This is a genomic window from Nocardioides taihuensis (assembly GCF_042657275.1).
Lineage (GTDB): Bacteria > Actinomycetota > Actinomycetes > Propionibacteriales > Nocardioidaceae > Nocardioides > Nocardioides taihuensis.
This window is the reverse complement of sequence record NZ_JBHSKD010000011.1, coordinates 1-54,783: the sequence shown is the minus strand read 5'-3', so window position 1 is coordinate 54,783 and position 54,783 is coordinate 1. Positions and strand designations below refer to the sequence as shown.

Sequence of the window (54,783 nt, the reverse complement as noted above, 5' to 3'; positions counted from 1 at the left end):
CTAGGAATGTCTCCGCCGGCGGCGACCTTGTCGTAGAGCTTGCGGAATGCTCGCTCCTGCTTGAGGTAGTTGGCGTCGAGTAGACCAAAGATGGCGACGGCAGCGATGCCCAGCATCGCGACCCAGAGCTGCTCTTTAGTGACCGCATAGCCATACGTGATGGTGACGATCGGCAGCAGCCACGACTTCGATGACGATGATGCCTGAGACATCCGGGTGACGACCGCCTGAATGAAGGACAGGTGCTGCCGCCGGTCTTCCGGCGATACATCCTCGCTCGGTCCGGGCAGCACCGAGCGGACGAGTTCGAGAGTTGCGTCCTGCTCGACTTGGCCCTCCGCTTCCGTGTCTGGCCACCGCAGTTCCACCCGATCGTGGTGCCAGCGGGGAACGACGTGGAAGTGAACGTGGGGGACGGTCTGGGTGGCCGCGGCGCCTGTGGACTGGATGATGTTCATGCCGTCGGGCGAAACCGCTGCGCGCACACCCCGGGCCGCGCGCCTCACGGATTCTCCGAGCTGCCTGCTCTCAGCTGCTGTGAGGTCGGCGTGCTCAACCACATGCCTGTTGGGTACGACCAGGGTGTGCCCGCGAGTGGCCGGAACGAGAGGGAAGAACGCCGTGACGTTCTGATCCTGGTAGACGACCCTGGCACTCGGATCTTCACCGTTGATGATGGCGCAGAAAGGGCACTGGGCCTGAGTCACGGTCGAATCACTCCCTGGGCCGACCATGTCTCGATGTTCCTGACCAGGTTGCCGTAAGTGGCTTGGGAGTCGATCTTGTTCTGCCAGTCGGTCGCAGTGGGGTCGAAGATCGGCACCCCGGCGATCCCCGCGTGTGTAAACGGGTTTCCTCCGGTGGAGTCAACTGTCCCCATGGAAGACAGGCCATGGATCCGGACTCCCAGGAGTGGCTTCTTGTCGTACCACGCCTTCTCGATCTCGTACTTCACCCACGGCCTGCCGGCGGTCTCCTTGCCAATGAGCACGATCACGACACGCTTGTAGGCCATTTGCCCATCGATCCACTTCTGGATGGCAGCGGCCCCGCCCTGGCGAACCTTCTCCCAATCTTGAGAGTTCAGCACCGGTTGCCCTTCGAGGGCATTGATGTTCTTGACGAGTTGGACGCGGTGGACGTCGCGCTCGTAGTGAAAGCTGTAGAAGACGGTCTTGGCCATGGTCATCCTTGGGTAAGCAAGTCTCGGGCTTCTGACACTAGCCATGAGTTCCGACAGTTCCTCGTCGAATCAGTCCACGAGGACCCCGCGCCACAGGCCGAACACGTTGTCGATCTCGACGGGGTCGACGAACGTGTCGAAGGCGAGCTTCGCCCGCTCGGCGCTGACGGGGTCGCGCAGGACAGCGATCGTCCACTCAACGCTCTGACAAACGTCGGCGCCGACCTCGGCGTGATTGACGAACTCCTCGATCACCCGAGCAGTCTCCCCCGGGTCAGTCACGGCCATGAGCCGCCAGAGGTCGCCGAGATCCTTGTCTCGAACTGGTCCCTTGCGCGGCTCCCGCAGCCGTTCGCCGATCTTCGAGCCCTTGGCCAGGATGAGCGCCGGGATCTCCGCGACGTGGAGGTCAGCCGTCAGCCGCGGGTCGGCGAAGTCGGTGATCGTCACGAGCGATCGGTTGAAGGCAGCGAGTTCGAGGCCGAGCGCGTTGCCGACCGCGAGCTTGCCGTGCGCGGGCTGCAAGGCCGGAACTCCGCGCTTGTTGCGGCTGGCGGTGCCGGACAGCCCGTGCGGCGCGAGCAGATCGATCTTCTCGCGGAACGATCGCGTGCCGTCGGCCTCGTCGTAGGCCGTCCGGCCCCACAGTCCAGGACGAGCTGTTGTGCGGTGCTCGTAGCCAGCGTCGGCAAGGAGGGCCTCGATGCTCGGGACGTCGCCGACCAGCCCCGGCGTCACGCCAAGGTCGCCGTCGCCGGTCGGCATCCGGGGGACATCGAGGTCCATCGTCCTCAGTAGGACTGCATGAGCGCCGATCAAGGTCAGCGACTCAGCGTGGACCTGGAGAACCTCGACGACGTTGATGATCGCGCGGCGGCTCCACTCGATCTCGGTGCGGGGCTCCTTGTAGGCCGTCACGCGACCCGCCTCCCCATGAGAATGTCAGCCTGCTCCACCATGCGGTCGATGCCACCGTAGGCGTCGATGATGACCTGATCGCGAGCGACGACCGTGACGCCGGCGATGTCGACGCGGCCGACCTCGCTCACGCCGTCGAACGGGATCAGCGTCACCCGCATGCCGAACGAGCCGGGCTCCTTGCGCGCGAGACCGGCGGCTTCGGCGGCGCGAGCGACGTCTTCGACGTAGAGAACCGGCCAGGCCTCCCCCGCGCTGGATCGGTACCGGTTGGCTCCGGCATCACCGGTGAGTGCGTAGTCGATGCTGGCCCCGCCAAGCAAGTCAGCGACCTCATCCGCAGACAGCCCCGCGGTGAAGTCCACCGCTCCACGGCGCCGCGTCAGTCGGGCGGCGCGACCGGCACGGAACAGCAGGTCCCCTTCCTTCCCCGCGGCGACCCGACCACTGCCGTCCACTAGTCCGATCCGCGACCACCGCTGGCGCCACACCTCAACGCCCGGCGTCACTGCGACGTCGAGCCTCGGGTCGAGGGCAAGGCGAGCGGTCGCGATCGCATCGACATCCGCAGCGCCCGTGAAGCCGATGGGCTCCCCCAGCACCGTCAGGATCTCCTGCGCCAGATCGAACGAGGGACTGACCGCCCCGGACTCGATCCGCGTGATCGTCGTCGGGGCGACGTCGACCAGCGCCGCGAGCTGACGAGCACTCAGCCCGTTCACTCGGCGCAGCGTCGAGATGCGTTCTGCCAGGTCCACGCCCACCAGTCTACGAGAGTGTTGCAAATACGCAACACGTCAAGAATCGGCCCGAAAGCTAACATGTCTTCGAGACGTGTCAGGTCCTTCAACACGTCGAGATCGGCTGCCACTGGGTCGCCAGTGATGGGGCCGAAGTGATGCACGAGAGTGATGCACGAGGGCGCGGAATCGGTGTCCAACGGCGATACGCGCTAACTCAGCACGACCCGCCACACCCGCTCTGACCTGCGGTTTCGTCAGAATCCGCTAACAGCCGCCAACCGAGGAGCCTCGTGGCACCAGTGGCACGCGGCGTACCCGACCGAGAGCAGCACCGGCACGCCGCGCCGGCGGGCCTCGGCGAACGCGTCCTCGCCCCACTCCCACCAGTCGACCGGGTTGTCGGCGTGCTGGAGCAGGTACGGCGATGTTGCGGCGGCCAGGCGGTTGGGCATCGGCACCTCCACCGAACACGCTATCCAGTCGACATGAGGCCGGTCGCGCGCCATGAACCCGGCCCCGGGACTGGGGGCAGTCGTCCGGGGCCGAGTCGGGGCGAGGCGGTGTCAGCCTCCGTTCAGGGTGAAGGCGAACAGCTTGTCGCCGGCGGTGGTCAGCGGCGCGAACGACCGGTAGCCGGTGCCCCAGTAGACGGCGCCGCCGGCGATCGCGGCCCCGCCCAGGCACGAGGAGCCGCTGGCGAAGGTCCACTTGATCGCTCCGGTGGCGGCGTCCATGGCGACCATGTTCGCCCCGACCGGGTTCAGCGAGCAGGCGTAGACGACGCCGTTGGCGACGCTGACCGGTCCTTCGGCGGAGTAGCCGAACCCGATGCCAATCTGGTTCCAGGTGCAGCCGGGGTAGATGAAGTCGCACGAGGCGTTGCCGATGCCGTCACCGGGGTCGTAGGTGCGCCACAGCTCGGCACCGGTGGACGGGTCGAGGGCCGACCAGTAGCCCTTGGTGCTGAGGTCGGCGGAGTTCGACTCGGCGACGTAGATGCGCTTGCCGTCGGTGGCCGACCCCCACTGCAGGCCGCCGGTCAGGCCTCCGGGCCCGACGTGGGTCTTCCACTGCAGGGCGCCGGTGTCACGGTTCAGCAGCAGGAAGTCGCCGCTCTTCTCCCCGGCGCCGACGACGTCGGTCGTCTTGCCGCCGATCTTGGTGCGCAGCAGCATCGCGCCCTGACCGAAGTCGTAGTCGGGTCCGGCGCCCTCGGGGCAGTTGCCCGGGTTCGTGCCGCCCGGGCTGAAGCCGGGCAGGCCGCAGTCGGTGTTCCACGCGTCGGACGCGAGTGCCCGGTGGGCCCAGTTGATGGCGCCGGTCTTGGCGTTCAGGGACACGATCGCGTCGAAGTAGTCGCCGGGCAAGCAGGCCTGCTTCGCCTCGAACGTGGTGGCGGTGTTGACGCAGTCGATCCGGTCGGCCGGCAGCGAGTAGTTGTTGCCGGTCGTCACGTAGACGGCGTTGCGCTGCGTGTCGACGGCCGGCGTGCTGCCCCACACGGACGCGCCGCTGTAGCCGGCGTCAGCGGGCACCATGTAGGTGGACCACTTGATCTGGCCGGTCTTGATGTCCAGGGCGACCATCTTCCCGCGGAACGTGCAGCAGGTGTACGGGATGCCGCCGGAGAGGTCCTGGTTGGCGAACGCCTCCTCGTTCGAGGCGACGCCGACGTAGGCGGTGGTTCCGGACACCTGGGCGGACTGGGTGACGATGGCGGAGAAGTGGGAGTCGATCTTCGTCTTCCACAGCAGGGCTCCGGTCGCCTTGTCGTAGGCGAGGATGTACGCGCCCGCTAGGGCGGGGTGGTCCGCGGCCCAGTCGGGTGTCTCGAACTTGCCGGACTGGGTGCCGATGATGAGGGTCTGTCCGGCCAGGGCGGGGGTGGCGCGGGCGTAGTCGACGCCGGTGGCGCCGTTGGCGGGCTTGATGCCGGTCGCGTCGGCGATGTCGGAGCTCCAGACGGTGGCGCCGGTGGCGCGGTTGACGGCGAACAGCTTGCCGTTCGAGGCCGGGAAGTAGAGCCGGGTGTCGTCGACGGCGGGGGTGGCGGACACGTCGCCGCCGCCGGTGGTGAACGCGCCAGCGGTTCCCCAGCCGGACTTCGGCGCGAGCTGGGCGACGTTGCCGACCCCGATGGTCGTCTCCAGCGGCTGGTTGCGGGAGTTGTCGATGTTCTGGCCGCCGGTGGGCCAGGTGGCGGCACCCGAGCCGCTCGCCGGGGCGGCCGCTGCCGCGGACGCGAGCACGACGGCGCACAGCAGCGCGGTCGCGGCGCCCCACGGCACCGGCCGGAGGATCTTGCGTGGATGGTAGGCACGGTCGGACATCAGCCGGTCTCCTTGCGTGGTTGCGGACATGCACCTGCAAGGTCTCCCCCAGAACGCGTCCCCCATGGCGCATCGCGGCTGACACGCGAGGCCTTCCGAAGGACGTTCCTCCTCGGCGGGTTGGCGGACAAGACAGCACTAGTCCCCGTGCGGATGTGACCCTCGATGGGCCTGTCGGCGACTGGATTTGTTGCGCCACGACCCGACCTGCGACCGGAATCGAACGCCTTTGCGGCGCTTGACGGGCCCTTGTCCGCGCCCGGACGGTGCGTGAACTCGGCCGTCGGACGTGACTGCTCGCCCAGACCTCGGGGGGTCTGGGCGAGCAGTGCGCGGTGTCAGCCGGCGACTGCGGCGGCGACGGCGACGACGTTGTCCATCAGGTCGAAGTCGGAGGGACGGTCGGGGTCCTCGACGACGATGCTCAACGGGCTCGGCACCTCCTCGAGCGCGGGGACCGTGCGCAGCAGGCTCATCCGCATCTGGTGCGGGTTGGCCAACGACACGGTCGTGGCGTTGTTGACCGGGCGGGGCGCCTCGGTGTGGATCCACACCTGCCTGGCCGGGGCGGCGGCCAGGTGCGGGGCGTTGTCGCAGTCGATGCTGCCGAGGTCGCGGCGTCCGCGGAGCGTGGTCGGGCCGGGCGTGCGGTGACCTCGTCCTCTGACGGGCAGCCCCGGGCCAGCCGGAGATGGCTGGTGTCGGAGCGTTCGGTCCGCGTCGGGGGTGGCGGACCGGCCGGCTATCGGCTGCTGCTCGTCCCGTCCGTTCGTCGGCCCGGTGGCCCCGTGCTGGCGGTGGGGCGTGCGAACCGCCGCCCTCGAGACTCTCGGGGGCGGCGGTGCAGCGCGGTCAGGCGGCGCGGTCAGGGACGGGTCCATGGCCGGCACCAAGGCCGCCAGGCCGGCCTCAGGAGGGCTTGGGTGCCCCCGGCCGTGCGTAGCGGAACCAGGTGATCGCGATGCACATGACCGCGAACGCCGCGCCGATCCAGAAGAACACCTGCGGGCTCATCAGGGTCAGGCCGACGCCGAAGAAGAACGGTCCGAAGGCGGCGATGGCAGCAGTCCAGCCGATCACGCCGGCCAGGCGGTTGGGCATCGGCAACTTCGCCGTCACGGTATCCAGCGACGTCAGTGCGGAGACCGCGCCTACTGCATCGACACGACCGACGGCTGCTGAGGGATCAGGAGGCCGTCGGCTTGGAGTTCATCGTCGTTCTCCGCGTTCCTGAGCGAACACCGCGTCCTGGAGGCTGTGCAGCCGTGCGGCGTACGGCTCGAGCTCCGGCTCGTCGGCGTCGCGGCCGTTCGGCCAGGCAGCCAGCGCCAGGGGCACACTCCTTGTCCGAGAGGCGCGAACTCTGCGGCATGAGCGGATGACTGCGCCTTCCTTCGATGGGGGGACTCCGAGCGCTGCGCGCTGGCGCGGCCGTGACCAGAATCGATGAATCTCATCGGCCGACAGCCAGCGTCTGGGCCGTGGCACCTACCTTGTGCCGGACAGGAAACATGCATGGCTTCGTTCTGGCCGAGCCTTCGGGGTCCATCTCGCGGGTGGACTCGACCGGATCACCACTTTTGTTCCATCCGAGTCGGAAGGTACCAACGATGAGACTCCTGTCCACCCTTGTCCGAGTAGCGCTCGTGGGCGTGCTCGGCGTCTTCCTCTCCGCCGGTGTCGCCTCAGCAGACCCGCCCGGCAACAACGGCACGGTCAAGATCGACGGTGTCGCGTTCGACCAGTACCCCGACAACGAGCCTCACGTCGGTTGCACGTTCCAGGTCGACTTCTACGGCTTCGACCTGGGCGACCTGAACGCGTCGGTCAAGTTCTCCGCGCAGCCGCCGACCGGGAAGTCCATCACCCTGCTGACCGACACGGTCTTCATCGGTGAGGATGCCGCCGGCGGTGGCACCGACGTGGATGCCCAGAGGACCTACGACCTGTCCGGTGCGTTGAAGCTGTTCATGGCCCACCCGAACCAGGGCTACCACGTCAAGCTCAAGGTGAACGCCCCCGGATCAATCGGCAAGGACACCAAGTACAAGACCTTCTGGGTCACCGGGTGCGCGGGCTACTGACCCGACACTCCTCCCACGGGTGACTCCCTGGGTCGACGGTGGCCGCGACCCCGTCGACCCAGGAGCGTCACCCTCCACCGGCAGCACACGTGCTCGTCCCACGCAGCCCTGGAGTGATCCCGTGCCCACCACACTTGGCCGCCGCGCCCGGCCCCTCGGTCTCGTCTGCGTACTCGCCCTGGTTCTCGGTGCGGTCCTTGTCGCCGGGACTCTGACCTCGCCTGCTCGGGCCCAGCTCACCGACCAGACGCGGGTCGTCGGCGCGAACCCCGTCGACTGGACCCCGCACGTGCTCGACGGGCAGGTCAACGCCATCGTGCAGGTCGGGGCCACCGCCGTGGTCGGCGGCACGTTCACCCAGGTCCAGGAAGCCGGCTCACCGACCGTGCTGGACCGCGCCTACCTGTTCGCGGTCGACACCACCACCGGCCAGGTCCTCCCGGGCTTCGCACCTGTCCTGAACGACGAGGTCGAGTCCATCGCTGTCGCGCCCGACGGGTCCGCGGTGATCGTCGCGGGCGGGTTCACCACCGTCAACGGCGCCACCAAGCGCCGCATCGCCAGGATCAACCTCGCCACCGGGCAGGTCGACACCGGCTTCACCGCCAACGCCAACTCCCTGGGCCAGGAGGTCGTGGTGCGCGACGGGTGGCTGTACGCGGGCGGCAAGTTCACCACCGTCAACGGCAGCAACCGCTCCGGCCTGGCGCGGTTGGACCCTGTGACGGGCGCGGTCGACCCGGCCCTTGATCTGCCGTTCACGGCCCCGCCGCGCGGGACGATGGGCGTCCCCGAAGTCGATGTGAGCCCGGACGGGTCGACCCTGGTCGCGGTCGGCAACTTCAGCCTCGTCGGCGGCCAGTCCCGGATCCAGATCGCGATGCTCGACCTCACCACCACACCGGTCACGGTGGCGGACTGGCAGACCGACCTCTTCCCCGTCTACAACCCCAACGTCTTGAACGCCTCGTGGTGCTCGACTTCCTTCGACTCCTACATGCGCGACGTGGACTTCGCACCCGACGGCAACTACTTCGTGGTCGCCACCACGGGCTCGAACCGCGCCACCCGCCTCTGCGACACCGTCTCCCGGTGGGAGACCTCCGGGCGAGGACCTGCGCAGCAGCCGACCTGGGTGTCCTGGAGCGGCGGCGACTCGTTCACGGCGGTCGCCGTCACCGGCTCGGCCGTGTACGCCGGTGGGCACCAGCAGTGGATGAACAACCCCTACATCGCCCAGGCGTGCGGCGTGTGCCCCGGCCCCGGCCCCGGGGGGATCCCGCGCCAAGGCATCGCCGCCCTGGACCCGGTGAACGGACTCCCGTTCACCTGGGACCCGGGACGCACCCGGGGCATGGGCGTCTTCGGCTTCCTGGCCACCGCCGATGGCCTCTGGGTCGGCAGCGACACCGATGTCCTCGGTGGCGAGACCCACCCCAAGCTCGGGTTCTTACCCCTCGCCGGGGGGATCAGCGTCCCGCCCAACGACCCCTACCCGATCACCGCTGACCTGTTCAGCCTCGACGCCGCGACCGGCAACCTGGTTCGGCGTACCTTCGACGGCTCCACGCCCGGGACCGGCACCGTCGTGCCCACCGGCGTGGACTGGAGCCAGGCCCGGGGGTCGTTCGCGCTGAACGGCAGGCTGTACACGGGGTGGAGCGACGGCACCTTCTCGGTGCGCGACTTCGACGGCACCAGTGTCGGAGCCCCGACGCCGATCAGCCTGAACGGTCTTGAGGTCGCCCCGCCGACCACTTTCAAGATCCCCGGCACCAAGACCGCGATCCCCAGCCTCTCCGCCCAGCTCGCCAAGACCACCGGCATGTTCTTCGACAACGGACGGCTCTACTACACCGTGTCCGGGGACAACCGGCTCTACTACCGCTACTTCACACCCCAGAGCCGCATCATCGGCGCCAACCTCTTCGTCGCCAGCACCGGAGACGGCGTCCCCTGGTCGAAGGTGCGCGGCATGACCATGAGCTCCGGACAGCTCGTCTACTCCGCCTCCGGCAAGCTGTACCGGGTCCCGTTCAACGGCAAGCCCGTCGGGGCCGTCACCCAGATCGGCGGCAGAGGGCTGGACGGGGTCAACTACACCGCCACCGGCCTCTTCTCCTACCAGCCATGACACTCCACCTTGTCGCGAGCCACGGGGGTGCGCATCGAGAAGGTCCGCTCAACCACGCGGGCTGCTTGGACGCTCTCACGCAGAAGAGCCTGCTGCTTCCTGGGGCAATCACTGTCACCGGCAGTTGAGTGCGTTGGGGGACGTCATGCGACCTGCCGGTCCTGACCGCCGAAACGTATGACGTTGGCGGTCGAGCCCGCGCGAGCCCGCGCCCGCGAAGCACTCCGTCCATGCGTGCGCCCCCGGGGATCGAGGTCTCGTTCTGCGACCCCAAGAGCCCGTGGCAGCGCGGCAGCAACGAGAACACCAACGGCCTGCTGCCAGTACCTGCCCCGTACCCTCGACTTCCGCACCTCACCCAGACCGACCTCGACGCCATCGGCGACCGGCTCAACGGCAGACCTCGACAGACCCTCGGCTTCAAGACACCATCACAAGCACTGGCCGAGCTGTTGTGATGACCGCCTGAGCCCGCAGGCATGACCGGGCGCAACCGCGCGTCTGGCTCGCAGCGGCATGTCGGGACCGCGTCGCCGCGCAGGATGCCTACCGGTTCAGCTGTTCCAGCACCACGAGGAGCCTCGGGGGGCTTTGGCCTCTGGAGAACGGGCCACGTTACGACGAGACTCGAGTCGTGGCCACGCCTTTGAGCCTGCGTCAGGACGAGCGGGGATGGCCGGAATCCCACGTCGGCCGGCGAGCGATCATGTTCGCGGGGCTGAGCGTCTTGGGCATCGCCCTGTTGATGCTCTCGTTCGCGCTCGAGGTCGTGGAACCAGCCAGCAGCTACGCCGACAGCTGGGCACAGCTCGTGTGGGGCGCGGGCATCTGGGCGTGCGCGTTCGCCGCCTTCGTCTCCGGCCTCATCGCGCTCGTCCGTCACCACGAGCGGACCTGGATGGTGGTGCTCGCCACTGGGCTTGGACTGCTTCCTCTGGCCTTGCTGCTCTCAGAGATCGCACTGGGCAAGTTCTGACCTGGCGCGAGCCGCACGAAGGAGGGACCGCTCATGTCATCCACGAAGTCGTACCCACCACTTGTCCATGGCGACTCTCGGCCCGGCCGTGGCGTGCGTGAGCACAGGGCTGCTGCCATCGCCGCGGGGATCCTGTACATCATCGGGACAGCGTCGGGCATTCTCAGCAAGGCCGTCACGTACCTCCCGGTTCACAACGCGGACGATCCGCTTGCCTACGCAGCGGACCACTCTGGCGCCGTCGCCACGGGGGCACTGCTCGTGCTCGTCATGGGCCTGTCGCTCGCGATGGTCCCCGTGGTGCTCTTCCCCATGTTGCGCCAGTTGGACGAAGTGCTGGCGACGGGCTACCTGATCATCCGGGGTGCGGTCGAGGCGACCACCTACGTCATCGTCGCGACCGCATGGCTGCTGCTCGTGCCACTGGCCGACACCATGGCGGCGGGTCCGGGCACGGCCTCACCAGCCGGCGTGCGTCTGGGCACCCTTGTGATCGACTCTGATGGCGCCAGCGCCATCATGTCGCTGGTGTTCTGCTTCGGCGGCGCCCTGTTCTACGTCCTGCTGTACAGGTCGCGCATCGTCCCCCGCTGGATCGCGTCGTGGGGTCTCATCGCGGTCCCGCTCTATGCCGCCGCCTACCTGCTCGCGATGTACGGAGTTGTCGACATCAACTCCTCCACGGTGAACCTGTTCAGCCTGCCGCTGGCCGTGCAGGAGATGGTGCTGGCGGTCTGGATGATCGCTCGCGGCTTCCGTCCAGCGGCCGTCTCGAACACGCCGGTGGCATGAGGCAACGATGTGGCTCAAAGGGAGTCGGACCTCGACTCACCAAGTGGGCCAGTCGCGAGTTTCCGGAGGACAGTTCCGAGCGCGTGCCTTCCGAGCTCCGCAATCTTCCCGCGTCTGTCGTCGGCGGCCAGGATCCAGCGCGAATCCAAGCTGCGCCCGTGATTACGACGGGCGGCGATTGGCAGGAGTTCCAGGGGATGCTCCGGCTGGCCCACGAAGGACTGGCGAGATCTCCTTGTCGCGGCCGACCTCGGCCACGACTACTGGCCCCTCGCCTCAACAAGGTGCTGGGAAGAAGGGGTGAGCGCGCCTGAGCCCGCAGCATGAGCGGATGCTCCGCCCCTTCGCGACAGGTACGTCGGCTCGCCGTGACACGCGGCGTACCCGACCGAGCGCAGCACCGGGACGCCGCGCCGGCGGACCTCGGCGAAGACGTCCTCGCCCGGCGGTTGGGCACCGGCACCTCCACCGAACACGCCATCCAGTCGACGTGAGGGCGGCCGCGCGTGGGACGCTCCTCCCGGGGACAGGACAGCAGGAGGGTCGGTGAAGGAGTACGTCGACTTCCTCGGCAGCCAGCCGCCGTACGACGCGCTGTCGGGTGACGAGCTCGAGCGGCTGCTCGAGGGGCTCGAGGTGGAGTTCTTCGCCGCGGGGACGACGATCGTGCAGGCGGACGGCGAGCCGCTCGACCACCTGTGGGTCGTGCGGACGGGCCTGGTGGAGGTCGTCGACCGCGGCAGGGTCGTCGACCACCTGGTGCCCGGGGACACCTTCGGGCACATCTCCGTGCTGACCGGGATGGCACCCGCCCTGACCGTGCGCGCGGCCGAGGACAGCCTGTGCCTCCGTCTTCCCGACCCGCGGTCGGTGCTGACCGACGCCAGCCGCCTCCGGTTCTCGCACTTCGGCACGATGATCAGCCGCGAACGGCTCACCAGCACCGGCAACCTCGACCACACCCCCGGATCGGCGCGTGGCCTGATGCGGCCGCTGATCACGGCCGAGCACGACGAGCCGGTGAGCGTCGTCGCCGGACGGGTCACCGAGGGAAACCACTCCGCGGCCCTGGTCCGGAGCCCCACGGCGTGGGGGGTGGTCACCGACCGCGACTTCCGCGGGCGGGTGGCGACGGGCGAGGTCCCGCTGTCGGCGCCGGTCGGCGAGCTGGCCAGCTTCCCGGCGATCACCATCAGCGAGGACTTCTCGCAGGCGGCGGCCTTCTCGCGGATGATCGCGCAGGGCGTGCACCACCTCGTGATCGTCGACTCCCGGGGCACGCCGCAGGGCATCATCCGGGCGGTCGACTTCGCGTCCGCCGAGATCCGCAACCCCCTGCAGGTGCGCGGCCTGATCGACGGGGCCGGCGACCTCGACGCGCTGCAGGCCGCCGCCCGGCTGCTCGCCCCGAGCCTGATCGAGCTCGGTGCGAGCGGGATGCCGGCCTCGCAGATCGGGAGCCTGCACGCGTCGATCATCGACGCCGTGCTCCGCCGGATGCTCGAGCTGCTCGACGACGAGCAGCCCGACCCGGCCCCCGCGTGGGTGGTCCTCGGATCGCTGGCGCGGCGCGAGCCCCTGCCCCACTCCGACGTCGACACCGCGCTGGTCCTGCCGGGGACCGGCGACCACCAGCGAGAGGACTGCCTCCGGTGGGCCGAGCAGGTGCTCTCGGCGCTCGAGACCTGCGGGCTGTCGCGGTGCGACAACGGCGCCAACGCCACCAACCCGCTGTTCGCCCGCTCGCGGGACGAGTGGGACGCCGCCGTCGCCCGCTGGCTGGCCGACCCGATGGGCGAGCAGACGCTCCTGCTGTCGTCGATCGTGATCGACAGCCGACCGGTCGCCGGGGTGGCCCTGGGCCGGACGGTGACCGACGCGATCCGGCGTCACCGGCCCGGCGCGGAGTTCCTGGGTCGCTTCGTCCGCGAGTGCACGGCGGTGAAGCCGCCCAGCGGCTTCGTGCGCGAGTTCGTCGTCGACCACGGCGGCCACCACCGCGGCCAGCTCGACCTCAAGCGCGGTGGCCTCCTGCCCGTGGCCGCCCTCGGGCGCTGGGTGGCCATGGTCACCGGGGACGCCCGCGGCGGCACGCTCGACCGGCTCCGTCGCGGACGCGAGGCCGGCCTGCTCACCCATGACGAGGCTGACACCCTCGACGCCGCCTTCGACCAGGTGTACGACCTGCTCCTGCGCCGCGACCTCGCCTCGCTGGCCGTCGGCGGCACCGCGTCGACGTACCTCGACCCCCGCGAGCTGGACAGCCTGACCCGACGTCACCTCCGGGAGACGTTCCGCGCCGTGGCCAGCGTGCAGGAGAGCGTCCTGGCCGGTTGGACACGCCGCGTGGGCGCATGAGGTGGTCGCGGTCGGCCTCCTCCGTGGCCGGGCTCGACGGCCCCTGGCGGGAGGCGGAGTACTGCGTCGTCGACCTCGAGACCACGGGCCTCGACCTGCGCAGCGACGTGATCATCTCCGTCGGGAGCGTGCTGGTCAGGCAGGGCCGGCTGGTGTGGAGCACGCGCGAGTACCAGCCCGTCCGGCCCGGCAGACCGATCAGCGAGAGCGCCATGACGGTCCACGGCCTGCGCGCGCAGGACCTGGCGGAGGCGCCGGGGATCGAGGAGGTCGCGGACCGGCTGCGGCAGCGGCTGGAAGGCCGGGTCCTGGTCGCCCACGCGGCGTGGGTGGAGCAGGCGTTCCTGGGCCGGGCAGTGCCGGGGTGGCGTCGTGCCCGACCGGTCGTCGTGGACACGGCGGCCCTGATGCGGGCCACCGGAGCCGCCCCGAGCGGGACGGGTCACGAGCCCGACCTCGAGGACTCGGCACTCGGCCTGGGCCTGTGCGTCCACACCCCGCACCACGCCCTGGGCGACGCGCTCACCACGGCCGAGATCTTCCTGGCGATGGCGTCACGGCTGGAGCGGCGGGATCCCGGCCTCACCGCGAGGACGCTCGTCGAGACCTCCCGGCGGCACACCGGCACCTGACCGGGTCACCGGCCGCGCACGCCGGGGCGTGGGCGGCGTGGGTCGGTCACCTCAGCGCCGCACCGACGACTCCCGGTCGGCGCCGAGGTGGAGCACCGGGACGTCGAGTCGTCGACGCGCGCTGTCGACGACGTCGCGGTGCAGCCGGGTGGACTGGTCGTCGGGCTGGGTGGTGATCACCACGTGGTCGGCGCCGAAGTCGCCGTTCGCCTGCTCGAGGGCCACCAGCGGGCGGTAGTCGCCCAGCGCGCCCTCGACCCTGAGCCCGCGGTCGCGCAGCATCGCCGTGGTCTGCTCGAGCCGCCGGGCAGCGGCCGCGCGGGTCGCCTCCCAGACGAACGCCGCCCCCTCGCGGCCCGCCTCGCCGGTGTCCACCGGGTTGGCGGGGACGACGACGAGGAACTCGGCGGACTCGGCGCGGGGCAGCCGCTCCAGCGCGCCGTCGAGCTCGTCGGCCGTCGGCGTCCGGTTGGCGAGCACCAGGACTCGGCGGGCCCCCTCCTGGTCGTCCGGGCCCGCGCCGCGCGCCGCCACCTCCTCGGCCGAGACCGAGCCGCCGCGCCACCGGGTGACGGCGTAGAGCACGAGCACGACACCGAAGGAGAGCAGGCTGAGCAGCAGCTGCGAGCGGGTGTCGGCGTGGAAGGCCATCTGCCCCAGCACCAGCAGGATGCCGACCGCGGCGGCGATGGTGAGCCACGGGAACAGCCACATCTTCACCGTCAGCTCCGCCTCGTCGGTACGGCGACGCAGCACGAACTGGGAGATCGCGATCAGCAGGTAGACGAACAGGATCACCGCCCCGGAGGAGTTGAGCAGGAAGAGGAACACGGTGTCGGGCGAGACGTAGGCGGCGATGACGCTGAGGAAGCCCACGACGGTCGAGGCCAGGATCGCCCACACCGGGACACCGCGGCTGTTGACCGTGATCAGCCGGAGCGGCGCCTCCCGCCGCGCGCCGAGCACGAAGAGCATGCGCGAGGCGGTGTAGAGCCCGGAGTTGAGGCAGGAGAGGACGGCGGTCAGCACGACGGCGTTCATCACGTCGTCGGCGTAGGGCAGGCCCATCTCGGTGAACGCCGCGACGAACGGCGAGTCGCCGAGCTCGGTGTCGTCCCACGGCAGGATGCACACCAGCAGGAAGGCGGAGCCGACGTAGAACGTCAGCACCCGCACGATCACCGACTGGGTGGCGCGGGCGATGGCCTTCTCGGGGTCGTGGGACTCGGCGGCCGCGACCGTGGCGATCTCGGCCCCGACCATCGAGAACACCACGACGACGATGCTCGAGAACACCGCACCGAGGCCGTGCGGCAGGAAGCCGCCGTGGTCGGTCAGGTTGCTGACGTCGAAGGACTGGTCGGGCCAGAGGCCGAGCACGAACAGGAGCCCGAGCACGAGGAAGACCACGATCGCGGTGACCTTGATGCTGGCGAACCAGTACTCGAACTCGCCGTAGGAGGACACCGAGACCAGGTTGGTGGCGGTCATCAGCACCATCAGGCCGAGGGAGAGCAGCCACAGCGGCGCGTCGAACCAGTAGGTGATGATCTGCGCGCCGGCGACGGCCTCGAAGCCGACGACGATGACCCAGAAGTACCAGTAGAGCCACCCGACCGAGAAGCCCGCCCATCCGCCCAGGGCCATCCGGGAGTAGTCGGCGAACGAGCCGGTGGACGGGTTCGCGGTGGCCATCTCGCCGAGCATCCGCATCACGAGGACGATGAGGGCGCCGGTGACCAGGTAGGTGACGAACGCGGCCGGTCCGGCCTCGCCGATCACGGCGCCGGAGCCCACGAAGAGGCCGGCACCGATCACGCCGCCGATGGCGATCATGGTGAGGTGGCGCTGCTTGAGCCCCTTGCGCAGCTCGCCGCTCCGGGGCGCGGGCCCCGACGTCTCCGGCTCGACGGTGTGGGTCATGGAACCCTCCAGGTGCGCGCGGCGCCCGAGATGGCCCCGCACGTCGTGTCCTGCCCCCGGGAGAGCGGTCCGAAACCCCGCGCGCCGCTCAGCGCCCGGTCAGGCGCGTCACCAGACCGGCGACCAGGGCCGACGCCTGAGCCACCGTGGTGCCGGTGCGGGCGGCGACGTCGGCGTCGGTACGGCCGGCGAGCACGTCGTCGAGGGCCCCCCGCTCGTCGGGGGTCAGCGGCGGGTCGAGCCGCGACGCGCGGCCCCGCAGGGCCGCCACGGCGCCGGCGGTGGCGGCCGGGTCGAGGATCGTCCGGCCGGCGCCCACGCGTCGGACGGCGTCGATCACGTCGATGCTGTTGCTCAGCTTGACCAGGTAGCCCGCGGCCCCGGCGAGGACGGACGCGGCCAGGGCCTCGTCGTCGCCGGCGGAGGTCAGCAGCAGCCCGCGCACCGAGGGGTCCTCCGCGCGCACCGCGCGGCAGACCTCGATGCCGGTGCCGTCCTGGAGCTGCAGGTCGAGCACCATCACGTCCACGTCGAGCCGGAGGATCGTCTGCGCGCCGGTCCGGGCGGAGGCGGAGTCACCGACGACCTGGAGGTCGCGGGCCGGGGCCAGCACGTCGCGCAGCCCCCGCCGGACCAGGTCGTGGTCGTCGAGGAGGAACACCCGGAGCGTCTCGGCCGCGTAGGGAGGCACGCACCAGTTGTACCCCGGCCGACGGCGCCACCGCGGACGGGAGGTCAGCCGTCGGTAGCGACGTCCGTACGGCGCGCGCGCCTGGTTCCTGCTCAGTCGTGCGCGAACCGGACCTCCGGCAGCGCCCGGTCGAGCCACCGCGGCAGCCACCAGGCCGCGTGGCCGGTCAGCCGCAGCAGCACCGGGAGCAGCACGAGCCGCACCAGGAACGCGTCGAGCAGGACGGCCAGGCCGAGCACGATGCCCATCTCCTTCGGCGGCAGCGGCCCGGACAGCGCGAAGGTGAAGAACACCGCGACCATCACCGCGCCGGCGGCGAAGATCACCCGGCCCGAGTGGGCCACCGCACCGACCATCGCCTCGTGCGGGTCCCCGGAGCGCTCGTAGTGCTCCTTGGCCGAGGCCAGCAGGAAGACGGTGTAGTCCATCGCGATCGCGAAGATCATTGCGAAGAAGAACACCGGCGCCCACGCGTCGAGGAAGCCCTGCGACTCGAAGCCGAGCAGGCTGTCGCCCCACCCGTCCTGGAAGACCAGGCGGGCGACGCCGAACGCCGCAGCCGTGGACAGCAGGCTCGCCAGCGTGCCGAGCAGCGCGATGAGCGGCGCCCGCAGCGCCACCAGCAGGAGCAGGAACCCGAGCGCCAGCACCACCCCAACCACCAGGGGCGTCGACTCGTCGAGCTGGGTCTTGAGGTCGAGGTTCTCGACCGCCGCCCCTCCCACCTGCGCGGAGTCGGGCAGGTCGTCCCGGAGCCGGTCGACCGTGTCGGCGAGAGCGGGGTCGGAGGGGTCGACCGTCGGCACCGCGGAGATCAGTGCGAGGTCGGACCCGTCGGCCGCGGGCTGCGCCGGCATCGCCCCGGCGATGCCCGGGTCGTCGGCCAGCACGGCGGCGGCCGCGTCGGCGTCCGCCGCGGCGACCACGACCTGGAGGGTGCCCGGGGCGCCCTCGCCGAAGGCCTCCTGCACGCGGTCGTACCCGACCCGTGCGGCGGAGTCCTCGGGCAGCACCTTGATCGACGGCATCGCGGTGCTGAGGCCGGCGATCGGCAGGGCGAGCACGAGCAGCGCCAGCAGCGAGGCCAGCCCGAAGGCGACGGGACGGCGCCAGAGGCGCTCGCCCCACGCCGCGAACCGGGCCGAGCGGTGCTCACCGACGTGGACCCACGGCAGCGCGAGCTTGTTGATCCGCAGGTCGAGCTTGGCGAGGACCACCGGCAGCAGGGTGAGGGTGGCGGCGAGGACGAAGGCCACCGCGAGCATGATCCCGCCCGCCATCGAGCGGAACGACGGGGAGGGCACGAGCATCACGGCCGACAGCGAGACCAGCACCGTGGCGCCGGACAGCAGCACGGCCTTGCCGGCGGTGTCCATGGTCTCCGCGACGGCCCGCCGGGGACTCTCGTGCGACCCCAGACGCGCCGCGCGGTAGCGGACGACGAGGAAGAGGGCGTAGTCGATGCCCAGCGCGAGGGCGAACATCATCGCGAAGTTCATCGCCCAGATCGACACGGGCACGAGCTGGTTGATCAGCACCAGCGACCCGGCCGACGCCACCAGCCCGGCGAGCGTCAGCACCAGCGGCAGGCCGGCTGCGACCAGCGCGCCGAACGCGACCACGAGGATCGCCAGGGTCACCGGCCAGGAGTACATCTCGGAGGTCAGCATCGCGTCGAGGTTGGCCTTGTTGAAGTCGGCCCAGAGCTGCGAGGAGCCGGTCGGCGTGACCTGCACGCCGTCCCCGGAGAGCGCCTCGAGGGGGCCGGAGAGGTCGTCGGCTGCCCGCACCATCTCGTTGGTGTCGGCGCCCGACCCGGCCAGGACGACGGCCGTGCGGCCGTCCTCGCTGATGGTCGCTCCCGGTTGCGGCGCGACGACCTCGGCGATGCGCGGGTCCGCCTCGAGCAGCGACGTGGCCCGCGCGACGGCGGCCGCGCCGGCGCCCGAGGTGACGGTCCCGCTGTCGGTGTGCACGACGACCTGGATGGCCGAGCTCGCGTTGCCGCCGAAGTGCTCCTGGGCCAGCTCGCGGACGGCCACGGACTCGGAGCCGTCGGCCTGCCAGCCGGCGCCGGAGAGCTCCGCCTCGACCCGCGGCGCGAAGATGCCGAGGCCGACGACCAGCAGCGCCCAGACGACCAGCGTGAGCCGGCCGTGGTCGACGACCCAACCACCCAGACGGCCCAGCGGGCCGGGGTGGTAGCCGTCGAAGTCGGGGCGGGCGGACCCGGTGTGCCGGCCGCCGGTGGGGGCCGAGGGCTCGGTGGTGGTGCTCGGGATCATCACTGACCTCAGGGTGTCGGGAGAGGGACGGGGAATACCCTAGGGGGTATAGCCGTTGATTCCAAAACACCCCCCGGGGTATCGTTCGAACCAGTCCCTGACAAGGAGCACCTCACTGTGAGCACCCTCGCCCTGACCGCCGAGACCTTCGAGTCCACCGTGACCGGGAACGACATCGTCCTGGTCGACTTCTGGGCCTCCTGGTGCGGTCCGTGCCGCCAGTTCGCCCCCGTCTTCGAGCAGGCCTCGCAGGACCACCCCGACATCGTGTTCGGCAAGGTCGACACCGAGGCCGAGCAGTCGCTGGCCGCGGCCGCGCAGATCACCTCGATCCCGACGCTGATGGCCTTCAAGGACGGCACCCTCGTCTTCGCCCAGCCCGGCGCGCTGCCCCCGCAGGCGCTGGAGCAGCTGGTGAGCGCCGTGCGCGACCTCGACATCGAGGCGGCCCGCCGCGAGGCCGAGGCCGACGCCGCGCGGGCCCAGGACGCCTGATGGCCGCCACCTCCCCGTCGTACACCCTGGGCACGACGCTCTCCCTGCCGTACGACGAGGCGGTCGCCGCGGTGCGCCAGGCCCTGGCCGACCAGGGCTTCGGCGTGCTCACCGAGATCGACCTGCGGGCGACGCTCAAGGCCAAGCTCGACGTCGACGTGGCGCCGCAGGTGATCCTCGGCGCCTGCCGCCCGCCCCTCGCGCACGCCGCCCTGCAGGCCGAGCCCTCGATCGCGGCCGTGCTGCCGTGCAACGTCGTGGTGCGCGAGGTCGCGCCCGGCACCGTCGTCGTGGAGGCCTTCGACCCGGCGGCGATGGCCGCCCTGGTCGACTCCGACGCCCTCGACGAGGTGGCCGCCGAGGCCCGCACCCGGCTGACCGCCGCGATCGAGGCGCTCAGCCGGGCCTGACCGGGCAGGGTCAGACGGGAAGCCGCGCCGCCGGCACCCCGGCGGGGAGGTCGCGCAGCAGCCACACCGGGTTGGAGGCGGCCACCAGGTTGCCGGACGAGTCGGCGACCTCGACGCGCACGAAGGCCGGGGAGGACGTGTCCACGGGCACGGCCAGCTCGCCGTTCTGCACCGACGCCGCGGCGTACTGCTGCCGGGTGACCGACGGGTTGGGGTCGGTGGTCCCGGCCGCGTCGACGCCGCCGCGGACGACCGTGACGGTGCCGCCGTTCGGCACGGTGTCCGCGAGGACCCGCACGGAGCGCTGCGTCGCCGTCGAGACGCTGACCGACCCCATCGGCGTGCCGTCGTCCGCCTCGAGGTCGAGGTCCCCGGGGTAGCCGCTCGGCGGGCCGAACCAGGCGCGGCCCGCGCGGAGGCCGTCGAGCAGGGAGGCCTCGGCCAGCTCGGCCCGGACGCGGGTGACGTGGTTCCACTGCTGGGTGGCCCACGTCCGGCCGGTGTGGTCGTCGCTGGTCCCGACGCCGGTGGCGAAGAGGAGGTTGCGCGACAGGGTGTCCCACAGCGCGTAGTACTGGGCCGCGGACATGCCGGCCTTGCCGCCGGGGAAGCCGACCTCGAGCACGTCCGCGGCGTAGAAGTCCGCGTTCAGCATGGCCGTGGCCACCGTGCGCCTCAGGTTGTCCTGCTGGGTGGTCGTGCGGCTCGGCCCGGAGGTCCCGAAGGGGTGGTTGTAGGAGGCCACCCCGGCGACGGAGTGCACGGCTGCCACCATGCCGGCGGGGTCGACGGACGCGGGCGTGCCCTCGGCCGGGATGCTCAGACCCGACCCGAACCCGTTCACGTGGGTCGACCGCGACGAGATCTCCAGCCCGGGCATCTGCAGGACGCCGGGGTAGCGCACGGCGTAGCTGTCCATGAGCGCGCTCTGGACCGCCAAGGGCTGGTCACCCGACTTGCGGACCCTCTCGATCCGCAGGTAGTCGAAGACCGCCTCGGCCTGGACCCTGTTGCTGCTGGCGACACCCACCTGCAGCACGCACCCCGACGAGTCGCGGAAGTCGACGCCGCCGAAGGCCCGGGTGAGGTCGGAGACGGGGTCGAGGACGAGCGTGGTCCACTGGCCGACGGGCGCGGAGCGGAACACCGTCGCGTTGCGGCCGGACGTCGTGAGTGCGCCGTCGGGCTCGTTGCCGCCGATCAGGTAGACGACCTCGTACTGCCCGGCCGACCGTCCGCCGGTCGCCGGCAGGTACGACGACCGGATCCGGAGCTCGGCCCAGGCGCCGGCCCCGGTCCTCACGCACAGCACGTCGAGGAGCAGGGTCGTGCCGTCGAGGTTGCCGACGAGGCGCTTGTTGTCGGCGGCGAAGGTGTAGCGGCGCGAGGCACGCGCGGTCCCGGACGAGGTGGCCGTGAGCCGGAGTGCGCTCGCCCGGCCCGGGTCGTTGCCCGACACCGGGCTCGTGACGAAGGACCCGGAGTAGGTCGAGAGGCTCCCGGAGCTCTCGGGCTTCAGCGTCACCTTCGGCTGTCCGGCCCGGGTCTCGGTCAGGCCGTCGAACCCGACCGCGGACACGTACCCCCGACTCTGCATGCGCCAGTCGTGCTCGGTCCACCACACCACGTCGACACCGGTCGCGACGGCCTGGGACAGGTGCCCCGCCATCGATCCGATGCCCTCGCTGAACGAGGCGTGCAGGTGCATCGCCATGGAGACCGTCGACACCGACGAGGCCCGCTCGGCGGCGGAGGCGACGGCGGACGCCGACTGCGGGCGCAGGATGCCGGCGGAGGCGCCGAGGGCGACGATGCCGGCGCTCCCGGCGAGGAACGACCGGCGCGAGATCTCGGCCCGCGGCGCCTGCGGTGCGTGGTCGGCCATGCCCTGCCTCCACCCCGCTCGGCCCGTCTCCCCGTTCGCAGCGAGGCTACGCGCGACGCCCGGGGCACCGGCGCCGGCGGGGCCCATTTGCGCCAGATGCGGTACGCCGCCGCGCACCACGGGGCGGGCCGCCGTGGCACCGAGGTGGCAGAGCTGTCCGGGTCGGGGGTCCCGGGCCGGTATGGACCTCCGTCCCTACCGGTTCGCCCCGGCTGGCCGGAACGTTGCTGCATGGGCACGACACCGACCACCTGGACACGTCTCTGGCGCACCGTCGTCGTGATCGTGCTCGCCATCGGCGTGGCCTCGGCCACGACCGTCCTCGAGTGGGGATTCATGGTGACGCTCGTGGTCACCATGGCCTTCATCGGCGGCACGTACGGCGCCCTGTGGGGCGAGGCGTTCCCCGACACCCGGCACCCCGTGGTCTCCGGCATCGTGGCCGGCCCGCTGTGCTCGCTCGGCATGATCGGGGTGATCCACCTCCTCGGCGCGTACGGCGGCCTGCTGCTGCTGGTCATCGCGGTGACCTCGCCGTGGGTGGTCGGACCGCTGGTGCGCACCCTCGGTCGCCGCCGCGAGGAGCACCGCCCGCGGGTGATCTCGCCCGACCCGCGGGGCACCGACTTCCGGCTCCAGCTCGCCGACCTGCCGGCGTCCGCGCTGGCCCGCGCCTGGGCCGACACCGACCGCGACCTGCGCCAGACGCACAGCACCCGCCGCTGGCTGGTGCTGGCGGAGGCGCGTGGCCTGATCCTGGACGAGGTGGAGCGCCGCGACCCCGAGGCGTTCGCGGCCTGGCTGGCCACCGCCCCCGGAGCGGGCACCTTCCCGAGCCTGCACGACCGCCCCTCCACCGCCGCCGACTGAGGCACCGCACGTCATCGGGACCCGCCCCTGCGTGAGTGGCGGGTCCCGGTGACGTGCGGGCGCTCAGTCGCCCGGAGGTTCGGGGTGGTCCACGGGGATCCGGCGGGCCGCCGGCGGAACCGGCAGCGGCATCGAGACCGTCAGCACCCCGTCGACGTACGACGCGGTGACGTCGTCGACGGACGTGCCCGGCGGCACGCGCACGGAGCGCTCGAGACTGCCGTAGCGCACCTCGGTGCGGTGCACGTGGCGGTCCTCGCTCTCCGTCTCCTCGCGCCGGTGCGCGCGGATCGTGAGCACGTCGTCCTCGAGCAGCACCTCGAGGTCCGCGGCGGGGTCGATCCCGGGCAGGTCTGCCCTGACGATCCGGCGGTCGCCCTCGTGGAGCTCCTCGATCCGGAAGTCGTGGCCGATCGGCGCCTGGTCGCCCATCCAGCTCATCAGCTCCGAGAACAGCGACGGTGTCGTCCGCCGGGCGGGCGCCGTGCCGTGGTCGGGAGAGGTCGTCGTCATGGAGCCTCACTCCTCTCGCGTCGTCTGCTGCCAGCGCAGCAGGGGGGCCGCGAGGACCGCCAGAGGCCAAGGTCACCGGGCGCCGGGACCTCAGTCGAGCCGTACCCGCTCGCCCTGCTGCGGCACCACCGCGACCCAGCCGAGCTCCTCGTGCACCCGGGCGGCCAGCGCGTGCGCCGCGCGGGCCTCACCGTGCACGACGTACACGGTCCGGGGCGGCTCCGGAGCCCGGGCGAGCCAGGCCAGGATGCCGTCGGCGTCGGCGTGCACCGACAGGTCGGCGAGCTGGACGACCTCGGCGTGCACCGGCACGTAGCGGCCGTGCATCTTCACCTGCCGCGCACCCTCGAGCAGCTGGCGGCCGCGGGTCCCCTCGGCCTGGTAGCCGGTGAGCACCACGCTGTTGCGCGGGTCGGGCAGCTGGTGGGCGAGGTGGTGCACCACGCGCCCGCCGGTGGCCATGCCCGAGGCGGAGACCACGATGCACGGGTAGGTCGGGCTGTTGAGGTCGCGGGAGTGCTCGGGGTCGGCCACGCCGTGCAGGTCGAGGCCGGCCAGGGCCGCGGCGAGCTCGCGGGCCTCCCGGCGCAGCTGCGGCGAGGAGCCCTGCACCGCGCGGCGGTAGACGCCGAGCGCCGCCAGCGCCATCGGGCTGTCGACGTAGACCGGCACCCGCGGGATCGCACCGCTCACCCTGAGCCGGTGCAGCTCGAGCAGCACCAGCTCGGTGCGGTCGACCGCGAACGCCGGCACCAGCACGCTGCCGCCGCGCGCCACCGTGCGTCGTACGACGTCGGCCAGCACGTCGGGGTCGCGCGGGGGGTGCGTGCGGTCACCGTAGGTCGACTCCACCACGATCGCGTCGACCGCCGGCGGCGGAGCGGGGGCGCGCAGCAGCGGGTGGTCGTCACGACCGAGGTCGCCGCTGAACAGCACCCGCCGCCCGCCGGTCTCGATCTCGACGGTGGCCGAGCCGAGGATGTGGCCGGCCGGGCGCAGCGTGGCGTGCACGCCGGGAGCGACCTGGGTGGCGCTGCCGAAGCCGGTCGGCCGGAAGAGCGGGAGCGTCTTCTCGACCTCGGCCGCGCCGTAGAGCGGCAGCGCCGGGCGGTGCTTGGAGAAGCCGGCCTGGTTGGCGTACCGGGCGTCCTCCTCCTGCAGGTGCGCACTGTCGCGGAGCACGATCGCGGCGAGGTCGGCGGTCTCGGCGCTGCACACGACCTCGCGCTGGAAGCCGTCGGCGACGAGGCGCGGCAGGTAGCCGCAGTGGTCGAGGTGCGCGTGCGTGAGCAGGACGGCGTCGAGGGCCGCCGCGTCGAGCGGCAGCGGCTCCCAGTTGCGCCGGCGCAGCTCGGCGAGCCCCTGGTAGAGCCCCGCCTCCACCAGCAGCGAGGCCGGCCCGTGCTCGAGGTGGAACTTGCTGCCGGTGACCGTGCCCGCCGCGCCGAGGAAGGTCAGCGTCGGGGTCGCGGGCACGCGGCCGGGGCCGCCACCCATGGCGGATCAGGTCGTCTCGAAGTGCTCGACCGTGGCGTCGGGTCCGGGGAAGACCAGGCTCTCGTGGCCGGTGTCGGCCCAGCGGACGAGGTACGGCGGGCTGCCGTCGGCGTGCTCGACCTCGAGGATCTCTCCGTCGCGAACGGGCCCGTCCAGGTGCTGGCTGTGCACCACGAGGCGGTCTCCGACCTTGGCATACATGGTTGCCTCCTCCATCTGCGGGTGCGTCCAGCCTGCTGCGGGTGAGGGCCGGGGAGCAGGGTCGCGGGTCGCCGGCCGCACGGGACCTTCGTCCCCCCGGTCCACCGCCACCGGCGCCCCGGGCGTGCTTGAATCACCAGCGACCCGAGGAGGCCGGATGGACGCACGCGCGTGGGACGAGCGGTACGCCGCCAGCGAGCTGGTCTGGGCGGCCGGCCCCAACCAGTTCGTGGAGCAGGAGTGCACCGGGCTGACGCCCGGCGAGGCGCTCGACCTGGCCTGCGGCGAGGGCCGCAACGCGATCTGGCTGGCCCGGCAGGGCTGGCGGGTCGTCGCGTCCGACTTCTCGCAGGTCGCGCTGGACAAGGGGCGCGCGCTGGCGGGCGACCTCCCGGTCACCTGGCGGTGCGAGGACGCCACCACCTGGGTCCCCGCGGCCGAGGGCGCGACGTTCGACCTCGCGGTGCTCGCCTACCTCCAGCTGCCGCCCGCCGAGCGGGCGGCGGCGGTGCGGCACGCCTACGGCGCGCTGGCGACGGGCGGCACGTTGCTGGTCGTCGCGCACGACTCGAGCAACCTCGCCGAGGGCACCGGCGGTCCCCAGGACCCGACCGTGCTCTACACCGCCGGCGACGTGCTCGCCGACCTCGGGGACGCGTCGTACGACGTGGTGCGGGCCGAGCGGGTCGCGCGCGAGGTCACCGGGGACGACGGCCACGGCGGCGAGGACACCCGCACGGCGTGGGACTGCCTGGTGCGGGTCGTGCGCCGGGGCTGAGGCGGCCCCGGTCGGCCGTCCGTCCGGGGCCGGACGCCTCAGGACTGCTGGTCGTCGGCCTTCTGGTCGGCCGCAGGGGCGTCGACGGGCTCGACGGGGTCGTCGTCGCGGCCGTAGACCCCCGCCTTGTCTGCGGCCTCCACCTTGCGCAGCTGCTTGAACAGGCTGAAGCCGAGGAGGACGACCGCGATGATCAGCCCGACCAGCACGAGGGCGCCCCAGCCGCCGGCGACGACGTCGTTGTCCTCCGGAGGCGTGTCGGCGAGCGTGAGCAGCACGGTGAGCATGACCCCAGTGTCTCAGGTCGGCGGACGCGTCAGGGCCGCGGGATGCCCGCGAACAGGTCGTCCTCGGGCACCTGCGACGGCACGTGGCTGGTGACCAGCTCGAAGTCCTCGGTCGGCCACACCTGCTCCTGGATCTCGCGCGGGACCGCGAACCAGAAGCCGTCGGGGTCGATCTGCGTGGCGTGGGCGAGCAGGGCCTGGTCGCGCACGCCGAAGTAGTCCGAGCACGGGACCCGGGTGGTGATCCGGGCGTCCCACTCGGGCTCGGGCTTCCACTCCTCCAACCGCTCGGCCCAGGGCGACTCGAGGCCGTGGGCGAGCATCGCGTCGTGGATCGCCTGCATGCGCGGGCGGTTGAAGGAGTGGTGGTAGTAGAGCTTGAGCGGCTGCCACGGCTCCCCGGCGTCGGGGTAGCGCTCCGGGTCGCCGGCCGCCTCGAAGGCGAGCACCGAGATCTTGTGGCACATGACGTGGTCCGGGTGCGGGTAGCCGCCCCGCTCGTCGTACGTCGTGACGACGTGTGGGCGGAAGCTGCGCATCAGCCGCACCAGCGGCTCGGCGGCCTCCTCGACCGGGATGGTGGCGAAGCAGCCCTCGGGCAGCGGCGGCTTGGGGTCGCCCTCGGGCCAGCCGGAGTCGACGAAGCCGAGCCAGTCCTGCCGGATGCCGAGGATGTCGCGCGCCCGCTCCATCTCCTGCCGGCGCACCTCGGAGATGTTCGCCAGGATCTCGGGACGGTCCATCTTCGGGTTGAGGATCGAGCCCCGCTCGCCGCCGGTGCAGGTGGCCACGTGCACGTCGACGCCCTCGGCCACGTAGCGCGCCGTCGAGGCCGCCCCCTTGCTCGACTCGTCGTCGGGGTGGGCGTGCACGTGCATCAGCCGGAGTCCGGCGCGGTCGAGCGGCATGATGGCGAGTCTAGAACCGGTCGGACCCCGTGGGACGATGGGACCCGTGACCGCACCCCCCACGCTCGAGGAGCGCTACGGCTCGCCGTCGCGCGGGTCCCGCGTGGCGGTCATCGCCGGTTCGGTGGTCGTGGCCGTCGTGTTCCTGACGTGGCTGGGCTGGACGGTGCTCGTGCAGGGCGACCCCGACGTCAGCTCCGACCTCGTCTCCTTCGACGTCGTCGACGACCACCACACGACCGCGCGGATCGCGGTCCGCCTCGGGGACGACGACGTCGTGGCGACCTGCGTGCTGCGGGCCACGGCCGAGGACCACACGACGGTCGGCGAGCTGTCCTTCGAGGTCACCGCCGACGACCTGACGGGCGGCGACGTGCTCGAGCGCGAGATCCGCACCGAGCGGCGGGCCACCACGGTCGAGGCGATCGGCTGCACCACCCCCGACCAGCCCCGACCTCGCTGATCCGCCCCCGCCGGGACCACGCGCCGTACACACAGGGGCCCCGGACGTGGCCCTGTTGTTATGCTGGACGATCTGTCCGGACGCCGGGACCCCGGCGATCCGCACTCGCGCACCGCGAGAAGACCGGACCGGACCCGAGATCCCGACGGTTTCGTGGGTACGGCACGCCGTGTCCCGACCACCGCACCAGGAGCTGAGATGACGCAGTCGAGCGACCAGAGCACGATCTGGCTGACCCGGAAGACCTTCGACCGCCTCCAGGGCGAGCTCGAGGAGAGGACGGGAGCCGTCCGTGCCGAGCTGGTCGAGCGCATCTCCTCCTCCCGCGACGAGGGTGACCTCAAGGAGAACGGCGGGTACCACGCCGCCAAGGACGAGCAGGGCAAGAACGAGGCCCGGATCCGCCAGCTCGAGGAGATGCTGCGCTCCGCCTCCACCGAGCCCTCCCTCGACGACGGCGTGGTCAGCCCCGGCAAGGTCGTCCGCTACCGCTACGCGGGTGACGACGAGGTCGAGCAGCTGCTCCTCGGTGCCCGCGACATCGCCGACGACGAGAGCGACATCGAGGTGATCTCCCCGCAGTCGCCCCTCGGCAGTGCGCTCGTGGGCGCGGCGAAGGGGCAGACCGTCGACTTCACCGCTCCCAACGGCAAGCAGCTGAAGATCGAGATCGTCGACGCGGTCCCCTACGAGGGCTGAGCCCGTCGGTCAGGGGTCGAGCCGGTAGCCGCGCTCGCGGAGCCGCTCGACAAGCCGCGCGGCGTGCGCGGCGCCCCGGGTCTCCATCTGGATGCCCACCTCGACCTCGTGCAGCGTGAGCGAGGGCGAGATCCGCTCGTGGGCGACCTCGAGGATGTTCGCCCCGGCGTCGCCGATCTCGCTCAGCAGCGTGGCCAGCCCGCCGGGCAGGTCGGGGATGCAGACGCGGAGGTAGAGGTAGCGACCGGCCGCGGCCATGCCCTGCCGGATCACCTTGCCCAGCAGGACCGGGTCGATGTTGCCGCCGGAGAGCACCGCCACCGCGGGCGTCTCGAAGGCCTGCGGGGCGTCGAGGATCGCCGCCACCGCAGCCGCGCCGGCGGGCTCGACGACCAGCTTGGCCCGCTCGACGAGCGCGAGCAGCGCCCGCGAGAGGGAGTCCTCCGAGACCGTCAGCATGTCGTCGACGTGGTCTCGGACCGCCGCGAACGGCAGGTCGCCGGGGCGCCCGACCGCGATGCCGTCGGCCATGGTCTGCATCGACGTCAGGGCGACCGGGGCGCCGGCCGCGAGCGAGGCGGGGTACGCCGCGGCGCCCTCGGCCTGCACGCCGACGACGCGCACGTCGGGACGCAGCGCCTTGACCGCGATCGCGATCCCTGCCAGCAGGCCACCACCGCCGGTCGGCACCAGCACGGTGCGCACGTCGGGTGCCTGCTCGAGGATCTCCAGGCCGGCGGTGCCCTGGCCGCAGACGACGTCGGGGTGGTCGAAGGGGTGGATCAGGACCGCGCCGGTCTGGTCGGCGAACTCCCGCGCCCGGGCGAGCGCGTCCTCGAGGTAGCGGCCGTGGAAGATGACGTCCGCGCCGTACCCCCGGGTGGCGTTCTCCTTGGGGATCGGCGCGCCCTCGGGCATGAAGACCGTGGACCGGATGCCGAGCAGGCCCGCCGCCAGCGCGACGCCCTGCGCGTGGTTGCCGGCCGAGGCCGCGACCACGCCGTTCGCCCGCTCCTCCTCGCTCAGCCGGGAGATGCGGAGGTAGGCGCCGCGGATCTTGAACGAGCCGGTGCGCTGGAGGTTCTCGGCCTTGAGGTGCACCGGTCCGCCCGTGAAGGCGGAGAGCCAGCGCGACTCCTCCATCGGGGTGTGGATCGCGACGCCCCGGAGCACCTCGCGCGCCTCGCGGATGTCGTCGAGGCCGACGACCGGCAGTCCGGCCGGGCCGGTCGCGTAGCGCTCGAGGGTGTGGTCGGTCATGGGGCGTCCTTGCTGGCCTCGGGGTCGGGGTGGCGGTGGCGGTCGTCGTCCGGGTCGCTGTCGGGGTCCGGCACCGGTGGTACGTCGGCGTCCTCGTCCTCGATGTCCTCCTCGAGCGCCTCGTCGGGGTCGTCCTCCCCGACGGAGGTCCGGCTCGCGAGGTGCTGCACCACCGCGTTGCCGGCGGCGGCGAACGGCACCGCGAGCAGCGCACCGGCGATCCCGGCGAGCAGCACGCCGCAGCCGATGGCGATGATCACGCCCAGGGGGTGCACCGAGACGAAGCGGCCCATGAGGAAGGGCTGGAGGACGTGGCCCTCGATCTGCTGCACGAGGATCACGCCGCCGAGCATCAGCAGTGCCACGAACGGACCCTGGTCGACCAGCGCGACCAGCACCGCGACCGTGCCGGCGATGGTGGCGCCGATCATCGGCACGAAGGCGCCGAGGAAGACCAGCACCCCGATCGCGAAGACGAACGGCACGCCGAGGATGGCGGCGACGACCATGACGCCGAGCGCGTCCGTGGCCGCCACCAGCACGGTCGCGCGGACGAACTGGGTGACCGAGACCCAGGCGACCTTGCCGGAGGTGTCGACGTGCTCGCGCGCCGCGCGCGGGGCGAGGCGGACGCACCAGGCCCAGATCCGGGCGCCGTCGGCGAGGAAGAAGTAGGTCGAGAACAGCACGATGAAGAAGCCGGCGACGATGTGGCCGACGGCGGTGCCGACCTCGGTCACCTGGGTCAGCGCACCGCCGTCAGCGGTGCGCTCGGAGATCGCCGTCTGCGCCCGTTCGATGTAGTCGTTGATCTGGGAGTCGCTGGCGTTGAGCGGGCCGGTCTTGAGCCAGTCCTTGATCTCGCCGAGGCCCTGGACCACCTGGTCGCCGAGGTTGCTGGCGTCCGCGGCGACCTGCTGGCCGGCGAGGCTCAGCAGCGTGCCGACGAGGACCAGCCCGGCCAGGACGACGAGGAAGGCGCCGATGCCCGCGGGGAGACCGGTGCGCTTCATCCACCGGACGACCGGACTGACGAGGGCAGTGATCAGCAGCGCGACCGCGACCGGCAGCACGATCACCATGAAGAAGTCGAGGACCCGCAGGATCAGGTAGCCGGCCGCGCAGATCACCAGGAAGCGCCAGGCCCAGGCGGCGGCGAGGTCGACGCCGTGCGGCACCTGCGCCGGACGGAAGTTCGACGGACCGGCGGCCACGACGACGGGCGGCTCGGGCTCGGCGCGGCGCTCGGCCCGGATCGCGGCCCACTGGTGCGCGATGCGGTCGGTGATCCGCTCGTCGTCCGCCGAGACCCGCGCGATCAGCCGTGCCAGGCCGCGGCGCTCCTCGGCGGCCGCGGCCGCTGCGGCGTCGTCGGCATCCTCGCCGGAACGCCGCTCCTCCGTGCTCACGCGGACAGGCTACTCACGCCCCGGGCCGGGCCCGGCGAGCGTGCGGGCGAGCCGGTGGGCCGCCTCGGGGTGGTCGGCTGCGAGCAGCCCGACGGCCGCGAGCACGTAGTCGGTGTCGACCACCACCCGCGGGGCGCGGGGCAGCTGCCAGCCGCCCTCGACCTCGCCCGTGCTGCCGGCCAGGACCCGCTCCGCGACGCCGGGGCGGCCGTGCCGCAGCACCCCGCCGGACCCGACCAGCAGGTCGACCTCGCGGAGGTCCTTGCCGGTGCGCTCGACGACCCGGCCCTCCGGGCTGACGACCACGCGTGAACGGCCGGCGTGGCGGCGCAGGGCGAGGCCGACCGCCGCCCGGGCGATCGCCTCGTCGTCGTCGCGCTCGGCGTCGGTGGTCGGCAGGAAGGACGGGTCGTCGGTACGCCGGGCGGCGGCGTCGGCGAGCTCGTCGAGCCCGGCGGCGGCGACGGTCGTGCGGGCGGACCAGCGCATGCCGAGGTCGCCCTCGACGGTGCGCGTGACCGGGGTGGTGGCGACGACCTCGCGGGAGAGGCCGCCCCGGTCGAGGTCGCCGGTCTCGGGGTCGACCTCGACCACGGAGTGCACGTCGGTGGTGGCCCCGCCGACGTCGACGACCACGACGTCCCCGGCGCCGGGGTGCTCCTCGTCGAGGCCCCGGGCGAGCACCTCCACCCCGGTGAGGACGACGTCGGGCGTGGCCCCGCGGACCATCGCCACGAAGTCACCGCGGGCCGAGAGGTGCTTGCCGCCGATCACGTGCGCCAGGAACATCTCGCGGATCGCCGCCCGTGCCGACTCCGGGGCGAGCACGCCGATGCGGGGCACCACGTTGTCGGCGAGCACGTGCGGGACGTCCGTCAGCACCGCGGACACCTCGTCGCGGGCCTCGGCGTTGCCGGCCACGACGACCGGACCGGTCCAGCCGTGCTCGACGAGGCCACGGGCGCCCGCGAGCAGCACCTCGGTGTTGCCGCCGTCGGTGCCGCCGGTCAGCAGCACCACGTCGGGCCGGGTCGTGTGCCCGAGAGCACCCAGGGGGGTGGTGTCGGGCACACGACCCGGTCCGACGGGTGCCAGCGCGACGACCGCGACGACCTTGCCGCCGCTGGAGAGCGCGACGCGGCGCCCGGCCTCGGCGGTGACCAGCTCCTCGTTGCCCACGACCGCGATCCGCAGGCCGCCGCCGGCGCTCGAGCAGGCGAGCGTGGGGGCGTCCGCCGCGCGCGGGTCCTGCCCGACGAGGGCGGCGAGGCACGCGTCGTACCCGTCGAGGACGTCGGTGCCGATGGTGGTCGGGTGGGAGGCGGCGGCCACGACGTCGCCCGCGTCGAGGTCGACCAGCGAGGCCTTGGTGAACGTCGAGCCGAAGTCGACGCAGACGACCGTGGTCACACGACCACCGAGATCGCCGCGACGACCAGGCAGAGCACGACGGCGACGGCGAGCAGGTCCGCCGCCGGGTTGGCGGGCAGCGGACGGCCGGCGTCGATGGCCGCGGTCACCCGGCGGAACCGGACGTAGCCGCCGATCGCGGCGATCGAGCCCGCCACGAGCAGCAGCACGCCGAGCAGCTGGTAGGTCCAGGAGCCGTCGAGCAGGTGCAGCGTCGCGAGGGCGGCCGCCACCAGCCCGATCGCGGTGCGCTCGTAGGCGAGGAAGGTGCGCTCGTTGGCCAGCGTGAACCGGTAGTCGGTCCCGGGCCCGGTGGACCCGTCCGTGCGGTCAGCCGAGGGCACGGTCGAGGTCCGCGATCAGGTCGTCGGCGTTCTCGATGCCCACGCTCAGCCGGACGAGGTCGGCGGGCACCTCGAGGTCGGTGCCCGCGACGCTGGCGTGGGTCATCCGCCCGGGGTGCTCGATCAGTGACTCGACGCCGCCGAGCGACTCCCCGAGGGTGAAGACCTCGGCGTCCTCGCACACCCGCAGCGCCTGTGCCTCGCCGCCGGTGCAGCGGAAGGAGACCATGCCGCCGTACCGCTTCATCTGGCGGGAGGCGACGGCGTGGCCCGGGTGCTCCTCGAGGCCGGGGTAGATCACCTGGCTCACCGCCGGGTGGCCGGCCAGGAACTCCACCACGCGCTCGGCGTTGTCGCAGTGGCGGTCCATCCGTACGGCGAGCGTCTTGATGCCGCGGTGGGTGAGGAAGGCGTCGAAGGGGCCGGGCACGGCGCCCATCGCGTTCTGGTGGAAGGTGACCGCCTCGGCGAGCGCGAGGTCGCGGACCACGATCGCCCCGCCGACCACGTCGGAGTGGCCCCCGACGTACTTGGTCGTGGAGTGCAGCACCACGTCGGCGCCGAGGGTCAGCGGCTGCTGGAGGTACGGCGAGGCGAAGGTGTTGTCGACCACGAGCAGCGCCCCGGCGTCGTGCGCCACCGCCGCCAGCGCCTCGATGTCACCGATGTTGAGCAGGGGGTTGGTCGGGGTCTCGACCCACACCAGCCTCGTCTGCCCGGGCCGGATCGCGGCGCGGACCGCGTCGACGTCGGAGACAGGTGCCGGGCTGTGCGCCAGCCCCCAGGCCTGCTCGACCTTGTCGAAGAGCCGGAAGGTGCCGCCGTAGGCGTCGTCGGGGATCACGACGTGCTCGCCGGGACGGCAGACCGCCCGGACCAGGGTGTCCTCGGCGGCGAGCCCGGAGGCGAACGCGAACCCGCGCTCCCCCTCCTCGAGCGCGGCCAGCGCACCCTCCAGCGCGGTGCGGGTCGGGTTGGCCGAACGGCTGTACTCGTAGCCGCCGCGGAGGCCGCCGACACCGTCCTGCTTGTAGGTCGACGTCGCGTAGATGGGCGGGATCACCGCACCCGTGGTGGGGTCCGGCTCGTAGCCGGCGTGGATGGCCCGGGTCTCGAATCCCGACTTGTGCCGGTGCTGCTGCTCGCTCACCCGCCCGAGGCTACTCAGGCTTCCTCCACGTCCTCACAGCCCCGTGGTCCCGATCCGGGGAACGGATCGGTCACCGCCGCTGTTGCAGACTGGTGACAGCCACCCCCCGGACCAAGGAGCCGCCCGTGTTCGGACGCCACACGTCCACCCTTCCCGCCCCCGGCGCGACGCTCGCCGGCCGCGACCAGCGCACCTTCCCGGTCGCCGAGCGGCACCGCGTGCTCGACGCCCCCGTGATCACCGACGAGGTGCCCGACGGCCTCGAGGTCGCGATCTTCGGCCTCGGCTGCTTCTGGGGAGCCGAGGAGATCTACTGGCAGCTGCCCGGCGTGTGGTCGACCTCGGTCGGCTACGCCGGTGGCGCGACCCCCCACCCGTCGTACGAGGAGGTCTGCTCGGGCCGCACCGGGCACACCGAGGCCGTGCGCATCGTCTTCGACCCCACGGTCGTGTCCTACGCCGCCCTGGTCAAGACGTTCTTCGAGGTCCACGACCCCACCCAGGGCATGCGCCAGGGCAACGACATCGGCACCCAGTACCGCTCCGCGATCTACTGGACCACGCCCGAGCAGGAGCAGACCGCGCGCGAGCTGACCAAGGTGTACGGCGACGAGCTCGCCCGGCGCCGTCTCGGCGACATCACCACCGAGATCCGGCCCGCCAGCGAGACGCCCTACTACTACGCCGAGGACCACCACCAGCAGTACCTGGCCAAGAACCCGTTCGGGTACCGCTGCCACGCCAACACCGGCGTGAGGTTCCCCGCGGACGCGTGAGGGCCGCGGAAGCCGGCGTCACGAGCTGCGGGGAGCACGGGCGGTGACGCCGGTCGTCGACTGGGTCGTGGGGCTGATGCGCGTGATCGGCGCGCCCGGTGTGGGCGTGGCGACCGCGCTCGAGACGGTGTTCCCGCCGATCCCCTCGGAGGTCGTCCTCCCCCTGGCGGGCTTCACCGCGAGCCAGGGGCACTACCCGGTCGCCTCCGCGATCGCCTGGGCGACCGCGGGGTCGGTCGTCGGGGCGTTCGTCCTCTACTGGGCGGGCGCGGCCTGGGGCGTCGAACGCCTGTGCCGACTGGCCGACCGCCTGCCGCTCGTGCACGCGCGCGACGTCGAGCGGGCGGTGGACTGGTTCGCCCGGCACGGTCGGGCGGCGGTCTTCCTGGGCAGGTTCGTCCCCGGGGTGCGCAGCCTGATCTCGATCCCGGCCGGGATCCAGCGGATGCCGTTGCTGCCGTTCACCGTCTGCACGACCGCGGGCAGCCTCCTGTGGAACGCCGCCCTGATCGGCGCCGGCTACGAGCTCGGCGACCGGTGGCACCTGGTCGAGCGGCACGTCGACGACGTCGCCAACGTCGTCTACCTCCTGCTCGCCACCGCTGCGGTCGCCCTCGTCGCCCGGCGGCTGCTGCGCCGACCGCCGGGCGCCCGGTCGGCGACGGACTGACCGGGCCCGCCGGTGCGCGGGAAGTCTTCTTCGTGCGAGGTGTCGGATCGACCTCGACCCGTTCGTGGGGTAGACGTAGCGGGCACCGGGCCCGCAACCGACACCGAGGAGCGACGTGACCGAGTACCTCATCTACTTCAACCAGCAGTGGGTCGGCGACCACGACGAGGAGTGGTTCCGCGGGCGCGGGCCGCTGGCCCGGGCCGTGGTCGACGAGATGAAGGCGGCGGGCGTGCTGCGCTACGCCGGTGGGCTGGAGGAGGAGCTCGACCTGGCCTTCAGCGCCGACGCGACGAGCGGCGAGCTGACCTTTACCGACGGGCCCTTCGCCGAGACCAAGGAGTACCTCGGCGGGCTGACGATCGTCGAGGCGCCCGACGACCAGGCCGCGCGCGTGTGGGCCGGCAAGATCGCCGAGGCGTGCGGCTGGCCGCAGGAGGTCCGCCCGTTCAAGCCGGGCTCGCCGGGCTCCACGACCGGCTGACCCTGCCCCGAGGGACCGGGGCGGTGGCTTGGCCCACCGCCCCGGTCTCGGGCCATGTGGACACCATCTTCGACCTGCCGACGGGGGCCCGCCGTACGTCTGCCTCGACGCCCACCAGCCCGACGTCGTGGCGTCCGGACCGGCGCGCTGCTTCTTCCTCACCGACGACCCTCGGGGCGGCCGTCGCCCACGCCGGCGAGGTCGGCGCGACCGACGTGTCCGGGATCGAGGACATCGGGAGCCTGCTGTTCGCGACGTTCCGCGACCCGACGGCAACCTCCTGATGGCCGCCGAGCTGGACTGACCGGGCGCCGGGGCCGGGCCGCCTGGTGGAGGGCGGGGGATCCGTGCAGCACGGCGGGCGCACCTCGGCGCCCGGGCGGCCGCGGAACGCCCACCACCCGTGTGGTGGAGAAGGGATCGAGGCGACCCGTCGAGCAGACGTTCACACCGGCCAGGGAAGGTCCGTGCGCCCTCTCAGGGGGCGGAGGCCCGCTCGGCGCGCCACTCGGCGACCAGGTGGCCGGCGACCACGAGCACGACGTACCAGACGAGGAGGACACCGCCGGTCCCGGTCGCGACGACGCCCAGCAGCAGCGGGACCCCCACCCCGGTGACCAGGCCGCCGACCAGGCGCGGCCAGCGGACGCCGGCCGCCAGCGAGGCGACGACACCGAGCCCGAAGTAGGTCGCCATGCCGCCGCACAGCAGCCACCGCTGCGAGGCCTCGAGCGGCTCCCCGCCGTGCTCGATCACGGTGGCGAGGGCGACGGCGACGGCCGCGATCGTCGCGGTGACCAGGCAGTGCAGGCCGAGGGCGGCCCGCATCGGCACCCGGTCGGCGCGCAGGTGCGGGATGCCGGCGTACCCGTAGAGGAGCGAGAGCGCGAACATCCCGCTCAGCAGCACGAACGACGCCACCCCGGCGTGCAGCAGGGCACGGTGCGGCTCGGCCTCGCCCGCGGTGGTGACGACCTGCACCACGCCCTCGCCGAGGACGATGATCACGAAGAGCCCCAGCCGCTCGGCGAGGTGCGCCCGCTCGACCGGAGCCGCCTTCACGGTGAAGTCGACCATCCGCCGGGCGTGGCGCTCCGCCCGCGCGGGGTCGCGGGCACGCTCCTTCTCGATGCGGGCCCGCACGGCCTCGACCCGGCCGCTCACGGCGTCCAGGGCGTCGTCCGCCGAGAAGACCACGAAGGTGAACAGGTCGATGGCGATGCCGAGCACCCAGAGGGCGACCTTCCACGGCTCGTCGACCCAGATCGAGGCCAGCCACGGCAGGGCGCCCGCGGTGTGCTGCACCACGGGGAAGTCCACGACCACCTGGTCGCGGCCCCACGAGTTGGCGCCGATCACCCGCGTCAGGAAGTAGGCCAGCGCGAAGACGCTCAGCATGCGGGTCTCGTGCCCGCCGTCGAGCAGGGTGTGGGCGACGGAGGGCACCGCCGCCGCCATCACGCCGATGCCGAACATCGCGACGAGCAGGCGCACCAGCCGCAGGTCGCCGCCGGCGACGTTGCCGTAGAGCATGAAGGTCGTCCACGACAGCCAGAAGGCGAGGAACAGCAGGGCGTAGAGACCGAGCGACTCCAGCGTGATCTCGCCCTGGAGCACGTGCGCCAGCGCGGCCACCCCGGCCACTGCCACCAGGTCGAAGAAGAGCTCCGCCCAGGTGGCGTGCCGCTCCTCCGCGGCCGTCTCCGGCTCGGTCGTCACCGCCGCAGACTAGCGCTGCGCGACCTCTCGGTCCCTGCCATGCTGGCCCGGTGACCGACCCCGTCGCCCCCTTCTTCGAGACCGCCCGGCTGCGCGTGCGTGCGTTCACCGACACCGACGTCGCGGCCTTCGTGGCCTACCGGGCCGACCCGGAGGTGGCGCGCTACCAGAGCTGGAGCGACTTCGGCGAGGCCGAGGGCCGGGCGCTGGTCGCCTCGATGCAGGGCCTCGAGCCGGGCACCCCCGGCGAGTGGTACCAGCTCGCGCTCGAGGCCACGGACGACGGCCTCCTCGTCGGCGACCTCGCCCTGCACGTGGACGGTGACGACCCGCGGTTGGCGGAGGTCGGCTTCACCCTGGCGCCGGCCGCGCAGGGCCGCGGGTACGCCGCCGAGGCGCTCACGGGCCTGCTCGACCACGCGTTCCCGACGTACGGCCTGCACCGGGTGCACGCCGTGACCGACGCGCTCAACGCTCCCGCGGCCGCGCTGCTCGAGCGCGTCGGCTTCCGGCGTGAGGCCCACTACCTGGAGAACGTGTGGTTCAAGGGCGCGTGGGGCAGCGAGTACCTGTTCGCCGTACTCGAGCACGAGTGGGCGGATCGCCGGTCCTGAGCGTCCGGTTCGGTCAGTGGAGCAGCGCCTTCACGCCGATCAGCACCGCGGCGATCAGCCCGATGGTGGCCGCCTGGAACAGCGCCTTGACGACGTTGGCCCCGGACAGGCGCGCGGCGATGTAGCCGTAGGCGGTGATGAGCAGGAGTCCGGTCCAGATCGCGAAGGAGAAGGCCGTGTCGACGTCCATCCAGCCGAAGGCGGCGACGACGAAGAAGACCGACGGGAAGGCGATGCCGAAGGCGACACCCACGGCGTCGGCCGCGCTGACCCTCCAGTGCTCGGCTTCCACCCCCATGCTGGTCCGGGTCGCGGCACCGACCCACTCGCTGTAGAACTCGGCGAGCGCCACGGCCAGGGCCGTCGCCCAGAGACTGCCGATGATGAACCGGAGCTCCGGCGGGTGAGCCTGCAGGGCCAGCACCAGCGCGAGACCGATGATCGAGCCGTACACGACGCGTGAGACCTGACCCGAGCGCAGGTGCGCCGACACGAGGTCCGTCAGGGCCATGCCCCGAGCCTCTCACGACGTCGGGCCGCCGTGCACGCGGCCGACTGCTCAGGGCCTGTCCGGCAGAATGGCACGTGTGACCGAGCTGCCCCGCAAGGCTGCCGCGCGCACAGCGCGGCTGGCAGCCCTGCCCGTGGGGTACGCCGGGCGGCACGCGATCGGCTTCGGCAAACGGCTGGGCGGCAAGCCGGCCGAGGCGGTGATGACCGAGATCCAACAGCGCACCGCCGAGCAGCTCTTCCGCACGCTTGGGGAGCTCAAGGGCGGCGCGATGAAGTTCGGACAGGCGCTGTCGGTGCTCGAGGCCGCGCTGCCCGAGGAGGTCGCCGGCCCCTACCGCGAGCACCTCACCGCCCTGCAGGACTCCGCGCCGCCGATGCCGACGCAGACCGTGCGCGAGAGCCTGGCCCGCGACCTCGGCCCCGACTGGCAGCAGCAGCTGGTCTGGCTCGACGGTGGCCCGACCGCCGCGGCGTCCATCGGGCAGGTGCACCGGGGCCGCTGGGCCGACGGCCGCGAGGTCGCGGTCAAGGTGCAGTACCCCGGGGCCGGGGACGCGCTGAGGTCCGACCTGCGCCAGCTGGCCCGGATGGCGCGAACGGTGCAGCCGCTGGTACCCGGCGTCGACATCAAGCCCCTGGTCGAGGAGATGCAGGCCCGCGCGGTCGAGGAGCTCGACTACCAGCTCGAGGCGCAGGCCCAGGCCGCCTTCGCCGAGGAGTACCGCGACGACCCCCACATCGTCGTACCGGAGGTGGTGGCGCACGGCGACACCGTGCTGGTGACCGAGTGGCTCGAGAGCCCCTACTCGCTGGCCCGGGTGATCGCCGAGGGCACCCCCGAGGAGCGCGACTACTACGGCGAGCTGTTCGTGCGGTTCCTCTTCTCCGGCCCGATCCGCACCGGGATGCTCCACGCCGACCCGCACCCCGGCAACTACCGCATCCTGCCGGCCGAGGACGGCGGCCTCGGACGTCTCGGCGTGCTCGACTACGGCGCCGTCGCGCGGCTGCCGCAGCGCGGTCTTCCCGAGGCCATGGGCCGGCTGATCCGCATCGCCGCGATCGAGGACCACGAGGAGCTGCTCCAGGGGCTGCGCGACGAGGGCTTCGTCAAGGACGGCATCCGGATCGACCCCGAGCTGCTGCTCGACTACCTCTCGCCGTTCGTGGAGCCGACGCGGGTCGAGCGGTTCCGGTTCTCCCGGGAGTGGATGCGCAGCCAGTTCGAGCGCATCAACAACCCCAAGGAGCCGACGTACACGATCGCGATGAAGCTGAACCTTCCGCCGTCGTACCTGCTCATCCACCGCACCTGGCTCGGCGGGATCGGCGTGCTCTCGCAGCTCGAGGCCGAGGCGCCGTTCAACGCCATCCTCAGCGAGTACCTGCCCGGCTTCGCGGGGCCGTGAGACCAGGCATCAGCCCGCCTTCAGCGCCTCCAACCGGGCCCGCAGGTTGGTGCGCGCCGTCGCGTACGCCGGGTCGCTCGCCACGTTGACCAGCTCGTACGGATCGGTCCTCAGGTCGTAGAGCTCCACCTCGCCCGTGCCGAGCTCCACGTAGTGGTAACGGGCCGTCCGGATACCGTAGTACGCCGGCACCGCGTCGTTGACCGGCCACTGACCCACGTCGTCGCCTCCGGGCCAGTGCTCGAGGAGGCCGGTGCGCCACCCGCTGACCGCCTGGCCGGTGATCATCGGCACCAGTGACCGGCCGTCCTGCGTCACCAGCGGCGTCGCGTCGGCGATGTCCGCGATCGTCGGCGCGAGGTCGACGTTGGAGACCAGCCGCGTCTCGGTCCGTGCGGCGACCCCGGGCCAGTACACCTGCATCGGGACGTGGTGGCACTCCTCGTACTCGCAGCGCTTGACCTGCCACCGGTGGGCCCCGAAGGAGTAGCCGTTGTCGGACAGGAAGATCACGACCGTCGAGCCGAGGCGCCCGGTCGCACCCAGCGTCGCGAAGAGGGACTTCACCGCGTCGTCCACGGACAGCGACGCCCGCCACTGACGGCGAGGGAGTCCTGCCGGTTCAGGTCGATCCGGGGCATCGCTCGCACCCAGGCGGGCTTGTCCGAGACGTCGGCCTCGTCCTGGTTGGGGAACCGCGGCATCGGCGTCCCGTCGAAGATGCCCGCGTGCCGGGGCGCGGCGGTCCACGGGGTGTGGGTGCTCGTCGGTGCGAAGTAGGCGAAGAACGGCTGCGTGGCCGGGGTGCCGCGGATGAACGACAGGAGCTTGTCGCGGATGACGTCGACCTGGTAGTCGGCGCTGGCCGAACCGTAGGAGCGGGCCACCCCGTTGTCGTTGAGCGAGTAGTTGTACTGCGTGTACATGTTCGGGCCGTACGCCGCCTGCCAGGTGTTCCAGCCGGGAGGGATGTACGTGCCCCCCTTCTTGAACACCCACGGGTACCCGTTGAGGTACTTCCCGAAGAGCCCGGTGCGGTAGCCGGCACGGGTCAGCGCCACGGGCAGGGCGGTGGCGTCGTGGAACTGGCCGACCTGGGCCGCGCTGTTGTTCATCACGCCGGTCTTCGTGTCGTACTGGCCGCTGAGGATCGTGGCCCGCGACGGGCAGCACAGCGAGTTGTTGACGAAGGCACGGGTGAAGGTGACCCAGTCCGTGCGGCTGTTGAGGTAGGGCATCTGCGCCGCCGCGTCGATCGTCTGGTCGTCCGTCAGCACGACCACGACACTGAGCCGGCCGGTCGCCGGGGCGGCCCGGGTGGTGCCTGCCTCGTCGACCGCGCCCACCGAGGTGGGCGCGCCGCCCACGGAGAGCAGGGCGACGGCGAGGGCTGCGACCGCAGCCCATCGAACAGGGTGGCTTCTCATGACGAGCTCCCTCCGCGAGGAACCGTCGCAGGGGCGTGCCGGCGTGCAGCGGGAGGGGAGGTCGGGGAGCTCGCCGCCGGACCGTGCTCGCCAGCGGTCTCCCTGCACGGGTCATCCACGTCGCTCACCACCCCCAGCATCTCGATGCCGGCGACCCCGCCCGACGGGCGACGGACGTCGCTCCGGTCGACGCTACGCCTCTGGCCGACCACGCACATCGCCCGGACGTACTATCCGTGCGGCCGGCCTCGGGGCCCTGACGCTGACCCGCCGTTAACTAACGGCGGGTCAGCGTTGGGACGAGGGACAGGTACATCACGTGGAGGCCGACGTACCCGCGGGAGGCGGAGCGGAAGGCGCCCGGGACCGTGCCGATGATCTCGAAGCCCAGCGACTGCCAGAGCCGGATCGCGGCGAGGTTGGTCTCGACGACGGCGTTGAACTGGATGCCGCGGTAGCCGGCGTCGCGGTGCCACTGCACGGCGTGCTCGGCGAGGGTGCGGCCGACGCCGCGTCCTCGGGCCTCGGGCGCCACCATGAACGACGCCGTGCCGACGTGGTCGCCGCGGCCGGGGCGGTTCGGGCCCATCTTCGCGCTCCCGAGGACCTGCTCGCCGTCCTCGAGGACGACGGTGCGCCCGGGCGGCCGCTCCATCCACCAGTCGCGGCCGGTCTCCTCGGTGAGGTCGAGGGGGAAGGCGTAGGTCTCGCCGGCGGTGACGATGGCCGAGAAGAACGGCCAGATCCGGGTCCAGTCGGCGTCGGTGGCCTCGCGGACGAGCCCTGTCACCTCACTCCCCCGTCTGCCCGTCGATCGACTCGCGCAGCAGGTCGGCATGGCCGTTGTGGCGGGCGTACTCCTCGATCATGTGGACCAGGATCCAGCGCAGGCTGAAGTGCCCCTCCCCGCGGCTGCTCTCACGGACGGACAGCCGGTCGAGACCGCCGTCGGCCACCGCCTCGGCGAGGCAACGGTCGGAGGCGGCGATCGCGTCGTCGAGCAGGGCGCGCAGCTGCTCGGGGGTGTCGTCGGCGGCGGAGTGCCAGTCCCAGTCGCGGTCGGCGTCCCAGTCGACGCCCTGCCACGGCGCGGCGTCGTCGCGGCCGTGCAGGATCACGCTGAACCAGTAGTCCTCGACCAGCGCGAGGTGCTTGAGCATCCCGCCCAACGTCATCGTGGACGGCGCGACGGTGGCGCCGAGCTGCTCGGAGGTCAGGCCCTCGGTCTTCATCCGCAGCGTGTCGCGGTGGTAGTCGAGGAACTGCTTGAGGGTGTCGTGCTCGCTCGCCCGCAGGTCGGGGTCGACGCGACTGTCGGTGGTCACGGCCGCAACCTAGCCCGCGACCGGCCGGTCGAGCACACGGATATCGGGGCGCCGGTCGGTGATGCAGTACGGCGCGCCGGCGGGGTCGGCGAGGACGGTCCAGCCCGAGCGGACGTGGAGCACCTCGGCCCCGAGGTCGACGTGGCGGCAGGTCTCGGCGTGGCGGTCGTCGGTGGCGAGGTCGAGGTGAGCGCGGACCGGACCGTCGGGCTCGTCGAGCCGCTGGAGCAGGATCTGCAGCGGCTGCCCCTCGGGCCGGATCAGCCGCCGGAACTCGGCGTGCTCGGCCGAGCTCCGCAGCTCCCAGCCCGTGACCGCCTGCCAGAAGGCGCACTCGTCGTCGTAGGACGCTGCCGGGATGTCGAGGCAGACCTGGTCGACCACCGAGTGCAGGCCGCCGGGCGCGTCGGAGGGCCACGCCGCCGGCGGCGGAGGCGTGCGGTGGGGGTGGGGCACGAAGCAGAACGTGAAGTCCCCGGGCGAGGCCATCACGACGTGGCTCCCGTGGTGCGCCACGACCCGCGCGCCGTGTGTCCCGGCGTCGGCCACTGCCGCCGCGACGTCGTCGACGTGGAGGTCGAGGTGGATCCGCGGGCCGCCGTCGTCGAGCCGCTGCACCCGGAGGTGGTCCTCGCCGGCGGGCGGCACCAGCGTGGCGAACTCGCCGTGCTCGCCGCGCCACGCGGAACGGCGGTAGCCGGTCACCCGCTCCCAGTGGGTGACCGCGGCGGCGAGGTCGTCGGCCGGGAGGTCCAGGAACGCCGAGATCCAGAACATGCGGTTCACCGTAGCGGGCCGTCCACCCACCGCTCCCCGACCGGTCTGGCGGCGGCGGTGCCGCCGGTCAGCTCGGCGACGGCGGCGTTCAGCGCAGCCTCGGCGTCGGGCTCCACGCCGAGGCGCAGCGTCACCTCGGCGGCGTAGGCGGTGTCGAGGACGACGACCCCCCGGGCCCGCAGCTCCCCCTCGACCCGACCGGCGTCGGCGTGGCCGACGACGAGGTCGAGCTCGTGCACCAGGCGGCGCTCGCGGGTGCCCGACGCGTCGAGGCCGGCGCGCACGGCGTCGCCGTACGCCCGGACCAGCCCGCCGGCCCCGAGCAGCGTGCCGCCGAACCAGCGGGTGACCACCGCGACGACGTCGCTGACCCCCGCGCCGCGGAGCACCTCGAGCATCGGCGCCCCGGCGGTGCCGGCCGGCTCGCCATCGTCGCTCGACCGCTCGAGGCGCGCGTCGGGGCCGAGGACGAACGCCGAGCAGTGGTGGCGTGCGTCCCAGTGCTCGCGCCGCAGCCGCTCGACGACGGCGCGCGCGGCCGGCTCGTCGCCGACACGGCGGACCGTGCACAGGAAGCGGGAACGCTTCACCTCGATCTCCGCCTCGGCGTCGCGCGCGACGACGAGGTAGCGCGTGGTCACCCCCACCACCCGAGCAGCTCGCCGCCGATCCGCAGCACGAACGCGCCGACGACCACGATGAAGAAGACGCGCACGAAGCGGGAGCCGCGGCGCACGGCGGTGCGGGCGCCGACGTAGCCGCCGAGGAGGTTGGCGGCGCCCATGAGCAGGCCGACCTTCCAGAGCACCGCGCCCTGCGGCACGAAGATGCAGAGCGCGGCGAGGTTGGTGGCCCAGTTGGCCAGGCGGGCCTTGGCGCTGCCCTCGAGGAAGCTGTAGCCGAGCAGCCCGACCAGCGTGAAGACGAAGAAGCTGCCGGTGCCGGGACCGAGCGCGCCGTCGTAGAAGCCGATCGCCAGGCCGGTGGCCATCGCGGCTGCCGTGTGGCGGTGGCCCGAGAACCGCAGCTCGGTGCGCTCGCCGAGGGTCGGGGTGAGCACGACGTAGGTGCCGACGACGACCAGCACGACCAGCACCAGCGGGTCGAAGACCGACGAGGGGATGTGGCTCGCGACCAGCGCGCCGAGCATCGAGCCGACGAAGGCGAGCGCCATCAGCGGGCCGAAGGTGCGGGGGTCGGGACGCACCCGGCGGTAGTACGTCGCGCTGCTCACCGTGGTGCCGCAGATCGAGGCGAGCTTGTTGGTGGCGAGGATCTCGACGGGCGCTGCTCCGGGCAGGCCGAGGAGGAGCGCGGGGAGCTGGACGAGCCCGCCGCCCCCGACGACGGCGTCGACGAACCCGGCGGTCAGCGCGGCGAGCGCCAGCAGGACCAGGGTGGTCGTGGTGAGGTCGTCCATCGACGGTCACCCTAGGGTGAGGGGGTGCGGATCGTGTCGTTGCTGCCATCGACCACGGAGGTCCTGTTCGCGATCGGGGCGGGCGACGACGTCGTGGGGGTGACCTTCGAGTGCGACTTCCCGCCGGAGGCGCGCAGCCGCACGATCGTGTCGACGTCTGCGATGCCCGAGGGGCTGTCCGCAGCGGAGATCGACGCGTTCGTGGCGGGGGCGATGGCCCGCGGCGAGGACCTCTACCACCTCGACGAGGGCGCCCTGGCCGGGCTCGACGCCGACCTCGTGGTGACCCAGGACCTGTGCGCGGTCTGCGCCGTCGACGTCTCGGTGGTGGACGACGCACTGGCACACCTCGGGTGCACCGCGGAGGTGCTGACGATCGACCCGCACACGCTCGACGAGGTGCTGGACTCGATCGTGACGCTCGGCCGGGCGACGGGTCACGAGGCCGAGGCGGTCGCGCTGGTGGCGTCGCAGCGGGACCGGCTGTCCGCCGTCGCCGCGCGGGTCGCCGGGCTGCCCCGGCCGCGGGTGATGCTGCTGGAGTGGACCGACCGGCCGTACGCCCCCGGGCACTGGGTGCCGGAGATGGTCGCGCTGGCGGGCGGCGAGCCCGTCCTCGGCCGGCCGGGCGAGAAGTCGGTGCGCGTGACGTGGGAGGCGGTGCACGCCGCGGCTCCCGACGCCGTCGTCGTCGCGCCCTGCGGCTACGACCTCGCGGGAGCCCGGGCCCTCGCCGACGACCTGGTGGCCTCGGGCGTGCTGCCCACCGGCACACCCGTGCACGCCGTCGACGCCAACGCCGCCTGGGCCCGCCCCGGCACCCGCCTCGTCGACGGCGTCGAGGAGCTCGCCCTCCTGCTGCACCCGCTCGCCAGGTCACGCTGATCGGGTCGTGTGCCCGCGAGCACCCCGGGGGGTGGTGTCAGGCACACGACCCGGCACCGGACTGGCGGGCGAGGGCGAGGCCAGCGTCCCAGCCGGGGGCGCGGCCGCCGGTCGGCGGGGCGAGGGTGTCGACGTGGTGGCCACTGACCGCGAGCAGCCAGGAGACCACGGAGTTGGAGTTCCACATCTCGCCGAGGCCGAGCTCGTCGCGGCCCCAGGTGGCGGCGGGCACGTGCGGTGCGGCCTCGAAGAGCCGCCGCAGCCGGGCCGGGTCGGTCGCGAGGTGCATCGGGCCGCCCACGGCCTCGTCGAGGTCGGGGATGGTGCCGTCGCGCCACAGCCGCACCTCGTAGCGGAACCACCGCGACCGGCCGAGCCAGGCCAGTCCGACCGGCCCGGACCGGACGACGCCGCGGTCGCCGTCACCGCTCCACTCCGGCGCCATCTCGACGACGTAGCGGCGCTCGGCCAGCGTGAGCGTGAGCGCCGCGTGGTAGAGGTCGCAGGGCGACCGGTGCTCACGCAGCGCGACGAGCCGCTCGAAGACCCGGCCGTTCCAACGCACCGACCGGCCGCCCGCACCCAGCGGGAGCCAGTACAGGCACACCTCGGCCGCGACCACCCCCCGACCCTGCCAGCCCGGTCCGGCCCCGGCCAGAGGCCGAGGTCCCGGCGGGCGCGGCGGCGACGTGACCTAGATTGGCGCGTGGAGGTGCGGGTGATCACGGAGGCCAGGCTGCGCGACGGCACGCCCACGCTGATCCTGCCGCTGACGCCCCAGGACCGGGAGGCGGTCCGGGCGGGCTTCGAGGAGCTGTCGCCGGAGTCGCGCGAGCGCCGCTTCCTCGCCAGTGTGCCGCACCTGACCGAGGTGATGCTCGACCACCTCGTCGACGACGTCGACGGGATCGACCACGTGGCCCTCGCCCTGGTGGTGATCGGCGACGACCACACCGGAGTCCCGGCGGGGGTCGCCCGGATGATCCGCTACGCCGACAACCCGACCGCCGCCGACGTGGCGGTCACCGTGCACGACCGGTGGCACGGCCGGGGCGTGGCCACCGCCCTCCTGGCGGAGCTGCTGAGGCAGCGCCCGGTGGGAGTGACCCGGATCATCACCACCGTCGCCACCGACAACGCCGCCTCGCTGAAGATGCTGCGCCGGCTGGGTCCGACGCACGAGGAGGCGGCCGGAGCCCGGATCGACGTCGCCGTGGACCTGCCCGACGAGCTGCCCCCGGCGGCCGGGAGCGGGACCTAGGCCTCTGGCCACGGCCGGTCGCCTGCGGCAAGGCTGGACACGCCCGAGCAGAAGAGGCGAGTCGCCTGTGCCCACGCACTTCGAACAGCCCCGTGCCAGTTTTCCGGCGCCTGCCGAGTCGGTGGCCCGGATGTTCTACGACCGCGTCCGCGCCACGCCCGACCGCGAGGCCTACCGCCATCCCCGCGCAGGTGGGTGGACGTCGGTGACCTGGGCCGAGACCGAGGCGATCGTCCGGCCGCTGGCCGCGGGGCTGCTGTCCCTGGGCATCGAGCGCGAGGACCGGGTCGCGATCGCGAGCAACACCCGGGTCGACTGGATCTACGCCGACCTCGCGATCACCTGCGCCGGCGCCGCGACGACGACCGTCTACCCCACGACCGGCGCCGAGGAGGTCGGCTACCTCCTGGCCGACAGCGGGTCGCGGGTGGCCTTCGTGGAGGACGTCACCCAGGTCGCCAAGCTCCGGAGCCAGCGCGACCGGCTGCCGGACCTGGCGCGGGTGGTGACCTTCGACGGCGGGGCGGACGGCGACTGGGTGCTGGGGCTCGACGACCTCCGGGCCCGGGGCGAGCAGTACCTGGCCGAGCACCCGACGGCGGTCGACGAGGCCGTCGACGGCGTCCGCGCCGAGGACCTCGCCACGCTGATCTACACCTCGGGCACCACGGGCCGGCCCAAGGGCGTCGAGCTGCCGCACAGCTGCTGGACCTACATCGGCGCCGGGGCCGAGTCGCTCAACTTCCTCTCCCCCGACGACCTGCAGTACCTGTGGCTACCGCTGTCGCACTCGTTCGGCAAGATGCTCGAGACGGTCCAGCTCCAGATCGGCTTCCCGACCGCGGTCGACGGCCGGCTCGACATGATCGTGGAGAACCTCGGCCAGGTGCGCCCGACGTTCATGGCCGGGCCTCCGCGGATCTTCGAGAAGGTCCACGCGAAGATCGTGCAGACGATCGAGGAGGAGGGCGGGGCGCGGAGCCGCCTGTTCGACTGGGCCTTCGACGTCGGTGACCGTGTGTCGCGGGCCCGCCTCGAGGGTCGCCCGACGGGGACGGCGACGCGGCTGCAGCACGCCGTGGCCGACCGGCTCGTGCTGGCGAAGATCCGCGACCGGCTCGGGGGCCGGATCCGCTTCCTGCTCTCCGGCAGCGCCGCGCTCTCCGCGGACGTCGCCGCCTGGTTCAGCGCCGCGGACCTGCTGGTGCTCGAGGGCTACGGGCTGACCGAGACCAGCGCCGGCGCCTGCATCGTGCGGCCCACCGACCCGGCGTTCGGTCGGGTGGGGCCGCCGATCACCGGCACGGAGGTGAGGCTGGCCGACGACGGCGAGATCCTCGTCCGAGGCCCGAGCGTGATGCGGGGCTACCACGACCGGCCCGAGGAGACGGCCGAGGTGCTCGACGAGGACGGCTGGCTGGCCACCGGCGACATCGGCGAGCTCGACGACCGGGGCCGGCTGCGGATCACCGACCGCAAGAAGGACTTGATCAAGACCTCCGGCGGCAAGTACATCGCGCCGCAGCCGATCGAGGTCCAGTTCAAGGCGACCTGCCCGATCTCCAGCCAGATCCTGGTGCACGGCGACGGTCGCAACTACGCGACCGCGCTGGTGGCCCTCGACCCCGAGGCGCTGGCCCAGTGGTGCCGGGCGCACGACCTGCCCGACGACGACGTCGCGGCGATGGCCGGCTTCCCCGCGGTGCGCGACTACGTGCGGCAGTGCCTCGACGAGGTCAACGCCGGGCTCAACCGCTGGGAGACGGTCAAGGACTTCCGGATCCTCGACGCCGACCTGTCGGTGGAGAAGGGCGAGCTCACGCCGAGCCTCAAGGTCAAGCGCCGGGTCGTCGAGGACGCCTACCGGCCGCTGCTCGACTCGATGTACGCCTAGCGCACGGCAGGGCCGAGGGGCACCGCGCGACGGGACCCTCAGTCGCCAACCCAGAAGCCGCGCCCACCGAACCAGTCGCCGTACTGGCCGCCCGGCCCGCCGCCGGAGGGGCCCCGGGAGCCGAGGTAGGACCCGACGACGGCGGCGCCGAGGTCGTCGAGCTCCGGTGCCACGACCCGCCCGTCGACGCGCGAGGCCATGGAGTCGATGAACCGGGCGAGGCCGGGGTCCTCGCCGAGACGGAAGAACGTCGTCTGCGCGCCGAGGCGGAACGCGTTGTCGAGCTCGCGCACGGCGTAGGCGACGGTCAGCGGGTGGGGCGGGTAGGAGAACCACACCTCGCCGTCCGGCTCGAGGTGTGACGTGGGCTCGCCGTCGGTCACGATCAGCAGCACCGGCTGCGCGTTCGGGTGCTTGCGGAAGTGGCGGTTGGCCAGCAGCAGCGCGTGGTGGAGGTTGGTGCCCTTGTCCCACATCGCGTCGAGCGCGGTGAGCTGCTCGATGTCCATCACCTCGGCGTGCCGGCCGAAGCCGATCAGCTGCAGGTGGTCGCCGCGGAAGCGCGAGCGGATCAGGGTGTGCAGCGCGAGCGCGGTGCGCTTCATCGGCACCCAGCGCCCGTCCATCGCCATCGAGAACGACGTGTCGACGAGCAGTGCCACCGCCGCCTGGGTGCGGGCCTCGGTCTCGGTCACCTCGACGTCGCGGATGTCGAGGCGGAACCCGCCCCGGGGGTCGCGGCCGTCGGCGACGGTGCGGCGTACGGCGTTGGTCAGCGTGCGTGTGACGTCCCAGGGCTCGGTGTCGCCGAAGGTCCACTCGCGCGTCGCGCCCGAGGGCTCCCCGGCCGCGCCGGCCTGGCGCAGGTCGCGCTGGCCCTGTCGGCCCGACATCCGCCGGGCGACGTCGCGCAGCAGGGCCTTGCCGAGCTGGCGCATGCCCTTCGGGCTCAGCCGCAGCTGGCCGTCCGAGCCGCGCTTGAGGTAGCCGGTGTCGCGCAGCGCCTGCTCGAGCCGCTGCAGGGTGCGGGCGTCGACCGCCGCCCGGTCACCGAGCTGCTCGGCGAGCTTGTCGAGGTCGACGTCGTCGAGCCGGGCGCCGTCGTAGGACTGCGCGAGCTGCTCGGAGAGCGCGTCGAGGTCGGCGAGGTCCTGCAGCACGCCGGTGCCGTCGCCGAGACCGAGGCCCTCCTCGCCGTCGAAGCGCTCGGAGCCGCCCCAGTCCTCGCCGGGGCGCAGCGACTGGAGGTTGCCGTCGAGCCGCGACAGCGACTCCATCAGCTGCGGCGACCCGAAGGCCTGCGAGGCCAGGGCGTCGAGCTCGTCGCGCTGCTCCTGGGTCATCGAGTTGCGCATCCGCTGGGCCGCGGCCGCGCGCTGCGCGAGAGAGTCGAGCAGCTCGTCGACGTTGCTCGGGCCCTCGGGGAAGAAGTCGCCGTGCTTCTCCATGAACTGCTCGAACTGCTCGGTCGTGTCCTCGCCCCGGCCGTGCGACTCCAGCAGGTCGTTGAGGTCCTCGAGCATCTCGTTGACGCGGCGGCGGTCGTCGTCGGTGGCGTTCTCGAGCGCTTGCTTCATGCCGGCGAACCGCTGGTCGAGCATCTCGCGGCCGAGCAGGTCCTTGATCTTCTCGAAGTCCTCGCGCGCCTGCCGCGACTGCCAGTCGTACGACGACAGCTCGCTCACCGCGGCGGCGGTCGAGGCCGGCAGGTTGTCGAGCTGCATCTCGCGGAAGGCGCGGTCGGCGTCGTCGAGGTCGATGTCGCGGGCGAGCTGGCCGCGCTCCTCGAGGAGCGCGTGGTCGAGCAGCTCGCGCACCTCACGCATGGTGCCGTCGAGGTCGTGGCGCTGCAGCAGCTCGCGGCGGCGCTCGGCCACCTGGCGGGCGAGGTCGTCGAGGCCCGTCTGGCTCTGGCCGCCGCGGCGCAGGAACTCGCGCATCGCCCGCTCCGGGCTGTAGCCCGCCATCACGTCCTCGCCGATGGCGTCGAGCGCGTCGGCGAGGTCGACGGGCGCCGCGAGCGGGTCGGGGCCGCCGTCGTAGCGGCCGTAGCGGGACCGGCGGGTGTGCTGCGTCATCGCCGCACCACGGGCACCCCGGCACGCAGTGCGCGGGGGATCTCGGCCACCTGGTCGACGGCGGCGAGCAGGGCCTCGCGGTCGTCGCCCGACAGCTCGGCGTCGAGCTCCACGTCGTACTGCACCCCGGTCGACGTCCAGCCCTCGTCGAAGCCTCCCTCGGCGACGACGGCGACGCCGACCAGCGGCAGGCCGCGCCGGTCGGCCTCGCGGTAGAGGTCGTTGAGCACGCACAGCGCGACCGCGGCGTGCAGCACGTGACCGCCGGTGCCGGCGCCCTCGACCACCACGCCTGCGTCGCTCCACGCGTGGGGCAGGGCGAACCCGTCGGCCGGGTCGCCGCGGAGGCTCCCGGCCGTCGCCCGCACGCGGAACGGTTCAGCCATAGACGGTCTCCCCGCCGCCCGTCTCCTTGCTGATCTTGCGGGCGAGGTAGAGCCCCTCGAGCGCGAGCTCGATCGCTCCGGCGCGAGTGCCGTCGGTGGTGGCGCCGAGCCGGTCGCAGACCTCGTCGTAGAGCTCCGACTCCCCCAGCACCGGCAGGCCGGTGAGGAAGTCGCGCGCGGTGACCTGCTCGCCGGTGGTCACCATGATCCCGCTCTCGATCGCGTCCACGAGCAGCGCGAAGTCGATGCCGCGGAAGTGCGACCGCACGGTCTCGGCGGTCGCGGTGCGCAGCAGGTGGTCGAGGATCTCGCGCTCGCGCCCCTCCTCGCCGGTCTCGAACTCGACCTTGCCGCCGAGCACGTCGACGGCGGTCTCGAGGTCGACGACGCGGGCCACGGCCTCGTCCTCGCCCTCGGTGGTGGCGCGGTGGAGGGCCGCCGCGGCGATCGTCTCCGCGCCGGCGATCGCGAAGCGGGCGCTGACGCCGCTGCGCTGGTCGACCGCGCTCGACTCGCGCAGGTTGCGCGTGAAGCGCGCCAGGATCTCCAGCAGGTACGGCGGCACCTCGGCCACGAGGTGCGACTCCTGCAGGATCACCGCCATCTCGTCCTCGAGCTCGACGGGGTAGTGGGTGCGGATCTCGGCGCCGAAGCGGTCCTTGAGCGGGGTGATGATCCGGCCGCGGTTGGTGTAGTCCTCGGGGTTCGCGCTGGCGACGACGAGCACGTCGAGGGGCAGCCGCAGCACGTAGCCGCGGATCTGGATGTCGCGCTCCTCCATCACGTTGAGCATCGCGACCTGGATCCGCTCGGCGAGGTCGGGCAGCTCGTTGATCGCGACGATGCCGCGGTGGCTGCGCGGGATCAGCCCGAAGTGGATGGTCTCGGGGTCGCCGAGGGTGCGGCCCTCCGCCACCTTCATCGGGTCGACGTCACCGATGAGGTCGGCGACGGAGGTGTCGGGGGTGGCCAGCTTCTCGGCGTACCGCTCGTCGCGGTGGCGCCAGGCGACCGGCAGGTCGTCGCCGAGCTCGGCGGCGCGGCGCTGGCTCTCGACGGTGATCGGCTCCTCGGGGTGCTCGCCGAGGTCGGAGCCGTCGATGACGGGCGTCCACTCGTCGAGCAGTCCGACGAGGGTGCGCAGCAGGCGGGTCTTGCCCTGACCGCGCTCGCCGAGCAGGACGACGTCGTGGCCGGCGATCAGCGCGCGCTCGAGCTGCGGGACGACGGTGTCCTCGAAGCCGTGGAGGCCGGGCCAGGGGTCCTCCCCGGTGGCGAGCTTGGTGAGCAGGTTGTCGCGGAGCTCCTGGCGCAGCGGCTTCGGCGCGTGGCCTGCCGCGCGGAGCTCACCGAGCGTGCGAGGCGTGGGAGCGGGAGAGTGCGTCACGGATTCACACTACGGAGCGCCGTCAAGGGCGCTGGGTGGCAACCGTAGGCTCGGCCGGTGCGCTCCCCCGCCTTCGGTGATGCCTGCCCGTGCGGCTCCGGCACCCTGTACGCCGCCTGCTGCGGCCCGCTCCACCGCGGCCGCGGGCTCCCGGCGACCGCCGAACGCCTGATGCGCTCGCGGTACGCGGCGTACGCGCTCGGCGAGACGGCGTACGTCTTCCGGACCTGGCACCCGCGCACCCGGCCGGCCGACCTGTCCGCAGCCTCGCCGGGTCTCGTGTGGACCGGCCTCGAGGTGCTCGACACGGTCGCCGGAGGACCGGACGACGCGAGCGGCGAGGTCGAGTTCCGCGCGCACCACCAGGGCCCGGGCGGCACCGGCGTGCTGCACGAGCGCAGCAGGTTCGAGCGGCGCGGTGGCCGCTGGGTGTACGTCGACGCGGTCGGCTGACCGGAGCGGTCAGACGGGCTGCTCCTGCGGCTGCGGGGCGAGCGGCACCACCGCGACCGGGCAGGTCGCGTGCTCGACGACCGACGCGGCGACCGACCCGAACAGCACCGACGACGCGGCGCCGCCGTGGTGGGCGCCGACGACGACGAGGTTCATCCGCTCGCCGAGGCGCACCAGGCAGTCGTCCGGCATGCCGCGCGCGATCTCGGACCGCACACGGACGTCGGGGAACTTCTCGGTCATGCCGCTCATCGACTCGGCGAGCAGCATCCGCTGCTCCTCGAGGCCCGCGCCCTCGGCGACGATGTGGGCGCCGGCGGTGGCGGCCTCGGCGTCCCATACGCAGTGGAGGACGGTCAGCGGCAGGTCGCGCAGGGAGGCCTGGCGGTAGGCGAACTCCAGCGTGGGGAGCGAGAGCTCGGTGCCGTCGGCGCCGACCACCACCCCCTGACGGACCAGGCCGGGGTTGCCGGGGCGCATGACGACGACGGGGCACTTCGCGTGCCGGGTGACGGCGACGCCGACCGAGCCGAGGAGCAGGCTGCGCACCGGCCCGCGGCCGCGGGACCCGAGCACGACCATCGCCGCGTCGGCGGACAGCTCGAGCAGCAGGTCGCGGGGGTCGACGACGCGCTGCACCTCATGCACCTCGAGCCCGGGCGCGCGGCGCTCGACCTCGGCGCGGGCGTCCTCGAGCACCTGCTGCGCCTCGGTGCGGGCTCCCTCGAGACCGACCCGGTGGTCGGAGCCGTTGGGGTCGTGCCACACCGCCACCGGCCCCGCCACGGCGTGGGCGAGGGCGATCGGGCGGTGCTCGGCGACGGCCTGGTCGATGGCCCAGTCGATCGCCCGTCCGGAGGACTCCGAGCCGTCGACCCCGACGACGATCGAACCGGGCACGACGCCGTGCCGATCGCGTTCCCTGTTCTGCTCGGTGGTCATGGCGTCCTCCTGTGGTCCGTGGTCGACCCCGTGTGGTCCTCGTGGCTCCACTGTCGCGCCGGCGAGGAACCGCAGGTCAGGGTCGCCGGACCCGCACGTCGGGACCAATGGCCCTGCGGGTGGGACCCCTCCGGCGGAAAGAATCAGGGCACGGTTCCAGACCACCGGTGCCGGTGACTCCCGGGACGGAGGTGCCCCGATGCCTGAGCTGCACGAGCTGCGGTACTCCGAGTGCGAGGCACTGTTGCGCGCGGGCGTGACCGGGCGCGTCGCCTTCGTCGAGGACGGCGGACGGCCGGTGATCGTGCCGGTCAACTACGCCGTGGTCGGCAACGCGATCGTGATCCGGACCTCGCCGTACAGCCTGCTGGGCACCCACGCCCGCAACACCCCGATGGCCTTCGAGGTCGACCAGTTCGACTACGTCAACCACCGGGGCTGGAGCGTGCTCGCGCGCGGCACCAGCAAGGTGATCAAGCACGAGGACGAGATCGAGGAGGTCCGGCGGGTCTGGGAGCCCCAGCCCTGGGCCGGCGGCAGCCGCTCCATGTGGGTGCGCCTGCGCTGGGACGACCTCACCGGCCGCCGCCTCGGCGAGGGCTGGGACCCGCTCCAGGGCACGCCCGTCCGCCGTTCGCTCTGAGCCCTCGCGGCCGGGTAGGTGCAATTCACGGGGCGGACCTGATCGGTGAGTGCAACACCCTGCGATTGTTGGGTGTGTCTTGTGGCTGGTCC

General features: G+C 72.5%; 58 protein-coding genes and 2 pseudogenes (1 of these 60 only partly in view). 24 read left to right on the top strand and 36 right to left on the bottom strand.

Going from position 1 to position 54,783, the window contains the following annotated elements:
• The 8 genes and pseudogenes from ACFPGP_RS11625 to ACFPGP_RS11590 form a co-directional block, all read right to left on the bottom strand.
• Positions 1 to 707, bottom strand: the 5' portion of a protein-coding gene (locus ACFPGP_RS11625) for an HIT family protein (RefSeq protein WP_378590246.1). The gene continues 154 nt to the left of window position 1, outside the view; the window shows 707 of its 861 coding nt (coding positions 1-707); it begins with the start codon at positions 705 to 707; its stop codon lies off the left edge, out of view.
• Positions 704 to 1,183 (bottom strand): TIR domain-containing protein, encoded by a 480-nt coding sequence (locus ACFPGP_RS11620; protein ID WP_378590244.1) that lies wholly within the window; start codon positions 1,181 to 1,183, stop codon positions 704 to 706. The genes ACFPGP_RS11625 and ACFPGP_RS11620 overlap by 4 nt, the downstream gene beginning before the upstream one ends.
• 69 nt (positions 1,184 to 1,252) lie before the next feature.
• Positions 1,253 to 2,101 carry a hypothetical protein gene (locus ACFPGP_RS11615; RefSeq protein WP_378590243.1) on the bottom strand — a complete coding sequence of 283 codons (849 nt, stop codon included), beginning with the start codon at positions 2,099 to 2,101 and terminating at the stop codon, positions 1,253 to 1,255.
• Positions 2,098 to 2,859 (bottom strand): helix-turn-helix transcriptional regulator, encoded by a 762-nt coding sequence (locus tag ACFPGP_RS11610; protein ID WP_378590242.1) that lies wholly within the window; start codon positions 2,857 to 2,859, stop codon positions 2,098 to 2,100. Before ACFPGP_RS11610 ends, ACFPGP_RS11615 begins: the two co-directional genes overlap by 4 nt.
• A gap of 275 nt (positions 2,860 to 3,134) precedes the next feature.
• Positions 3,135 to 3,296 (bottom strand): annotated as a pseudogene (locus tag ACFPGP_RS11605) (DUF255 domain-containing protein); the annotation flags it as partial.
• A 111-nt stretch (positions 3,297 to 3,407) separates the two neighbouring features.
• Positions 3,408 to 5,174, bottom strand: coding sequence for an outer membrane protein assembly factor BamB family protein (locus tag ACFPGP_RS11600; RefSeq protein ID WP_378590240.1), 1,767 nt, complete (start codon positions 5,172 to 5,174; stop codon positions 3,408 to 3,410).
• A gap of 338 nt (positions 5,175 to 5,512) precedes the next feature.
• Positions 5,513 to 5,728 (bottom strand): hypothetical protein, encoded by a 216-nt coding sequence (locus tag ACFPGP_RS11595; RefSeq protein ID WP_378590238.1) that lies wholly within the window; start codon positions 5,726 to 5,728, stop codon positions 5,513 to 5,515.
• A gap of 355 nt (positions 5,729 to 6,083) precedes the next feature.
• Positions 6,084 to 6,275 carry a hypothetical protein gene (locus ACFPGP_RS11590; protein ID WP_378590237.1) on the bottom strand — a complete coding sequence of 64 codons (192 nt, stop codon included), beginning with the start codon at positions 6,273 to 6,275 and terminating at the stop codon, positions 6,084 to 6,086.
• 509 nt (positions 6,276 to 6,784) lie between these two features.
• Here ACFPGP_RS11590 and ACFPGP_RS11585 point away from each other — a divergent pair.
• From ACFPGP_RS11585 to ACFPGP_RS11555, 7 genes and pseudogenes are all read left to right on the top strand, one after another.
• On the top strand, positions 6,785 to 7,258 hold the full coding sequence (locus ACFPGP_RS11585) for a hypothetical protein (RefSeq protein ID WP_378590236.1): 474 nt from the start codon (positions 6,785 to 6,787) through the stop codon (positions 7,256 to 7,258).
• A gap of 121 nt (positions 7,259 to 7,379) precedes the next feature.
• Complete coding sequence (locus ACFPGP_RS11580; RefSeq protein WP_378590234.1) at positions 7,380 to 9,392, top strand: delta-60 repeat domain-containing protein; 2,013 nt, start codon at positions 7,380 to 7,382, stop codon at positions 9,390 to 9,392.
• A 245-nt stretch (positions 9,393 to 9,637) separates the two neighbouring features.
• Positions 9,638 to 9,850 (top strand): annotated as a pseudogene (locus ACFPGP_RS11575) (transposase); the annotation flags it as partial.
• 176 nt (positions 9,851 to 10,026) lie between these two features.
• Positions 10,027 to 10,368 (top strand): hypothetical protein, encoded by a 342-nt coding sequence (locus tag ACFPGP_RS11570; RefSeq protein ID WP_378590233.1) that lies wholly within the window; start codon positions 10,027 to 10,029, stop codon positions 10,366 to 10,368.
• A gap of 93 nt (positions 10,369 to 10,461) precedes the next feature.
• Complete coding sequence (locus tag ACFPGP_RS11565) at positions 10,462 to 11,160, top strand: DUF4386 domain-containing protein (RefSeq protein ID WP_378590231.1); 699 nt, start codon at positions 10,462 to 10,464, stop codon at positions 11,158 to 11,160.
• A 546-nt stretch (positions 11,161 to 11,706) separates the two neighbouring features.
• On the top strand, positions 11,707 to 13,518 hold the full coding sequence (locus tag ACFPGP_RS11560; protein ID WP_378590229.1) for a putative nucleotidyltransferase substrate binding domain-containing protein: 1,812 nt from the start codon (positions 11,707 to 11,709) through the stop codon (positions 13,516 to 13,518).
• Complete coding sequence (locus ACFPGP_RS11555) at positions 13,515 to 14,150, top strand: 3'-5' exonuclease (RefSeq protein WP_378590227.1); 636 nt, start codon at positions 13,515 to 13,517, stop codon at positions 14,148 to 14,150. The genes ACFPGP_RS11560 and ACFPGP_RS11555 overlap by 4 nt, the downstream gene beginning before the upstream one ends.
• 51 nt (positions 14,151 to 14,201) lie before the next feature.
• Here the strand turns inward: ACFPGP_RS11555 and ACFPGP_RS11550 are convergent, their stop codons facing one another.
• The 3 genes from ACFPGP_RS11550 to ACFPGP_RS11540 all read right to left on the bottom strand — a co-directional run bounded on the left by ACFPGP_RS11550 (position 14,202) and on the right by ACFPGP_RS11540 (position 19,049).
• A complete protein-coding gene (locus tag ACFPGP_RS11550; protein ID WP_378590225.1) occupies positions 14,202 to 16,073 on the bottom strand; it encodes an amino acid permease in 1,872 nt (623 codons plus the stop codon).
• Between the two features lie 88 nt (positions 16,074 to 16,161).
• Complete coding sequence (locus ACFPGP_RS11545; protein WP_378590223.1) at positions 16,162 to 16,764, bottom strand: response regulator; 603 nt, start codon at positions 16,762 to 16,764, stop codon at positions 16,162 to 16,164.
• 92 nt (positions 16,765 to 16,856) lie between these two features.
• Positions 16,857 to 19,049, bottom strand: coding sequence for an MMPL family transporter (locus ACFPGP_RS11540; RefSeq protein WP_378590562.1), 2,193 nt, complete (start codon positions 19,047 to 19,049; stop codon positions 16,857 to 16,859).
• Positions 19,050 to 19,166: 117 nt separating this feature from the next.
• On the opposite strand from ACFPGP_RS11540, the gene trxA reads away from it, so the two are divergent.
• Positions 19,167 to 19,544, top strand: a complete 378-nt coding sequence (gene trxA, locus ACFPGP_RS11535; protein WP_378590222.1) for a thioredoxin — start codon at positions 19,167 to 19,169, stop codon at positions 19,542 to 19,544.
• The gene (locus tag ACFPGP_RS11530) at positions 19,544 to 19,954 is read left to right on the top strand and encodes a DUF302 domain-containing protein (RefSeq protein ID WP_378590220.1); all 411 of its coding nucleotides are present in this window, start codon (positions 19,544 to 19,546) and stop codon (positions 19,952 to 19,954) included. The genes trxA and ACFPGP_RS11530 overlap by 1 nt, the downstream gene beginning before the upstream one ends.
• Before the next feature lie 10 nt (positions 19,955 to 19,964).
• On the opposite strand, the gene ACFPGP_RS11525 is transcribed toward ACFPGP_RS11530, so the two are convergent.
• Positions 19,965 to 21,839, bottom strand: coding sequence for a CehA/McbA family metallohydrolase domain-containing protein (locus ACFPGP_RS11525; protein WP_378590218.1), 1,875 nt, complete (start codon positions 21,837 to 21,839; stop codon positions 19,965 to 19,967).
• Between the two features lie 231 nt (positions 21,840 to 22,070).
• Between ACFPGP_RS11525 and ACFPGP_RS11520 the strand changes: the two genes are divergently transcribed.
• Positions 22,071 to 22,709 (top strand): hypothetical protein, encoded by a 639-nt coding sequence (locus tag ACFPGP_RS11520; protein WP_378590217.1) that lies wholly within the window; start codon positions 22,071 to 22,073, stop codon positions 22,707 to 22,709.
• A 63-nt stretch (positions 22,710 to 22,772) separates the two neighbouring features.
• Here the strand turns inward: ACFPGP_RS11520 and ACFPGP_RS11515 are convergent, their stop codons facing one another.
• The 3 genes from ACFPGP_RS11515 to ACFPGP_RS11505 form a co-directional block, all read right to left on the bottom strand.
• Positions 22,773 to 23,222, bottom strand: coding sequence for an Hsp20/alpha crystallin family protein (locus ACFPGP_RS11515; protein WP_378590215.1), 450 nt, complete (start codon positions 23,220 to 23,222; stop codon positions 22,773 to 22,775).
• A 90-nt stretch (positions 23,223 to 23,312) separates the two neighbouring features.
• On the bottom strand, positions 23,313 to 24,698 hold the full coding sequence (locus ACFPGP_RS11510; RefSeq protein ID WP_378590213.1) for an MBL fold metallo-hydrolase RNA specificity domain-containing protein: 1,386 nt from the start codon (positions 24,696 to 24,698) through the stop codon (positions 23,313 to 23,315).
• A gap of 27 nt (positions 24,699 to 24,725) precedes the next feature.
• Positions 24,726 to 24,920, bottom strand: coding sequence for a DUF1918 domain-containing protein (locus ACFPGP_RS11505; RefSeq protein ID WP_378590211.1), 195 nt, complete (start codon positions 24,918 to 24,920; stop codon positions 24,726 to 24,728).
• 157 nt (positions 24,921 to 25,077) lie between these two features.
• Between ACFPGP_RS11505 and ACFPGP_RS11500 the strand changes: the two genes are divergently transcribed.
• The gene (locus tag ACFPGP_RS11500; protein ID WP_378590209.1) at positions 25,078 to 25,698 is read left to right on the top strand and encodes a class I SAM-dependent methyltransferase; all 621 of its coding nucleotides are present in this window, start codon (positions 25,078 to 25,080) and stop codon (positions 25,696 to 25,698) included.
• 38 nt (positions 25,699 to 25,736) lie between these two features.
• Here the strand turns inward: ACFPGP_RS11500 and ACFPGP_RS11495 are convergent, their stop codons facing one another.
• Positions 25,737 to 25,985 carry a hypothetical protein gene (locus ACFPGP_RS11495; protein ID WP_378590207.1) on the bottom strand — a complete coding sequence of 83 codons (249 nt, stop codon included), beginning with the start codon at positions 25,983 to 25,985 and terminating at the stop codon, positions 25,737 to 25,739.
• Between the two features lie 29 nt (positions 25,986 to 26,014).
• Positions 26,015 to 26,893 carry a mycothiol conjugate amidase Mca gene (gene mca / locus ACFPGP_RS11490; protein WP_378590206.1) on the bottom strand — a complete coding sequence of 293 codons (879 nt, stop codon included), beginning with the start codon at positions 26,891 to 26,893 and terminating at the stop codon, positions 26,015 to 26,017.
• Between the two features lie 46 nt (positions 26,894 to 26,939).
• On the opposite strand from mca, the gene ACFPGP_RS11485 reads away from it, so the two are divergent.
• Positions 26,940 to 27,356, top strand: coding sequence for a DUF4307 domain-containing protein (locus ACFPGP_RS11485; RefSeq protein ID WP_378590204.1), 417 nt, complete (start codon positions 26,940 to 26,942; stop codon positions 27,354 to 27,356).
• A 198-nt stretch (positions 27,357 to 27,554) separates the two neighbouring features.
• Entirely contained in the window at positions 27,555 to 28,055 is a 501-nt protein-coding gene (gene greA, locus ACFPGP_RS11480) for a transcription elongation factor GreA (protein WP_378590203.1), read from the top strand.
• A gap of 9 nt (positions 28,056 to 28,064) precedes the next feature.
• Here the strand turns inward: greA and ilvA are convergent, their stop codons facing one another.
• The 5 genes from ilvA to ACFPGP_RS11455 are packed head-to-tail and all read right to left on the bottom strand — an operon-like array spanning position 28,065 to position 33,628.
• Positions 28,065 to 29,315, bottom strand: coding sequence for a threonine ammonia-lyase (ilvA, locus tag ACFPGP_RS11475; protein ID WP_378590201.1), 1,251 nt, complete (start codon positions 29,313 to 29,315; stop codon positions 28,065 to 28,067).
• Positions 29,312 to 30,724, bottom strand: coding sequence for an AI-2E family transporter (locus ACFPGP_RS11470; protein ID WP_378590200.1), 1,413 nt, complete (start codon positions 30,722 to 30,724; stop codon positions 29,312 to 29,314). The genes ilvA and ACFPGP_RS11470 overlap by 4 nt, the downstream gene beginning before the upstream one ends.
• A 9-nt stretch (positions 30,725 to 30,733) precedes the next feature.
• A complete protein-coding gene (locus tag ACFPGP_RS11465) occupies positions 30,734 to 32,134 on the bottom strand; it encodes a glutamate mutase L (protein ID WP_378590198.1) in 1,401 nt (466 codons plus the stop codon).
• Positions 32,131 to 32,478, bottom strand: a complete 348-nt coding sequence (locus tag ACFPGP_RS11460; protein WP_378590196.1) for a DUF202 domain-containing protein — start codon at positions 32,476 to 32,478, stop codon at positions 32,131 to 32,133. The genes ACFPGP_RS11465 and ACFPGP_RS11460 overlap by 4 nt, the downstream gene beginning before the upstream one ends.
• Entirely contained in the window at positions 32,465 to 33,628 is a 1,164-nt protein-coding gene (locus tag ACFPGP_RS11455; RefSeq protein WP_378590194.1) for a cystathionine gamma-synthase, read from the bottom strand. The genes ACFPGP_RS11460 and ACFPGP_RS11455 overlap by 14 nt, the downstream gene beginning before the upstream one ends.
• Positions 33,629 to 33,753: 125 nt before the next feature.
• On the opposite strand from ACFPGP_RS11455, the gene msrA reads away from it, so the two are divergent.
• From msrA to ACFPGP_RS11435, 4 genes are all read left to right on the top strand, one after another.
• Positions 33,754 to 34,404: a peptide-methionine (S)-S-oxide reductase MsrA gene (gene msrA / locus ACFPGP_RS11450; protein ID WP_378590192.1), complete on the top strand. Its 651-nt coding sequence runs from the start codon at positions 33,754 to 33,756 to the stop codon at positions 34,402 to 34,404.
• A 43-nt stretch (positions 34,405 to 34,447) separates the two neighbouring features.
• A complete protein-coding gene (locus ACFPGP_RS11445; protein ID WP_378590191.1) occupies positions 34,448 to 35,074 on the top strand; it encodes a DedA family protein in 627 nt (208 codons plus the stop codon).
• Between the two features lie 115 nt (positions 35,075 to 35,189).
• Positions 35,190 to 35,558 (top strand): YciI family protein, encoded by a 369-nt coding sequence (locus ACFPGP_RS11440; RefSeq protein ID WP_378590189.1) that lies wholly within the window; start codon positions 35,190 to 35,192, stop codon positions 35,556 to 35,558.
• A gap of 23 nt (positions 35,559 to 35,581) precedes the next feature.
• On the top strand, positions 35,582 to 35,842 hold the full coding sequence (locus ACFPGP_RS11435; protein ID WP_378590187.1) for a hypothetical protein: 261 nt from the start codon (positions 35,582 to 35,584) through the stop codon (positions 35,840 to 35,842).
• A gap of 193 nt (positions 35,843 to 36,035) precedes the next feature.
• Here the strand turns inward: ACFPGP_RS11435 and ACFPGP_RS11430 are convergent, their stop codons facing one another.
• Entirely contained in the window at positions 36,036 to 37,277 is a 1,242-nt protein-coding gene (locus tag ACFPGP_RS11430) for a low temperature requirement protein A (protein WP_378590185.1), read from the bottom strand.
• Positions 37,278 to 37,327: 50 nt separating this feature from the next.
• Here ACFPGP_RS11430 and ACFPGP_RS11425 point away from each other — a divergent pair, with 50 nt between their 5' ends.
• Positions 37,328 to 37,891 carry a GNAT family N-acetyltransferase gene (locus ACFPGP_RS11425; RefSeq protein ID WP_378590183.1) on the top strand — a complete coding sequence of 188 codons (564 nt, stop codon included), beginning with the start codon at positions 37,328 to 37,330 and terminating at the stop codon, positions 37,889 to 37,891.
• Positions 37,892 to 37,904: 13 nt separating this feature from the next.
• Here the strand turns inward: ACFPGP_RS11425 and ACFPGP_RS11420 are convergent, their stop codons facing one another.
• Positions 37,905 to 38,402 (bottom strand): hypothetical protein, encoded by a 498-nt coding sequence (locus ACFPGP_RS11420; protein ID WP_378590181.1) that lies wholly within the window; start codon positions 38,400 to 38,402, stop codon positions 37,905 to 37,907.
• 67 nt (positions 38,403 to 38,469) lie between these two features.
• Between ACFPGP_RS11420 and ACFPGP_RS11415 the strand changes: the two genes are divergently transcribed.
• Positions 38,470 to 39,813, top strand: a complete 1,344-nt coding sequence (locus ACFPGP_RS11415; protein WP_378590179.1) for an ABC1 kinase family protein — start codon at positions 38,470 to 38,472, stop codon at positions 39,811 to 39,813.
• Positions 39,814 to 39,822: 9 nt separating this feature from the next.
• Here the strand turns inward: ACFPGP_RS11415 and ACFPGP_RS11410 are convergent, their stop codons facing one another.
• The 7 genes from ACFPGP_RS11410 to ACFPGP_RS11380 form a co-directional block, all read right to left on the bottom strand.
• Entirely contained in the window at positions 39,823 to 40,380 is a 558-nt protein-coding gene (locus ACFPGP_RS11410; RefSeq protein WP_378590177.1) for a sulfatase/phosphatase domain-containing protein, read from the bottom strand.
• Positions 40,377 to 41,240, bottom strand: coding sequence for a sulfatase-like hydrolase/transferase (locus tag ACFPGP_RS11405; protein ID WP_378590175.1), 864 nt, complete (start codon positions 41,238 to 41,240; stop codon positions 40,377 to 40,379). The genes ACFPGP_RS11410 and ACFPGP_RS11405 overlap by 4 nt, the downstream gene beginning before the upstream one ends.
• A gap of 277 nt (positions 41,241 to 41,517) precedes the next feature.
• Positions 41,518 to 42,030 carry a GNAT family N-acetyltransferase gene (locus ACFPGP_RS11400; RefSeq protein ID WP_378590173.1) on the bottom strand — a complete coding sequence of 171 codons (513 nt, stop codon included), beginning with the start codon at positions 42,028 to 42,030 and terminating at the stop codon, positions 41,518 to 41,520.
• Between the two features lies 1 nt (position 42,031).
• The gene (locus tag ACFPGP_RS11395; RefSeq protein ID WP_378590172.1) at positions 42,032 to 42,565 is read right to left on the bottom strand and encodes a DinB family protein; all 534 of its coding nucleotides are present in this window, start codon (positions 42,563 to 42,565) and stop codon (positions 42,032 to 42,034) included.
• 9 nt (positions 42,566 to 42,574) lie between these two features.
• Complete coding sequence (locus ACFPGP_RS11390) at positions 42,575 to 43,342, bottom strand: VOC family protein (protein WP_378590170.1); 768 nt, start codon at positions 43,340 to 43,342, stop codon at positions 42,575 to 42,577.
• A gap of 5 nt (positions 43,343 to 43,347) precedes the next feature.
• Positions 43,348 to 43,983: a YigZ family protein gene (locus ACFPGP_RS11385; RefSeq protein WP_378590168.1), complete on the bottom strand. Its 636-nt coding sequence runs from the start codon at positions 43,981 to 43,983 to the stop codon at positions 43,348 to 43,350.
• Positions 43,980 to 44,762 (bottom strand): sulfite exporter TauE/SafE family protein, encoded by a 783-nt coding sequence (locus ACFPGP_RS11380; RefSeq protein WP_378590167.1) that lies wholly within the window; start codon positions 44,760 to 44,762, stop codon positions 43,980 to 43,982. Before ACFPGP_RS11380 ends, ACFPGP_RS11385 begins: the two co-directional genes overlap by 4 nt.
• Before the next feature lie 24 nt (positions 44,763 to 44,786).
• On the opposite strand from ACFPGP_RS11380, the gene ACFPGP_RS11375 reads away from it, so the two are divergent.
• Positions 44,787 to 45,647 carry an ABC transporter substrate-binding protein gene (locus ACFPGP_RS11375; RefSeq protein ID WP_378590165.1) on the top strand — a complete coding sequence of 287 codons (861 nt, stop codon included), beginning with the start codon at positions 44,787 to 44,789 and terminating at the stop codon, positions 45,645 to 45,647.
• A gap of 37 nt (positions 45,648 to 45,684) precedes the next feature.
• On the opposite strand, the gene ACFPGP_RS11370 is transcribed toward ACFPGP_RS11375, so the two are convergent.
• The gene (locus ACFPGP_RS11370) at positions 45,685 to 46,269 is read right to left on the bottom strand and encodes a hypothetical protein (RefSeq protein ID WP_378590163.1); all 585 of its coding nucleotides are present in this window, start codon (positions 46,267 to 46,269) and stop codon (positions 45,685 to 45,687) included.
• 84 nt (positions 46,270 to 46,353) lie between these two features.
• Between ACFPGP_RS11370 and ACFPGP_RS11365 the strand changes: the two genes are divergently transcribed.
• The gene (locus ACFPGP_RS11365) at positions 46,354 to 46,908 is read left to right on the top strand and encodes a GNAT family N-acetyltransferase (RefSeq protein ID WP_378590162.1); all 555 of its coding nucleotides are present in this window, start codon (positions 46,354 to 46,356) and stop codon (positions 46,906 to 46,908) included.
• A gap of 130 nt (positions 46,909 to 47,038) precedes the next feature.
• Positions 47,039 to 48,802: an AMP-dependent synthetase/ligase gene (locus ACFPGP_RS11360; RefSeq protein ID WP_378590160.1), complete on the top strand. Its 1,764-nt coding sequence runs from the start codon at positions 47,039 to 47,041 to the stop codon at positions 48,800 to 48,802.
• Positions 48,803 to 48,840: 38 nt separating this feature from the next.
• Here ACFPGP_RS11360 and ACFPGP_RS11355 read toward each other — a convergent pair whose 3' ends face one another.
• From ACFPGP_RS11355 to ACFPGP_RS11345, 3 genes are read right to left on the bottom strand one after another with little or no spacing between them, the layout of a single operon-like run.
• On the bottom strand, positions 48,841 to 50,880 hold the full coding sequence (locus tag ACFPGP_RS11355) for a VWA domain-containing protein (RefSeq protein ID WP_378590158.1): 2,040 nt from the start codon (positions 50,878 to 50,880) through the stop codon (positions 48,841 to 48,843).
• Positions 50,877 to 51,266: an OsmC family peroxiredoxin gene (locus ACFPGP_RS11350; protein WP_378590156.1), complete on the bottom strand. Its 390-nt coding sequence runs from the start codon at positions 51,264 to 51,266 to the stop codon at positions 50,877 to 50,879. The genes ACFPGP_RS11355 and ACFPGP_RS11350 overlap by 4 nt, the downstream gene beginning before the upstream one ends.
• On the bottom strand, positions 51,259 to 52,653 hold the full coding sequence (locus ACFPGP_RS11345) for a magnesium chelatase (protein WP_378590154.1): 1,395 nt from the start codon (positions 52,651 to 52,653) through the stop codon (positions 51,259 to 51,261). The genes ACFPGP_RS11350 and ACFPGP_RS11345 overlap by 8 nt, the downstream gene beginning before the upstream one ends.
• Positions 52,654 to 52,710: 57 nt before the next feature.
• On the opposite strand from ACFPGP_RS11345, the gene ACFPGP_RS11340 reads away from it, so the two are divergent.
• Entirely contained in the window at positions 52,711 to 53,106 is a 396-nt protein-coding gene (locus tag ACFPGP_RS11340) for a YchJ family protein (RefSeq protein ID WP_378590152.1), read from the top strand.
• Between the two features lie 9 nt (positions 53,107 to 53,115).
• On the opposite strand, the gene ACFPGP_RS11335 is transcribed toward ACFPGP_RS11340, so the two are convergent.
• The gene (locus ACFPGP_RS11335) at positions 53,116 to 54,048 is read right to left on the bottom strand and encodes a universal stress protein (protein WP_378590150.1); all 933 of its coding nucleotides are present in this window, start codon (positions 54,046 to 54,048) and stop codon (positions 53,116 to 53,118) included.
• A 199-nt stretch (positions 54,049 to 54,247) separates the two neighbouring features.
• Between ACFPGP_RS11335 and ACFPGP_RS11330 the strand changes: the two genes are divergently transcribed.
• Positions 54,248 to 54,691 (top strand): pyridoxamine 5'-phosphate oxidase family protein, encoded by a 444-nt coding sequence (locus tag ACFPGP_RS11330; protein WP_378590148.1) that lies wholly within the window; start codon positions 54,248 to 54,250, stop codon positions 54,689 to 54,691.
• Positions 54,692 to 54,783 lie beyond the last annotated feature (92 nt).

Excerpts from the sequence above, each read along its gene's own strand:
- ACFPGP_RS11420 (WP_378590181.1), bottom strand. The coding sequence starts at position 38,402 with ATGGCCCTGACGGACCTCGTGTCGGCGCACCTGCGCTCGGGTCAGGTC.
- ACFPGP_RS11525 (WP_378590218.1), bottom strand. The coding sequence starts at position 21,839 with ATGGCCGACCACGCACCGCAGGCGCCGCGGGCCGAGATCTCGCGCCGG.
- ACFPGP_RS11505 (WP_378590211.1), bottom strand. The coding sequence starts at position 24,920 with ATGTATGCCAAGGTCGGAGACCGCCTCGTGGTGCACAGCCAGCACCTG.
- ACFPGP_RS11540 (WP_378590562.1), bottom strand. The coding sequence starts at position 19,049 with ATGATCCCGAGCACCACCACCGAGCCCTCGGCCCCCACCGGCGGCCGG.
- ACFPGP_RS11550 (WP_378590225.1), bottom strand. The coding sequence starts at position 16,073 with ATGACCCACACCGTCGAGCCGGAGACGTCGGGGCCCGCGCCCCGGAGC.
- ACFPGP_RS11495 (WP_378590207.1), bottom strand. The coding sequence starts at position 25,985 with ATGCTCACCGTGCTGCTCACGCTCGCCGACACGCCTCCGGAGGACAAC.
- ACFPGP_RS11530 (WP_378590220.1), top strand. The coding sequence starts at position 19,544 with ATGGCCGCCACCTCCCCGTCGTACACCCTGGGCACGACGCTCTCCCTG.
- ACFPGP_RS11585 (WP_378590236.1), top strand. The coding sequence starts at position 6,785 with ATGAGACTCCTGTCCACCCTTGTCCGAGTAGCGCTCGTGGGCGTGCTC.
- mca (WP_378590206.1), bottom strand. The coding sequence starts at position 26,893 with ATGCCGCTCGACCGCGCCGGACTCCGGCTGATGCACGTGCACGCCCAC.
- ACFPGP_RS11515 (WP_378590215.1), bottom strand. The coding sequence starts at position 23,222 with ATGACGACGACCTCTCCCGACCACGGCACGGCGCCCGCCCGGCGGACG.
- ACFPGP_RS11590 (WP_378590237.1), bottom strand. The coding sequence starts at position 6,275 with ATGCCCAACCGCCTGGCCGGCGTGATCGGCTGGACTGCTGCCATCGCC.
- ACFPGP_RS11555 (WP_378590227.1), top strand. The coding sequence starts at position 13,515 with ATGAGGTGGTCGCGGTCGGCCTCCTCCGTGGCCGGGCTCGACGGCCCC.
- ACFPGP_RS11350 (WP_378590156.1), bottom strand. The coding sequence starts at position 51,266 with ATGGCTGAACCGTTCCGCGTGCGGGCGACGGCCGGGAGCCTCCGCGGC.
- ACFPGP_RS11360 (WP_378590160.1), top strand. The coding sequence starts at position 47,039 with ATGTTCTACGACCGCGTCCGCGCCACGCCCGACCGCGAGGCCTACCGC.
- ACFPGP_RS11330 (WP_378590148.1), top strand. The coding sequence starts at position 54,248 with ATGCCTGAGCTGCACGAGCTGCGGTACTCCGAGTGCGAGGCACTGTTG.
- ACFPGP_RS11355 (WP_378590158.1), bottom strand. The coding sequence starts at position 50,880 with ATGACGCAGCACACCCGCCGGTCCCGCTACGGCCGCTACGACGGCGGC.
- ACFPGP_RS11620 (WP_378590244.1), bottom strand. The coding sequence starts at position 1,183 with ATGGCCAAGACCGTCTTCTACAGCTTTCACTACGAGCGCGACGTCCAC.
- greA (WP_378590203.1), top strand. The coding sequence starts at position 27,555 with ATGACGCAGTCGAGCGACCAGAGCACGATCTGGCTGACCCGGAAGACC.
- ACFPGP_RS11335 (WP_378590150.1), bottom strand. The coding sequence starts at position 54,048 with ATGACCACCGAGCAGAACAGGGAACGCGATCGGCACGGCGTCGTGCCC.
- ACFPGP_RS11600 (WP_378590240.1), bottom strand. The coding sequence starts at position 5,174 with ATGTCCGACCGTGCCTACCATCCACGCAAGATCCTCCGGCCGGTGCCG.
- ACFPGP_RS11415 (WP_378590179.1), top strand. The coding sequence starts at position 38,470 with ATGGCACGTGTGACCGAGCTGCCCCGCAAGGCTGCCGCGCGCACAGCG.
- ilvA (WP_378590201.1), bottom strand. The coding sequence starts at position 29,315 with ATGACCGACCACACCCTCGAGCGCTACGCGACCGGCCCGGCCGGACTG.
- ACFPGP_RS11405 (WP_378590175.1), bottom strand. The coding sequence starts at position 41,240 with ATGAGAAGCCACCCTGTTCGATGGGCTGCGGTCGCAGCCCTCGCCGTC.
- ACFPGP_RS11390 (WP_378590170.1), bottom strand. The coding sequence starts at position 43,342 with ATGTTCTGGATCTCGGCGTTCCTGGACCTCCCGGCCGACGACCTCGCC.
- ACFPGP_RS11500 (WP_378590209.1), top strand. The coding sequence starts at position 25,078 with ATGGACGCACGCGCGTGGGACGAGCGGTACGCCGCCAGCGAGCTGGTC.
- ACFPGP_RS11520 (WP_378590217.1), top strand. The coding sequence starts at position 22,071 with ATGGGCACGACACCGACCACCTGGACACGTCTCTGGCGCACCGTCGTC.
- ACFPGP_RS11380 (WP_378590167.1), bottom strand. The coding sequence starts at position 44,762 with ATGGACGACCTCACCACGACCACCCTGGTCCTGCTGGCGCTCGCCGCG.